The following is a 55,111-nucleotide window of genomic DNA, read 5'->3' as shown; positions in this document are numbered from 1 at the left end:
ACTTGGAGCCGAAGGTGTCGGCGCAGGTCGATGGGAACAGGCTGTAGATCTCACCCCAGGCAAAGAACACCATGCCGGTCAGCAGCACGAAGAGGATGGGGTTCTGGCCATAGTGGTAGAGCGCCAGGATGCCGACCGATTCGAGCGCGAAGGCAATGAACATCGTCTGCTCGCGTCCGATCTTGTCGGAGACCCAGCCGAAGAAGGGTCGCGTCAATCCGTTGAGCACGCGGTCGATGGCCAGGGCAAAGGTCAGCGCGGGCAGCACGAGGCCCATGATGTTGACCGGTACGTCCATGATCTTGAAGTCTTGCGCAATCGGCGCGAGCTGCGCGGTGGCCATGAGGCCGCCGGCAGCCACCATCACGAACATCGCGTACATCACCCAGAAGATGGGCGAGCGCAGCACTTCGGACGGCGCGTAGTCGCGTTGCGACTGCTGCACGTTGCGACTGTTCGACACCTTCGAATGGTTGGGTGCACGGGTGAGCAACCAGGCCAGGGCGAAGACGATCACGCCCTGACCGATCCCAAAATAGAGAAAGGCAGACTCGTAGCCGCTGGTCTTGATCATCACGGAGATGGGGATGATCGTGAGGGCCGATCCGGCGCCGAAACCTGCCGCAGTCATGCCTGCAGCGAGGCCCCGGCGATCGGGGAACCACTTGAGCGCATTGCCCACGCAGGTGCCGTACACCGCACCCGCGCCGATGCCGCCGACAGCCGCCGCGATGTAGAGCATCGGCAGCGAGGCAGCGAACGAATTGAGCACCCAGCCAAGGCCGCAGAGCACGCCGCCCACCAGCACCACCGGACGCGGGCCGAAGCGGTCGACGAGGTAGCCTTCGATGGGCACCAGCCAGGTCTCGGTGAGCACGAAGATCGTGAAGGCCACCTGGATCGCGGCGCGGCTCCAGCCATGTTTTTCAGCGATCGGATTGACGAAGAGCGTCCAGCCGTACTGGAGGTTCGCGATCATCGCCATGCAGACGATGCCGATCAGCAACTGTCCCCATCGGTAAGCCTCGGATCGCGTGGCGGTTGTCGCGCCGTAGGTGGAATCCGATGGGGGATACATCGCAGGGGTGGACCCCGCAATCGTGGTCGTTGGCCGAGTCATGGAGTTGTCCTTACTGTTTTGATGGATCCGACGGTCTCGGAAAAAGCGACGCAATCAACCGAGTGAAAAGGAGAAATACATCACTTGTTTTTGCGCGTGAATGACTGTCGGACGGAGCGACTCAAAAACTCTTGACCGCAGTCAAGTTCACACGAATCGTGACGCGTTGGGACCCCCGTGATATCCCTAGCAACGAGGCATCGTTGGCGAGTGCGCGGTGCACGTTTGTTTGGGGGCTTGTTCAGGGCTCGATCACGCCGACGGTGTGCTCTGCTCCGCGAATGTCCCCCGGCGCGGCCTAGGGCCGCAGGCCTCCTCCTTTATTTCGCTGCGCAGAGCACACCGCCAGCGTGATCGTTCAGAGCAGTCGTTGAGCGGCCAGCACTACAGCTGCGCCTCTCGTGCGCAGGGCACCGGGTGCTCCCCGCAGCGAAATAAAGGAGGAGCGAAGCGGGGGACATTCGCGGAGGGGAGCACCCGGTGGCCTGTGCACGCACCCCGAACGCACCCGCCCTTGCGAGACACATCTGATGGGAGAAAAATTGACCTAGGTCAAGAAACGCAAAAATCGCGTTTGCTCTCGTCTAGGGTAAACCCTAAAATTGCGGGTAATCCCTTCAGTCTTTCTGATTCAACCTTCCGGAGCATTCCAATGAACAACACCACCCTCGATTCCCGCGCGATCCGCACCGCCTCGCCGTCCACCACCACCAACGACGAAGCACTGCGCGACCTGATCGCCGCCATGCCGATCGTGATCATGTACAAGGCGGCCCGCGCGGCGCTCGTGCAGCACCGCAAGAGCATTCGCAGCGCGCTCACGAACTGATCGTGCTTTCCCCCGAAAACAAAAGAGCGCTCGATGCGCTCTTTGTTTTTTCAGGGCCGTGATTCATCAAGAGGTTTGAACGGCACGATCTGCGAGATCAGCGACGCGCCGTCGCTCAGCAGAAAGTCCTTGAAGGCCTGCGCCACCGGCGGCAGCCGCTTGGTGCGCCGGTGCACGACGTACCAGTTCAGCATCAGCGGAAAGCCCTCCACGTCGAGCACGCACAGGCTGCCGGCCTTCATCTCCTGGCTGATGGTGTGCGCAGAGACAAAGCTCACGCCCATGCCCGCGATCACCGCCTGCTTGATCGTCTCGGTGCTGCGGATCTCCATCGCGATGTTGATGTTGTCCAACTCGCGGCCGAAGCCGTCTTCCATCGAATGCCAGGTGTCCGAGGCCTTCTCGCGCACGACGAAGGGCTCGCGCATCAGTCGCTTCAGCGGAATGCCTTTCACGCCGACCAGTGGATGCGTCGGCGCTGCGACGATCACGTACGGGTGCGGCGCAAAAGCCTGATTGAGCGTGTCGAGATCGGTGGGTGGCCGCACCATGATCGCGAGGTCGGTGAGGTTCTCGGCGATGTGCGTCAGCAGCCCCTCGCGGTTGTGCACCGTGAAGTTCAGCGTCACGCCGCGATGGCGGCTCGCGAACTCCACCAGCAGGCGCGGGAAGAAGTAGTCGCCCGCACTGATCACGCCCACGTTGAGCTTGCCGCCCGAGACGCCCTTGAACTGCATCATCGCGTTCTCGGCCGCCTCGAACTGCTGGATGATCGCGCGGCTGATCTGCAGCAGCTCGGCGCCGGCGGGCGTGAGGAATATCTTCTTGCCGAACTGCTCGAACAGCACGTTGCCGGCGTGTTCCTCGAGCTTGGCGACCTGCGTTGAAACGGCCGGCTGCGTGAGATGAAGCTCCTCGGCCGCGCGCGAAAAACTCAGCAGCCGCGCGACCGCCTCGAAGACCTTCAACTGGCGCAGGGTCGCGTGCTTCATCGAAAAAATGGGGTGGTGGCTGCAATCGAAGGGCCATCGTACAGCGCACCCTTGGGAGCCCCGGGGAACTCACTTCGGAATCTTGGCGACGTGCAGCAGGTTCGTCGTGCCGGAGAGCCCGAACGGCAGGCCGGCAATCACCACCACGTCGTCGCCCACCTTCGCGAAGCCTTCGGTGCGCGCCGTGCGGCAGGCGCATTCGATCATCTCGGCCACGTCGTGCACGTCGTCGACGAGCACGGCATGCACGCCCCAGACCATCGCCATGCGGCGCGCAGCGGCGACGTCGGGCGTGAGGCTCAGGATCGGCACCGCGGGCCGCTCGCGCGCGGCGCGCAGGCTGGTGAAGCCCGAGGAGGTGTAGGTCACGGTGGCGGCCGGCGCGAGCAGGGCCGCCACCTGGCGCATCGATGCGCAGACCGCATCGGCCGTGGTCGACAACGCCGCGTCGTGCGTGGCATCGATGCCGGTGCGGTACGAGGGATCGGCCTCCACGCGCGCGACGATGCGGTCCATCATCGCGACCGCCTCGAGCGGGTACTTGCCCGACGCGGATTCGGCGGAGAGCATCACCGCGTCCACGCCGTCGTAGATGGCAGTCGCCACATCGGAAACCTCGGCACGCGTGGGCACCGGCGCGGCGATCATCGATTCGAGCATCTGCGTCGCCACCACCACCGGCTTGCCGCCCTTGCGGCAGGCACGCACGATCAGGCGCTGCAGCTCGGGCACCTGCTCGGGCGGCAGCTCCACGCCGAGGTCGCCGCGCGCGACCATGATGCCGTCGGCCAGCGCGACGATGCCGTCCAGGTGTTCGATGGCGGCGGGCTTCTCCAGCTTGGCCATGATCCAGGCGCGCGTGCCGATGATGGCGCGCGCCTCCTCGATGTCCTCGGGACGCTGCACGAAGGACAGCGCGACCCAGTCGACGCCCATCGCGAGGCCGAAGTGCAGGTCGTCGAGGTCCTTCGGCGTGAGTGGCGAGATCGGCAGCAGCACGCTCGGCACGTTGACGCCCTTGCGGTCCGAGATCGGCCCGCCGACGATGACGGTGGTCTCCGCGAAGTCGGCGCCGTGGCTGTCCACGCGCAGGCGCAGCTTGCCGTCGTCGAGCAGCAGGTCGGTGCCAGCCTGCAGCGCCGCGAAGATTTCCGGATGCGGCAGCGGCGCGCGGCGCGCGTTGCCGCTGGTCTTCGTGTCCACGTCGAGGCGGAATCGTGCGCCCGCTTCGAGCTGCGCCTTGCCGCCTTCGAAGGTGCCCAGGCGCAGCTTCGGCCCTTGCAGGTCGAGCAGCACGCCGATGGGGCGGCCGAACTCTTTCTCGAGCCGGCGAATGGCCTCCAGCCGCCGCGCATGGTCGTACTGCGAGCCGTGGCTGAAGTTGAGGCGGAACACGTCCACGCCGCGCTCGAACAGCGCGCGGATGGCCTGCTCGTCCGACGTGGCCGGGCCGAGCGTGGCGACGATCTTGGCGCTGCGGGTGCGTCTCATGGTGTGTCGTGCCTCATGCCATTTCGTGAAGCCGAACGCGACCGCGCTGGTCTTCCATGGTGCGCGCCAGCAGCTTGACCAGCGTGTACACGGTGTCGATGTGCGGCGTCGAGGTGTCGGTGAGGCGGGCCAGTTCGACCACCGCGCCCACCAGCGCATCGATCTCCGGCGCGCGGCCGGCTTCGACGTCCTGCAGCATCGAGGTCTTGTGCTTGCCGACCTTCTCGGCGCCGGCGATGCGCTTTTCGAGCGTCACACGGAACTCGATGCCGAGCTTGTGCGCGACAGCCTGCGCCTCGCGCATCATCGCGGCGGCCAGGTCGCGCGAGGGCGGGTACTGGCAGATGTCCACCAGCGTCGAATGCGACAGGCTGCTGATCGGGTTGAAGGTGAGGTTGCCCCACAGCTTGAGCCAGATCTCGGCGCGGATGTTGTCGAGCACCGGCGCCTTGAAGCCCGCGCCGGTGAAGCAGGCCGACACGCTGTTCACGCGCTCGCTCGACGATCCGTCGAGCTCGCCGACGGGGAAGCGATCGCCTTCGATGTGCTTCACCACGCCCGGTGCAATGAGCTCGGAGGCGGGGTAGACCACGCAGCCGATCACACGCTGCGCCGGGATCTTCGCGCTCACCACGCCCGCGGGATCGACGCTGCGCACCGGCGTGCCTGCCAGCGCGCCGCCGTGCTTGTGGAAGTACCAGTACGGAATGCCGTTCTGCATCGTCACCACCATGGTGTCGGGGCCGAACAGCCTGGGCACGTCGTTCGCCACCGCTTCGACCTGGTGCGCCTTCATCGCAAGGATGACGATGTCCTGCGGCCCGGCCTCGTCGTAGCTGTCGGTGGCCTTCACGTTGCGCGCCACCTGCTCCCCGCCTTCGGCCGAAACCAGCTTGAAGCCGTTCGCCTTGATGGCCGCGAGGTTGGCACCCCGCACGATGAACGTCACGTCCTCGCCGGCCAGCGCGAGTTTCGCGCCGACCAGGCCACCGATGGCGCCTGCGCCGATGACTGCTATCTTCATGTCGATCCCCAAGTAGTTGAATGCGTTGCGCGGGCCGGGCGTGGTCTCAACCGAAGCGGTTGGAGAGCGTGCCGATGCCTTCGATGCCGATCTCGACCAGGCTGCCCGGCTTCATCGAGCCGACGCCGACCGAGGTGCCGCACAGGATCACGTCGCCGGGATTCAGCGTCATGTCCTGGGAGATCAGGCTGACCAGCTGCTGCACGGAAAAGCGCATGTCGCTGACGGGATAGTTCTGCCGCTCTTCGCCGTTGAGCACCGTGGTCACGACCAGCGTTGCGGGGTCGAGGCCGGTGGCGACCACCGGGCCCATCGGGCAGAAGGTGTCGAAGCCCTTGGCGCGCACCCACTGCGCGAACGAAGCGTCGCGGTTCAGGATATCGGCCACCGTCACGTCGTTGGCGCAGGTGTAGCCGAACACATGGTCGAGCGCATCGGCTTCGGCGACGGCCGTGGCCGTCTTGCCGATGACGATGCCGAGTTCGCCCTCGAACACCACCTTGCCGTCGCACAGCGGCTTGCGGATGGGCTCGCCGGGTGCCAGGTAGGAGTTGGGCGCCTTCAGCAGATAAAGCGGCTCCGCGGGCACCGGCAGGCTCAGCTTCGCGCCGAGCGCGTGGAAGTTGTTCCACAGCGCGATGACCTTGGTCGGCTCGGTGGGCGTGAGCAGCTTCAGGCCTGCCAGCACGAACACGCGGCCCGTGGGTTCGGAGCGGCCGAACATGTCGCCCTGGTGCTCGTGCACCGCATCGCCTTCGACAGTGCCGAAGGCGGCCTCGCCGGCGTGTTCAAAACGGACCCATTGCTGCTGTTTCATCTGTTGTGTGCTTTCTTGAATGAATTTCGCGAGCCCTTCGACCGGTCAGTCGAACGGGAGGTAGTCGGGGATGACGAGCGACGCGAGCAGCTTGCCCATCTCGGCGGGGTTGTGCGTCACGTGGATGCCGCACGCCTTCATCACCGCGAGCTTTTCCTCCGCGGTGCCGCGGCCGCCGGACACGATGGCGCCCGCGTGGCCCATGCGCTTGCCGGGCGGTGCGGTGGCGCCGGCGATGAAGCCGACCACGGGCTTGCGCATGTGGTCCTTGATCCAGCGCGCGCAGATTTCTTCTTCATTGCCGCCGATCTCGCCGACCATGATCACGGCGTCGGTGCGCGGGTCGTCGTTGAACATCTTCAGCACGTCGATGTGCTTGAGCCCGCCGACCGGATCGCCGCCGATGCCGACCACGGTCGACTGCCCGATGCCGAAGCGTGCGAGCTGGCTCGCGGCCTCGTAGGTCAGCGTGCCGGAGCGCGAGACCACGCCGATGCGGCCCTTCTGGTGGATGTGGCCCGGCATGATGCCGATCTTGATTTCGTCGGGTGTGATGAGTCCCGGGCAGTTGGGGCCGAGCAACAGCGTCTTGCTGCCCTCCATGCGATGGCGGGTGCGGATCATGTCGCGCACCGGAATGCCTTCGGTGATGCAGATGACGAGGTCGAGCCCGGCATCGACCGCTTCGTCGATCGCTGCAGCGGCGAAGGGCGGCGGCACGTAGATCACCGAGACGGTGGCGCCGGTCTCGGCCTTCGCGTCTTTCACGGTGCCGAAGACCGGGATGCCGTCGAAGGACTTGCCGGCCTTGTGCGGGTTCACGCCGGCGACGAAGCACTTCTGGCCGTTGCCGTAGTCGCGGCACATCGCGGTGTGGAACTGGCCTGTCTTGCCGGTGATGCCCTGCGTGATGACGCGGGTGTGCTTGTTGATGAGGATCGACATTTCAGTCCTTCACCTCGTGTTGTCTTGCGGGGTGCTTTTGCTCTGGGCGCTGTTGTTCAGGGCGCGTGCACAGGACACCGGGTACTCCCCTCCGCGAATGTCCCCCGCTTCGCTCCTCCTTTATTTCGCTGCGGGGAGCACCCGGTGCCCTGTGCACAGGGCACGCTGCTGGTTTGCAGCCGATCAACGACCGCTCTGAGCGATCACGCTGGCGGTGTGCTCTGCGCAGCGAAATAAAGGAGGAGGCCTGCGGCCCTAGGCCGCGCCGGGGGACATTCGCTTCGCTGCGCACACCGTCGGCGGGATCGCGCCCTGAATGCCCCCCACAGCGACGATTCGAAAAGCAAGCCTTCATCCCAGGCTCCCCCGCCGTGCCGCAGCCACAGCCTGCTGGGCGGCATCCGCCATGTCGTCCGCACTGATGATCGGCAGGCCCGACTGCGCGAGGATGGTCCGGCCGAGGCTCTCGTTGGTGCCCTTCATGCGCACCACCAGCGGCACAGACAGTTCGACCTCGCGCGCAGCGGCGACGATGCCGCGCGCGATCACGTCGCACTTCATGATCCCGCCGAAGATGTTCACGAGGATGGCGCGCAGGTTCGGGTTGCGCAGCATCAGCTTGAAGGCCTGCGTCACCTTCTCGGCCGTGGCGCCACCGCCCACGTCGAGGAAGTTGGCAGGTGAGCCGCCATACAGCTTGATCACGTCCATCGTGGCCATCGCGAGGCCCGCGCCGTTGACCAGGCAGCCGATGTCGCCGTCGAGCGAGATGTAGGAAAGATCGAACTGCGAGGCCTCGACCTCGGCCGGGTCCTCTTCGTCCAGATCGCGCATCGCGGCGATCTCGGGCTGGCGGAAGAGCGCGTTCGCATCGAAGCTGAACTTGGCGTCGAGCGCGATCACGCGGCCGTCGCGGGTGACGACCAGCGGGTTGATCTCGGCGAGCGATGCATCGCAGGCATCGAAGGCCTGGTACAGGCTCTGCATCAGCGTGCGCGCCTGCATCACCGACTTGCCCGAGAGACCGATGCTGCGCGCCACGATGTCGGCCTCGGTGCCCTTCAGGCCCGTGTCCGGATCGATGAACACCTTGTGGATCTTCCCGGGCGTGCGGGCCGCGACCTCCTCGATGTCCATGCCGCCTTCGCTCGATGCCATCAGCACGACACGACCGGAATCACGGTCGACCACCAGGCCGAGGTAGAGCTCCTTGTCGACCTCGACGCCCTCTTCCACCAACAGGCGCTTCACCACGCGCCCTTCGGGGCCGGTCTGGTGGGTCTTCAGCGTCATGCCGAGCATCTGGCTGGCGTGCCGCCGCACCTCGTCGACCGACCATGCGAGCTTCACGCCGCCGCCCTTGCCGCGGCCGCCGGCGTGGATCTGCGCCTTGACCACCCAGGCGCGGCCGCCGAGACGGGTGGCGGCATCCGCCGCTTCGTCCGCCGACAGGCAGGCAAATCCACGAGGCGTGGTGACGCCGTATTTGCGCAATACGTCCTTGCCCTGGTATTCGTGGATATTCATGGCAATTTCAGGCGCCGAGTTCGGCACCGTGGCTTTCGGCCCAATTGAAATAGCGCCTGCTCATGACGCCGCCGCTCAATTCGCGCTTCTGGTGCTCATCCTTCTTCTGTTCGATCACCTCGGCCAGGAATTTGGCGTCGTAGGCGCGCAGAAGGTGCGGCTGGTGAGTGCTCAGGTACTGGCAAACCCGCTCGGCACCATCCTGGTTCTGGCGCAGCAGCTGGCAGTAGATTTCGCGGTCCCAGTGCCAGCGGAAACCCAGTTCGTAGAACGCCGCGTTGTAGGCATTGCGTTCGGTTTCGCTGCTCCAGTATTGAATTGGCAAATCGTCGATCATGAAATTTCTCCTAGAAATTGAATGCCGTTCGACAAATGGCTTGTGGGTCGGCATGATCAAAATGTAGATTCGATGATCGATAAATAATAGTTAAACTATTTTATTGAATGCATTCACGATAAGTTATACATAGGCGGGCGCGAATTTCCATTTGCAGATGGCTCGCGCCACCTGCAAAAAGGCCTCTTAATCAGTCAATCAGCGCGCGGTTCTTCAGATCACGCGCTCGGTGCGCAGCATGGCGATTTCGTCGACGCCATAGCCCAGTTGCTTCAGCACTTCCTCGGTGTGCTCGCCCAGCAGCGGCGCACGGGTCACATCGGTCCGGCTGTCGGACATCTTGATGGGGTTGCCCACGGTGAGGTACTTGCCGCGCGTCGGGTGGTCGACCTCGACGATGGTCCCGCTCTCCCGCAGCGATTCGTCCGCGGCGATTTCCTTCATCGACAGGATCGGACCGCAGGGAATGTCGTACTGGTTGAGGATGTCCATGGCCTCGAACTTGGTCTTGGTCATGGTCCATTGCTCGATGCGCGCGAAGATCGGCTTCAGGTGCAACAGGCGCGCGGCCGGCGTGGCGTAGGCCTCGTCGGTAATCCAGCCCTCTTCCCCGATGACCTTGCACACAGCAGGCCACACCGCACCCTGCGTGATGAAGTAGATGTAGGCATTGGGGTCGGTCTCCCAGCCCTTGCACTTGAGGATCGAGCCCGGCTGCCCGCCGCCCGATGCATTGCCGGCGCGCGGCACCGCGTCGCCGAACTTGCCGTCGGGGTACTGCGGGTACTCGTGCAGCGTGCCGGTGCGCTCCAGGCGCTGCTGGTCGCGCATCTTCACGCGGCAGAGGTTGAGCACGGCGTCCTGCATCGGCGCCAGCACCTGCTGGCCGCGTCCGGTGCTGTTGCGCTGGAACAGCGCGGCGAGGATGCCGAGCGCCAGGTGCAGGCCGGTGCCGCTGTCGCCGATCTGCGCGCCGGTGACCACGGGCGGGCCGTCGTCGAAGCCGGTGGTCGATGCAGCGCCGCCGGCGCATTGCGCCACGTTCTCGTAGACCTTGCAGTCCTCGTACTTGCCGGGACCGAAGCCCTTGACCGAGGCCACGATCATCTTGGGGTTGAGCTTCTGGATGTGGTCCCAGGTGATGCCCATGCGGTCGAGTGCGCCGGGAGCGAAGTTCTCGACCAGCACGTCGCAGGTCTTGATCAGCGTGTCCAGGACCTGCTTGCCCTTCGGGTTCTTGGTGTCCAGCGTGATCGACCGCTTGTTGTGGTTCAGCATCGTGAAGTAGAGGCTGTCCACACCGGGAATGTCGCGCAGCTGGCCGCGCGTTGCGTCGCCTTCGCCGGCGCGCTCGACCTTGATCACGTCGGCGCCGAACCAGGCCAGCAGCTGGGTGCAGGTGGGGCCCGACTGCACGTGGGTGAAATCGAGAATGCGGACGCCCTCGAGTGCCTTGCTCATCGTCTGTCTCCTGTTATTTGACCGTCGCGGCTTCGACTTCTACCAGACGGGCGCGCAACTTGCGCTCTTCGGCGAAGCGGGCGGTTTCGTCGCGCACGATGGCGACGATGCCGCAAACCTGATGATCCTCCGAGAACAGCATCGACACCGTGAAGGCGATCGACAGCGTGTGTCCGTCCTTGTGCAATGCGGGCACGCGCAGCACGTCGGCGCCGTACTTGGTAACCGCCGTTTCCATCGTCTTGTGATAGCCGTCCCAATGCCGCTGGCGTTGCCGCATCGGAATGATGATGTCCAGCGACTGGCCGAGCGCCTCGGCTTCGGTGAACCCGAAGATGCGCTCGGCGGCGCGGTTCCACAGCGTGATCGCACCTGCCGCATCGCAGACCATGATGGCGTCGCCGGCCCCGGCAACGAGTTGATTCAGATCGACGGTCGATGATGGCAAGGTGCGCTCCCGCTTCTTTCGCTACGGCCTCAGACGGCCTTGGACTCGTAGAGGTTGGCGATCTGGTCCTTGGTGTACCCCAGCTCGCTCAACACTTCTGCAGTGTGCTCGCCCAAGAGCGGCGAGGCGGTGACCTCGGGCTTGAGGTCCGAGAACTTGATCGGGCTGCCGATGGTCCAGTAGCTGCCGCGCTCCTTGTGCGGCACTTCGACGATGGAGCCGCTCTTGCGCAGCGACTCGTCGTGCAGCAGTTCCTTCATCGACAGCACCGGCGCGCACGGAATGTCGTGCTTGCGGAAAATGTCGACCGCCTCGAACTTGGTCTTGTCCTTGATGAAGTCCTCGATGGTGGCGAAGATCTGGTCGATGTGCGGCTGGCGGGCCTTGGGGGTCATGTAGTCCGGATCGGTCTTCCACTCGGGCTTGCCGAGCGCATCGCAGATCGGGTCCCAGGCGTGGCCCTGCACCGTGAAGTAGATGTAGGCGTTGGGGTCGGTCTGCCAGCCCTTGCACTTCAGGATCCAGCCCGGCTGGCCGCCGCCACCGGCATTGCCGCCGCGCGGCACCACCTTGTCCTTGAAGGCATCCATCTCGTGCGGGTACTGCGGGTATTCCTCCAGGTAGCCCACGCTGTCCAGGCGCTGCTGGTCGCGCATCTTCACGCGGCACAGGTTGAGCACGGCATCCTGCATCGAGCAGGCCACCTTCTGGCCCTTGCCCGTTTGCTGGCGGCCGATGATGGCCGTCAGGATGCCGATGGCCAGGTGCATGCCGGTGTTGGAGTCGCCCAGCGCGGCCGCCGAGATCGTCGGCGCAGAGTTTTCGCCCTTCCACCAGCCGGTGGTGGAGGCGGCACCGCCGGCGCACTGCGCCACGTTCTCGTACACCTTCAGGTCTTCATAGTGGTGGCCGTCGCTGAAGCCCTTGACCGAGGCGACGATCATCTTCGGGTTCAACTCCTGGATGCGTTCCCAGGTAAAGCCCATGCGGTCCAGCGCGCCGGGGCCGAAGTTCTCGACCAGCACATCCGATTCCTTGATCATCTTCTCCAGCACGGCCTTGCCTTCGGGCTTCTTCGTGTCCAGCGTGATCGAGCGCTTGTTGCTGTTCAGCATGGTGAAGTACAGCGCGTCGACGTTCGGGATGTCGCGCAGTTGGCTGCGCGTGACGTCACCGGCGCCGGGGCGCTCGACCTTGATCACGTCGGCGCCGAACCAGGCCAGCATTTGCGTGCAGGCAGGGCCCGCTTGCACGTGCGTGAAGTCGATGATCTTGATGCCGTTGAGGGGTTTGATACTGCTCATGTGATATCTCCTGGATGGACTTGGATTACTTCTTCTTCGCCGTGCTGGGGTTCAGACTGGTGATGCGGCCGCTTTCGGTGCCCGCGGTCTCGTCGATGACGGCATTGATCAGGGTCGGGCGGCCGGAGGCGACGGCCTCGGCGAGGGCCTTCTGCAGCTCGTCGGCGGTGGTGGCGTTGACGCCGATGCCGCCGAAGGCTTCCATCAGCTTGTCGTAGCGCGCGTTCTTGACGAACACGGTGGGCGCCACGTCGGCGGTGCCGCTGCTGTTCACGTCGGTGCCGCGGTAGACGCCGTTGTTGTTGAAGACGACGATGCAGATCGGCAGGTTGTAGCGGCAGATGGTCTCCACTTCCATGCCGCTGAAGCCGAAGGCGCTGTCGCCCTCGATCGCGATCACGGGCTTGCCGGTGACCACCGCGGCGGCGACGGCGAAGCCCATGCCGATGCCCATGATCCCCCAGGTGCCCACGTCGAGGCGCTTGCGCGGCTCGTACATGTCGACGATGCTGCGCGCGAAGTCCAGTGTGTTGGCGCCTTCGTTGACGACGATGGCATCGGGCCGTGCCTTCACCTGGTCGCGGATCACGCTGAGCGCGCTGTGGAAGTTCATCGGCGAAGGCCGGGCGGCCAGCGTGACGGCCATCTTCGACAGGTTCTTGTCCTTGCGCTCGGCGATGGCACCGGTCCATTCGGCCGGCGGCTTGGCCCACTTGGCATCGACACCCGCGAGCAGCGCCGCGACGCAGGAGCCGATGTCGCCGATCACCGGCGCGGCGATGGCCACGTTGCTGTCGATCTCGGTCGGCGCGATGTCGATCTGGATGAACTGCTTCGCGCCCTTGTCCTGCGCCCAGGTCTTGCCCTTGCCATGCGAGAGCAGCCAGTTGAGGCGCGCGCCGACGAGCATCACGACGTCGGCTTCCTGCAGCACGTACGAGCGCGCCGCCGCGGCCGACTGCGCATGCGTGTCGGGCAGCAGGCCCTTGGCCATCGACATCGGCAGGTAGGGAATGCCGGTCTTCTCGACCAGCGCGCGGATGTCGGCATCGGCCTGCGCATAGGCGGCGCCCTTGCCCAGCAGGATCAGCGGCTTCTTCGCGCCCTTGAGCAGGTCGAGTGCGCGCTTGACGGCATCGGGTGCAGGGATCTGGCGCGGTGCGGGGTCGACCACCTTGATGAGCGAGTTCCTGCCCTTGACCGCATCCATGGTCTGCGCGAACAGCTTGGCCGGCAGGTCGAGGTACACGCCGCCGGGGCGGCCCGAAAGCGCCGAGCGGATCGCCCGTGCGATGCCGACGCCGATGTCCTCGGCATGCAGCACGCGGAAGGCGGCCTTGCACAGCGGCTTGGCGATCGCGAGCTGGTCCATCTCTTCGTAGTCGCCCTGCTGCAGGTCGACGATCTCGCGCTCGCTCGACCCGCTGATCAGGATCATCGGGAAGCAGTTGGTGGTGGCGTTGGCCAGCGCGGTCAGGCCGTTGAGGAAGCCGGGGGCCGACACCGTCAGGCAGATGCCCGGCTTTTGCGTCAGGAAGCCGGCGGCCGCTGCGGCGTTGCCGGCGTGCTGCTCATGGCGGAAAGAAATGACCCGCAGGCCCTCGGCCTGCGCCATGCGCGTCAGGTCGGTGATCGGAATGCCGGGGAGGCCGAAGATGGTGTCGATGTCGTTCAGCTTCAGCGCATCGATGACCAGGTGGAAGCCGTCGATCGTTTCCAGCGCCGCTGCGTCGTCCGTGACTGGTTTGAGGGCTCGCACGACCGCATCGCCGTCAACGGCCCGGTTCGTGGGCTTGAGGGCGTCGTCCAGGGTCGTGGATGCCTCTTTGTCCGTTCTTACTGAAGACATGTCTCTCCTTCTGCTTGGGTGAATGGCCGAGGCCCGAGCCGGGACTATGATTCGGGGGCATGCTTTCGGGCGTTGACCTCGGTCAACTTTCCGGAAAACGGCACCGGCCAGACGAACCAGAAGTTGTTGTTGCGAATTCGAGCAAGACGGGACCCATGACGTTGTTGGAAAACCACCCGGAGAAGAACATCATTCGCGCGCAGCTCCGGCAGAACGTCCTGCTCAAGGACCTGAGCGAGAGCGACCGCGCCGAGCTGGAAACCCATCTCGTCATCGTGGACGGCAACAAGGGCGACTTTCTCCTGCACCAGGGCGTGCGCGAGATGGAGCAATACTTCATCCTCGACGGCATCCTCAAGCGGGTCGTGAGCAACCCGGAGGGCAAGGAAATGATCCTGCGCTTCGCGGACGAGCACGACATGGAAACCAGCTATGCGGCACTGCGGCTGGGCACGCCGACGCCCTACGGCATCGTGTGCGTCACCAAGGCCCGCGTGGCGAGCCTGCCGCTGAAGGAATGGATCACCTTCCTCAACCGGCACCCGGAAACCAAGGAACTGTTCGAGTACCTGGTGATGAAGGGAATGAGCGAGATCATGGCGCACACGATCACGCTGCATCTGCTGGATGCGCCGGGGCGCGTGCACCGGTTCATGCGCAAGCACCCGGAGCTCGAGGACMGGATTCCGAGCAAGGAACTGGCCTCGTATCTCAACCTCTCCGCGGAAACCCTTAGTCGGCTTCGCAAGCGCGGAAAGATCTAAGCGCGGCTTTGGGGGTTGGGGGTTGGCCCCCTCTCCCGCTTGCGGGAGAGGGTTGGGGTGAGGGTGCAGCGGCCCTCATCACGACGCGGCGCCTCATCGAGCGCCCTCCCCTCACCCCAGCCCTCTCCCGCAAGCGGGAGAGGGAGCAAGACAGGGATTGCTCGCCGAAATCATGTCTGCTTGGCGGATGCAAAGCGGCGGGAAGTTGCCATCAGGCGCAGTTGGTTGTGCACGCCCGTGACGCCGGTCACTGCAGCCGCCACCGCTTCGGTCTGCGCGCGCTCTTCGGAGTTCAAGACGATCCCGCGCAGGACCACCTCCCCCTGGTTCACATCGACCGTCACGCGGATGTCGCTCGTCTCCGCCTGCTCCTTCAACGCCGCTTTCACGCGCGCCTGCAGCGCCATGTTCTTGAGCAGCGCGCGCGACTCGGGCGTCTCCGCGAACTCGGGCCGTTGCACCAATTGACGGATCTGCTCGACGCAGCTGTCGACCGTCACCCGGTCGGTGTTGAGCACCAGGTCGTAGAGCACCGGGTCGCCCCAGGTCACGCCGAACTGCGCATGCATGCGCGCTGCGTGCGCCTGGTCGCTGCGGCGGATCTCGGCTTCCGCGAACGCGGCGTCGTCGGTTTCGAGGTCGCCCATCAGCCATTCGACGCGCTTCTCGAGCGAGCGCGTGATGCGCACGCACACCACGTGCGGCACCGGCCTCAGCAGGCAGGTGGCGCCCCAGCCGCGCAGCACCACGTTGCCGCGGTCGGCCAGTGCGAACAGCTCGTCCGCCGTGTAGAGGGCGACGCTGCGCTGGTCGGTGGTCAGGCGCTCCAGCAACCCGGCCTTGCCGCCGCGCAGGCGGCCGATCAAGCTCTTGGGCACCTGCATCTTGTCGGCCACGTGGTCGATGACCTCGTGGCGCATGACGGCGAGCGAGAGCGCCTCGGCGAGCTTCAGCGAAACGTCTTTCGCGAGGGAACCCATCTCCTGGGTCAGTGCGATCACTGGCATGTCGTGTGCTCCTTGTCGTTCTCGCTCAGTCCACCGGCCGCTCGACGGCAAACTCGTCGGGCTTCTTGGGCTTGACCAGCGCCAGCGCCTTGGAGATCAGCGGCCAGAACAGCAGCACCAGGGCCAGCGTCGTGATGCCGCCCACCAGCGGGTTCGAGAACATGATCATCACGTCGCCCTGCGAGACCAGCATGGCCTGGCGGAACGAGTCTTCCGCCTTGTCGCCGAGCACCAGCGCGAGCACCAGTGGCGCCAGCGGGAAGTCGAGCTTCTTGAAGAGATAGCCCACCACGCCGAAGCCGAGCATGAACCAGATGTCGAGCATCGCGTTGTGCACGGTGTAGGCGCCGATCGCGCAGATCACGATGATCACCGGCGCGATGATCGAGAACGGAATGCGCAGGATCGACGCGAACAGCGGCACGGTGCTCAGCACCACGATCAGGCCCACGATGTTGCCCAGGTACATGCTGGCGATCAGGCCCCAGACGAAGTCCTTCTGCTCGACGAACAGCAGCGGCCCCGGCTGCAGGCCCCAGATCAGCAGCCCGCCCAGCAGCACCGCGGCGGTCGGCGACCCGGGAATGCCCAGCGCCAGCATCGGCAGCAGCGCGCTGGTGCCGGCGGCATGCGCCGCGGTCTCGGGCGCCACGACGCCTTCCATCTGACCAGTGCCGAACTTGGAGCCGCGCTTCGACATCTTCTTGGCCAGGCCGTAGGCCATGAATGAGGCCGGCGTCGCGCCGCCCGGCGTGATGCCCATCCAGATGCCGATCAGCGAACTGCGCAGCGAGGTCACCCAGTACTGCGGCAGCTGCTTCCAGGTCTGCAGCACCACCTTCGGATCGATCTTCGCGCTCTTGCCGGAGAACTTCAGGCCCTCCTCCATCGACAGCAGGATCTCGCCGATGCCGAACAGGCCGATCACCGCAATCAGGAAGTCGAAGCCGCGCATCAGCTCGGGCTGCCCGAAGGTGAGGCGCAGCTGGCCGGTCACGGTGTCCATGCCGACCGAGGCCAGCGCGAAGCCAAGCGCCATCGACGCGAGGATCTTGAACGGCGACCCCTTGCCCATGCCGACGAAGCTGCAGAAGGTCAGCAGGTACACCGCGAAGAACTCGGGTGAGCCGAACTTGAGCGCGAACTTGGCCACCAGCGGCGCAAGGAAGGTGATCATCACCACCGCGATGAAGGCCCCCACGAACGAGGAAGTGAAGGCTGTCGTCAGCGCAGCGCCGGCGTTGCCCTGCTGGGCCATCGGATAGCCGTCGAAGGTGGTGGCCACCGACCAGGGCTCGCCCGGGATGTTGAACAGGATCGAGGTGATGGCGCCGCCGAACAACGCACCCCAGTAGATGCACGACAACATGATGATGGCCGAGGTCGGCGACATCGTGAACGTGAGGGGCAGCAGAATCGCCACCCCGTTGGCACCGCCCAGCCCCGGCAGCACGCCGATGAGCACGCCCAGGATGATCCCGACGAACATCAGGGCGATGTTCATCGGGGTCAGGATCACTGCAAAGCCCTGCATCAGGGCGCTGATTTCGTCCATTTCGCTGTGCTCCGTGAGTTCAGTAGCCGAGGAACCGCAGGGGGTCGAGCGCGCCTTTGAACAGCGGCACCTTGAACCACACCTCGAACATGCAGAAGAAGACCGTGTTGACCGCCAGCGCGGCGATCACGCTCTTCACCCACGAGTACTTGCCCAGCACGATCATGAAGAGCGCGATGTAGATCGCCGATGCGACATACAGGCCCGCGAAGGTGATGGCCAGCACATACACCGTGGCCGGCAGCAGCACCGACAGCACGCGCTTGAGCTGCACCGAATCGACGAAGACCTCGGTGTTCCTGTTCCTGCCCAGCAGCGCCCGGTACAGGATGCCCGCGCCCGAGATGGTGATGATCACGCCGATGAAGAAGGGGAAGTACCCCGACCCCGGCCCGTCGCTGGTCCAGCCCGCGCCCAGCTTGCGGGCCTCGAAGACCACCACCAGGCCGATGACCAGCAGCAGCAGCGCCACCACCGCTTCGACCACATACGTGGCGACGCCCGAACGCGCCTGTCCATCGGAAATTTCTTCGTGCTCCATGGAGCCCCCGTCGTCAATGAAAGTGAGTGGAATGCAGCGGCCTCGGCCATGCGGCCGGGCGTTGCCTGGCGATCCATCGGCCAGCCGGCGCGCGATGCCGCCTGTGGCCGAAGCTGCTTGCTTACTTGCCTACTTGCTGCTCGCGAGGAAGCCCGCGTCGGACATCAGCGTGCGGTGCGTGGCTTCGGCGGTGGTGAGCCAATCGGCGAAGGGCTTCCCGGTCATGAAGGTCGGGTTGAAGGCGCCCTTCTCCATGTATTCCTTCCACTCCGGCGTGGCCGCCACCTTGGTCAGCAGGTCCACGTAGAACGCGAGCTGGTCGGGCGTCACGCCGGCCGGCATGAAGATGCCGCGCAGCATCGTGTACTTGGTCGGCACGCCCGCTTCCTTGCAGGTGGGCACGTCGTTCCACGACTGGGTCTCGGTGACCTTGGCCTTGAACGGCATGCGCTCGTCGTCGAACACGCACAGCGCGCGCAGCTTGCCGGCGCGCCACTGGGCGACCGCCTCGATCGGGTTGTTCACGGTGGAGTGCACGTGGCCGCCCACCAGCTGCACCGCCACTTCGCCGCCGCCCTTGAAGGGCACGTAGATGAACTTGGTGCCGGTGGCTTTTTCAAGCGCCACGGTGATGATCTGGTCTTCCTGCTTCGAGCCGGTGCCGGCCATCTTGAACTTGTTCGGGCCCGCCGCCTTGGCCGCCGCGATGTACTCGTTGGCGGTCTTGTAGGGGGCGTCGACGTTGGTCCAGAGCACGAACTGGTCGAGCGCCATCATCGCGACCGGCGTCATGTCCTTCCAGTTGAAGGGCACGCCGGTGGCCATGGGCGTGGTGAACAGGTTCGACAGCGAGATGACGATCTTGTGCGGATCGCCCTTGGCGTCCTTCACCGCGAGAAAGCCCTCGGCGCCCGCGCCGCCCGACTTGTTGACGACGATGAGCGGCTCTTTCATGAGCTTGTACTTGATGACGATACCCTGCAGCAGCCGCCCCATCTGATCCGCGCCTCCGCCGGTGCCGGCGGGGATCACGAACTCCACGGGTTTGGTGGGTTCCCAAGCGAGGGCGGGTGTGGTGCCCCCCAGCGCGAGCATGGCCGCGGCGAAGACTTTCGCACGACAGCTGCGGGCGTGCGAAACGAGGCTCTTCATCATCATGTTGTCTCCTGTCTGTGTAGGGTTCGCCCTTTTTTCTTCTTGGATCTGAGCGGAGATGCGAACAGGCGGATGTTGCGCGCCGGCGCCAAGCGCCAACTTGACCGCGGTCAACTTCCCGGAGATTTCGTATCGGGGTTAGCCCGCGCTGCCGGGCTTTGGGGGCCGCAACCGGGCGGTCGCCGGAACCCTATAAAATCACGACGCGCACCGGCAGCCTTGGCCGGCCGGGCATTGATTGAGCCCCTCGCGCGATGCGTCTTCGTAGTTCAATGGATAGAACGGGGTCCTCCTAAGACTCAGATACAGGTTCGATTCCTGTCGAAGGCACCAAGGACCCGGTTCACGGCGTCTCACCAAGCATCAAAACCCGCACGTTTCCCTAGCGTAGCGGGTTTTTCTTTGCCTCAAGCCGTGTCGCGGCGTAGCATCACATCGCAGAGAAATACCGTTATTTTTGACGGTATTTTCGGAACACCGGCAACGGAATACCGTCAAGGAGCAGCGATGGCACTGACAGACACTTTCGTTCGGCAGGTAAAGGCCACCGACAAAGCCATCGGCGACAAATATGCCGATGGCGGCGGCATGTACTTGCTGGTCAAGGCGCCGGGCAAATACTGGCGCCTGGACTACAGCATTCACGGCAAGCGCAAGACCTTGGCGTTGGGCGTCTACCCCAGCGTGACGCTCGCCAAGGCCCGCCAACGGCGCGACAAGGCCCGCGAACAACTGGCAGATGGGATTGATCCTGGCATCGCCAAGCACGAGGAAAAGCGGGCGAAAGCCGACGCTGCAGCGAACAGCTTCGAGGCCGTTTCGAGGGAGTGGCTGACCAAGACCTCCAGCAAGCGCGCCGCGATCACGCAGGCCAAGGTCACGAGTTGGCTTGAGAAAGACGTGTTTCCGTTCATCGGGAAGCTGCCCATTGCCAGCATCAAAGCCAAGGACGTGCTCGACAAGGTCGCCCGCCGGATGGAGGCGCGAGGTATTCACGAGAGCGCCCATCGGATCGTTCAGATTTGCTCGCAGGTGTTCCGCTATGCCGTCGCCGTGGGGGTGATTGAGCGCGACGTGACCACCGACCTGAGGGGAGCGCTGGTGGCGGTCAAGAAGGCCAACTACGCCGCCATCACGGAGCCCAAGCAGGTGGGTCAGCTCATGCGCTCTATTTACGCCTATGCGGGCCATCCCTGCGCCGTGGCGGGGCTGAAGCTTTCGCCGCTGGTGTTCGTCCGCCCGGGCGAATTGCGCGCCGCGGAGTGGGCCGAGATGGACCTCGACGCCGCCGAGTGGCGCATCCCTGCCGCCAAGATGAAGATGAAGGTTGAGCACCTGGTGCCGTTGTCACGGCAGGCTGTGGACATTCTGCGGGCTCTGCAGCCGTTCACCGGGCACGGCCGGTATGTGTTCCCCAGCATCCGCACCGGTGAGCGCTGCATGAGCGAGAACACCATCAACGCGGCGTTGCGCGGCATGGGCTACGCCAAGGACGTGATGACCGCCCACGGGTTCCGGGCCATGGCCCGCACCATCATGGATGAAGTGCTGGAGGAGCGCACCGACCTGATTGAGCATCAGCTTGCCCACATGGTGAAGGACCCGAATGGACGAGCCTACAACCGCACGGCGCATCTGCCCGCACGGCGGGCCATGATGCAACGGTGGGCCGACTATCTCGACAAGCTGCGAATCGGTGCAGAAGTGATCCCGCTGCGCAAAGCGAAGAAGTAATTTTTGCCAAGCCAGTGCGCTGGCGAGGTCAGCGGACCAAGCTTCGAAGCTCTGGGTTTGCCGAGATGAGTGGCGCGCAGCAAGCAAAGCGTTCGCGTCGGTAGCATTGATACCTTCCGGTACCTCATCATGACCTGGGGCCATCGACGCGATCAGCGGGAAGCCGACGGATAGTGGACGCATGATCGACAAAGAACAACTTGACGAGCAGATCCAGATTTTGACCGCATGGGCACGTCGGAATATGACGTATGAACAGGCGACTTTGCTCTTCGCCGTGCACAAGGTCGTGTTTGATCATCTTCAGGCCTTGTACGCTAAATTGAGCGAGCAGCATCAGCAAGCATCGACTATGTTGATCGAATCGGGGGAAAGCGATCGCAAGAGGGCGGCGTTGCTGAAGGAAATGGCTGCGGAGTGGGAAGCGGCGGTGCCGAGGTGGCTGCGCCAGGCGGCTGCAGCGGGATTCAGGGCCTACAAGCGGCAAGCGTCAAAGAGGGCGAAGGACGCCGCTGATCATCGGCACAACAGCCCCGGTGGCGCTCGGGACAAAGCTGAAGCCATAAAAACAGCATGGGCCAGTGGCAAATATTCAAGCCGTGATCGATGCGCGGAGGAGGAATGCGCAGCACTGGGAATGTCATTCTCTGCGGCGCGAAGAGCGCTGCGAAAAACCCCCGATCCGTCCTAGCCGGTGCCCGGCATGGGCTAGCCGGTGCGGCGCACTGGTAATTCACTAAAGTCCTTGCGGTCTCCACAGTCACTCCTGTCGCGCCATGGCGCATTTTCAAGGGGTGTTGAGTGGCACAGCGTGTTATTCGGGTTGCAGACCTGGCAACCACCAAGGACAGGGCCGGGCTGCTGCCCGTCAGCCCCGCAACCGTTTGGCGGTGGGTTCGTGAGGGGAAATTTCCGAAGCCGTTCAAGCTCGGCGAATCCGTCACTGTCTGGGATGCCGCGGCCGTCGAGGAATTTATTGCCAGACGCGCCGAAGGCGGTACGCCATGAGCGCCATCGATCAATTCCTGAGTGCGATGGAAGCAGCCGGCCTGACGCCGCCGGTCCCGCTCCACGCCGACGGCAAGCTTCACCATTCCAGCCCTGTCGGCAAACGCGGCGACGATGCCGGCTGGTATGTGTTGTACCTCGACGGCGTGCCAACTGGCGTGTTTGGCAACTGGCGCACCGGCGAAACGCAAAACTGGTGCGCAAAGGCCGAAGACGACCTGAGCAACGCCGAACGGCAGGCCATGCGGGGGCGCATCAAGGCGGCGCAGCGAATGCGGGAGGTCGAGGAGGCACGCATGCGCGTCGAGTCTGTGTCGAACGCGCTGGCAGTGTCTGAAGACGCAGCCTCGGCCGAGGCGCATCCGTACCTCGCGGCAGAGGGCGTGAGGCTCTGCGGCGTGGGTGCAGACACGGAGCGGCAATAGAAATGGGCCGAGACAAGCGCCCGGGCCCGGTCGCGGCCCATATCCGGATCGATCTGTCCTTGCTGAACAGCCCCGCCTTCATTGCGCTGGACTGGACCGCACGAGCCTTGTTCTTGGATCTGCGCTCCCGCGTGCGAAGCACCAACAACGGCAACATCGACGCGGCATTGTCTGTGCTGAAGCATCGCGGCTGGGCGAGTTCGACGACGCTCGCCAAGGCGCTGCGCCAGCTCGAAGCTGTCGGCCTGCTGCGCAAAACGAGGCAGACCATCGGAATAGCTCGCGGCTCGAAATTCTGCAACCTCTATCGATTCACCGACCTCCCCGTGCTGGAGCGCCCGGACCTCGGGGTCGAAGCATACAAGGCAACTTGCGAATTCAAGGCGTTCAAGACTCTGACCGACGCCAGGTGCGTGGTGTCTGCAGCATCGACGCCGAGAAAAAAAACAGCGCTGCAGCAAGTGCACTGTGTAGCTGCAGAAAGTGCAGCGACGGGACCAATCGACGCTGCACTTTCTGGAGTCAACGTCCCTCAGCCGGCTGCAGAAACTGCAGCGTCAGCGGATCGGCAAATCAGCCGCGAAGCCAATGGCCAAGCGGGCCTGGCCCATTTTCAAGCAGAGATCGAGGGCGTGGCGACCGCCTGCAGATTCTGCACACCACTACGTAAATTACCAGTCCATACTGAAAGAGAGTGAGCCATGAAGGTTGTCACCTATCGCTTCCGCGCTGACGGCACCGCCGTCCCCGATGCGGCTTTCCACATGGAGCGCTTGCCGTTCGCTGACTTCGCACGCATCCGTGGTGGCGCGCTGATTGACCTGCCCGCCGGCTGGGCACCTCCACCCGACGGCTATTCGTTGTGGCGCACCGCCAGGGGCGAGGTCATGGCGGTGCGGGACGAGGCCTGAACCATGGCCAATACCGACGTTCCGGCCGCGGCCGGCAATTCGCTGGCCGCCGTCAAGCCCAAGCGCAGGGCGAAGAATCGACCCGGCGAAAGCCAGCACAGCCGGCGGCGCCTCGAAGCCGTTGAACAGCAGGTGAAGGCGCTTCATTACCGCAAGATGGGCCTGACCTACGCGGAGATCGCAGAGAGACTCGGCATGCGCAGTTCGCAGACCGCGTGGAGCGCCGTGGAGAGCGCCCTCAGGCGCATGCTGCAGGAGCCCACCGACAACGTTCGAAAGCTGGAGCTTGGGCGACTTGACGCCATGTTCATCCCGGTCTACATCAACGCCTGCCGCGGTGACCTCGCGGCGCTCGGCGCCGCGCTCAACATCATGACGCGGCGCGCACGCCTCCTCGGCCTGGACGCGTCGGTGCGGACCGAGAACCGCACCGATCTCGCCACGCAGAACGAGGGCGTGCTGGTGGTGAGTGGGGTCATGACGCCCGAGGACTGGGCCACCGCGGCCAAGGCGCAGCAGCTAAACCTACAGAGTCCGAGATCTGCGCTCTACACCCAGACAACGCAGGTGACTTTGCCGGCATCTTCTTGAACGCCGAATCGCAGGAAGAGCGCGTGCGTGTACGCCAGGCCGCCAGCCTTGAGATGCAATCGATAGGCATGCAGGTTGTCGATATCGCCTTGGTCCACCTCTGATGACGAGCCTTTCTTCATTTCAATGGCAAGGTAGTTCAGCGTGTCGGTGTTCCGCCGATGCACGATGACATCCGGCCGGACATTCTGCTCGCCGTAGATTTTCTTGACCCGAACGCCTTGACGGTTGTAGTCAAAGTCGACATGCCAGGGTTCGCCATCAGGAGCAACTGGAGCCCGCGAGCGGAGATATGCCATGAGGTGTGCCGCAATGGTGTTCTCGTGGGCGTTGACGTCGAGAATTTGCGCGTCATGCGCGAACAGGTTCTCGATGCTTGCAATTAGGGCTGCGGCCAACGCGGCATCACCACAGGCTTGAATTCGTTCACGCCAGTCGTTCATGTGGGTCTCCTCTGGTGGTGCCGAGGTCGGCGCTGGACACCATGATGCGCCGTGCCCGACTGCTGGGCCCGGGTGCGCCGATCTCCACCGAGCACAATCATCGCACTGACCTCACTGCGAACAACGCCACCGCCGTCATGACGATGGGTGGCGTCATGCTGCCCGAGGACTGGGCCGCCGCCAAGGCGCAGCAGCAAGCGAACACCAATGATGATTAAGGCCGCCTGGACCCGCACAGACCGGCCGTCGAGTGCAGTCCTACGTCGCGAACTGTGCCGCTCGGGCACCCGACGCCACGCCTGACTTAAAAGGCGTTTGGCTACTTCGAAGCCATGATCTTCGTGTACTCGTCTCGGTACGTCTTCGAAATCTCAACACGCCGCCTGTTGAATTCGCCCCAAGTCACCCTGCCGCCGTACAAAGCCCGAGCGTTATCGGCAGAACTGGCCGCCGCTCGTTCCATGGCATTGGACCAAGGAACGCTGACTGTCTGTCCCCAAATCTGCGTACCTGAAATCAAGCGGCGCTCGCGTGCTTCCATTTCGCCGCGCATCTTGAGAAACGCGACCTTATCCGCCTCGCGCAGTTTCGAAGTGTCCGCAAGCTGTTCTGGTTTCATGTCACCAGTAGCACACGCAGACTTGGCGGTGATGACCTCGTACTCCTGACGTTGGCACATGGCCTTGGCCTCAGCTACCACTTGGGCATTTAATTCTCGTAGCTTCTCTTCGTTGGTTTTCTCAACCCGTGCCGCTCGCGCCGATTGGACTAGCGGCGGAACTGATGCTGTCTGAGGTTGCACCTGATTCTGCTGCTGGAGGTACCACCCGTTTGCATTCATGCATGCTCGGAAGATGTTGGGATTTGTGATCACTTCGTTCGTTGAGTAGCCTCCGAACTGGTTCACCACAGCTCCGGATACCCGCTGTTGGGAGTCCTGCATGCACGTATATCTGTCGCGGCTGAAATCGTCCTGTGATGCGCCCGGCTTGTTCCACACCATTGGTGCACAGCCAGACACCAAAAGAAGCGTTATGGGTACGACGAGGGTTCGCATGTTGGGGCCGATTTTTGAATGTCCAAGAGATCGTAACAAGACGTGTTGCTCGCGTCCGTGAAATTTGTCGCGCACGCAAGGAAAAGCAAGGCTGTCAATCAAAGTGCCTTTGAACGCGCACGGACGAGGCGAACCTCGGGCGGGCCAGCGCGAAGCGTGACCGCCCGTACTAGGCCGCGCCGGTTCTCGGCCGGCGCGACCACTTCCAGCAGCTGATTTACTCGGAGGACACCGGGCAGCGTGCTGCCTGGGGCTGTGCCTCGTGTACATCGCTATGTTGAGCCGTGCGCTCACGCTGCCCGGCAATGGCTCGGCCTGCCTCTAGGAGGCCCGCTGGCAGGTTTTTCCGCTGTGTGTGTGCGGCTGCCATTCCTCAACGGAAAACAGGCCCTAGAGGGCTCGGCGGCGGCTTCTTGTGCGGCGGAAACGTGGCAGGCGAATGGCGTTGCGCATGAGCAACGCCGTGCCGTTTGCCGGTATTTTTGTCGGTATCTTCCAACTAGAAAAAGAAAAAATCCAATACTGGCGTGGCCCGTAGCAGGTCTTTCGGTTCCTGTCGAAGGCACCACGAGACCGACTCACAGCGTCTCACTCCGCCTCAGAACCCGCACGTTTCCCCAGCGTAGCGGGTTTTTCTTTGCTTCGGCATCAGGGCATCAGCAGCAGCTTGCCGGTGGTCGCGCGGCTTGCCATATCGGCGTGGGCCTTGGCGGCATCGGCCAGCGGATAGACACCGCCGATATGGACTTTCAGCTTGCCTTCGGCGATCCAGCCGAACAGCCGCGCCGAGTGCGTGCGCAACAGTTCCGGCGTATCGACGCGGCGGTCTTGTCGTCGATACCGTCGGGGATGGGCGCCAGCGAAGCTGGCCGGAATGGCGATCTTCTCCGCATAGCTGCCGGGCGCGCAGACCCAAGGCCACACGCTGGCCGATGTCGAAGCCGTCGACGCCCTCGCCCACGGCCAGCACGGCGGGCCGGCTGGCTCACCCACGCGCCACGTCGATCACGGCCTTCGCGAAGGCCTCGGGCGCTTCCTGCGGCAGGTTGTGGCCGATGCCGCCGCTGACCAGCCGATGCTCGTAGCGTCCCGAGAACTTCTTCCCATAGGCGCTGGGATCCGGATGCGGCGCGCCGTTGGCGTCGCCTTCGAGCGTGATGGTCGGCACGCCGATCACCGGCGCCTTGGCGAGCCGGTTCTCCAGCGCCTGGTACTTCGCCTCGCCGTCGGCCAGGCCGAGGCGCCAGCGGTAGTTGTGGACCGTGATGGCCACGTGGTCGGGGTTCTCGAATGCCACGGCGCTGCGCTCGAACGTGGCCGCATCGAAGTTCCACTTCGGCGATGCGATCTGCCAGATGAGCCTGGCGAAGTCGTGGCGGTTCTTCTCGTAACCCGCGCGGCCGCGCTCGGTCGCGAAGTAGTACTGGTACCACCACTGCAACTCGGCCTGCGGCGGCAGGGGGATCTTGCCGGCCTCCTGGCTGCCGATCAGGTAGCCGCTGACCGACACCAGCGCCTTCACGCGCTCCGGCCACAGCGCGGCCATGATGCACGCCGTGCGCGCGCCCCAGTCGCAGCCGGCAACGGTGGCGGCCTGGATCTTCAGCGCATCCATCAGCGCGATGATGTCGACGGCGACCACCGACTGCTGCCCGTTGCGCGGCGTGTCGGCCGACAGGAAGCGGGTGGTGCCGTACCCGCGCAGATACGGCACGATGACGCGAAAGCCCGCGGCGGCAAGCTGCGGCGCGACGTCGACGAACATGTGGATGTCGTAGGGCCAGCCGTGAAGAAGAATCACAGGGGCACCGTCGGACGGCCCTGCCTCGAAATACCCGATGCTGAGGCTGCCGGCCTCGATGCGCTTGAGCGGCTCGAGGCGCTTGGCGCTGCCCGTGCCGGTGGATTGAGCGAAAGCGGGCACGATCGAAGTCAGCTGGGCGGCGGCGATGCCGAGCGCCGCCTTGCCGAGGAACGAGCGGCGGGGCAACTGTCGGGAAGCGGTCATTGAACTCTCCTGGAATCCGAAGTGATTGAAGAAAACGCACCAGGGGCCGCTTACAGCGCTCCCTCGGTCACGGCGCGATTGTTCGGCGAGGAGGCGGCCTGGCGATCGGCTTGCGTATGCCTCTGTATCTGAGGCGGCTTCGTCCACACTAAATTTCAATCGCAGGCGCTCGCCGGGGCGCAGGTCGTTTTTTGCAAAGTAATGTCGCAAGGCGAACCCCGGACACACGCGCATACAGAGAAGGCCGGCCGGCCGGCGTGCCGCTCCTAGATTCGACGTCGTTGGTTTTCAGCCGACCTTTTGTTTTCTCAACGTCGAACCAAGGAAAGATCGTCATGACAAAGTTCTCCCGCCGCATCGGCATGGCCCTGATCGCCAGTGCTGCCGGCCTGGCCGCCCTCGTGCCGCTGCAATCCTTCGCACAGCCGGTCGCGGCCGCGCAGCCGTCCAGGCCCACGGTCGTGCTCGTGCACGGGGCGTTCGCGGATTCGTCCAGTTGGGACGGCGTGGTGCGGGGCCTGCAGGCTCGGCACTACCGAGTGATCGCCGCCGCGAACCCGCTGCGCGGGCCCAAGTTCGATGCCGCYGCCGTCGCCAGCATCGTCGATTCGGTCAAGGGACCGGTCGTTCTCGTCGGCCATTCGTACGGCGGCTCGGTCATCTCGGCGGCCGCCAGCGGAAAGGCCAATGTGAAGGCGCTGGTCTTCGTGGCTGCATTCGCGCCCGAAGCCGGCGAGACGGCGATCGGCCTCACCGGGAAATTCCCGGGCAGCACGCTCGGCCCGACGCTCGCCCCGGCGGGGCCGCTGGCCGACGGCGGCAAGGACCTGTACATCCAGCAGGACGAGTTCCCCGCCCAGTTCGCGGCCGACGTGCCGCTCGGGAAGGCGCGCCTGATGGCCGTGGGACAGCGCCCCATCGCCGAGGCCGCGCTGAACGAGCCGGCCGAGGCGCCGGCCTGGAAGTCGGTGCCCTCGTGGTTCGTCTACGGTGATCGCGACAGGAACATTCCGCCTGCGGCGATGGCCTTCATGGCCGAGCGCGCGAAGGCGGTGAAGACCGTGGTGGTCAAGGGTGCGTCGCACGTGGTGATGACGTCGCAGCCCGATGCGGTGACGAAGGTGATTGCCGAGGCGGCGGCGCACTGAGCGCGACTGTCAGCCAGACCGAGCTCAGCGGCGGAACACTTACTCCGGCGCAGCGGGTGTCTGCAAGTCCTGCGACGATGTCTGTTGCTGGCTTTGCAGTGGACCGATCTGCACGACGGGTCCGGGCTCGCCCAGCCCCTTGCGCGCAATGCCCCTCACGAGGTGGCGCGGCAGGTGGTGTGTCTTTCGCAGCTGCACCAGGGCCTCGCTGCGCGCTGGTTCGGATGCCGGTAGAAACATCTGCAATATGCTCATGGTGTCATCCCATGAAAGCCAGAAAGGCAAGATGGCTGGCTCGCTTCAAGGGGACCCGGAGCCTTGGGTTCGAACGCGACCTCTGGCGTGGTCGCAGGCGCATTATGGGCGCCGAATGCCGATGCGTTTAACAGCCCCTTGGCCAGTAGTGTTGCTGTGAAGTTCAGCCTTCGCTGCTCGAAGCAGCATCCACGGCTTCACGCAGCAGCCTTCCGGCTCTGTCGACCCCTTGCCTGCCTTGCGCCAACACCTGGTGGTAGTTGGGCCAGATGTGAAACATCTTGGGCCAAATTTCCAGCCGCACGCTCACATCGGCAAGACCCGCTGCGCGGGTGAGTGCCATCGCATCATCCAGCAAGGACTCCGTGGCCCCCACGAAGATCGTCAAAGGCGCGATGCCGCTCAGATCGGCGAAAACCGGCGACGCAAGAGGCGTCTCTCTTGGCCGCTTTCCCAGGTACTGCTCGGCCAGAAATTGCATGATCTCGCGGTTGAGGACCGGATCTCGCTTCGCGTTGCGGCTGTAGCTGTCCGCGGTCACCGTCATGTCGACCCAGGGCGAGAGAAGCAGTGCGCAGGCTGGCTGCTGCAGGCCCAGTTCCTTCAGTCGCACGAGCAACGCCACGGCCAGACCCGCTCCCGCGCTATCGCCGGCGACCGCGATCTGCCGGGGCTTGAAGCCGGAATCCATGAGAAATCTGTATCCGCTGACCGCATCTTCCAGGGCCTGCGGAAACGGGAACTCGGGCGCGCGCCTGTAGTCGAGGGCGAGCGTTCTCATGGCCGCCGCGCGACCCACCTCGCTTGCGAGGTGCCGGTGGCTCTTCAGTGAGCCCCAGGCATATCCCCCGCCGTGCAAATAGAGGATGACTTCGCTGGTGCGCGCGACGGGCGTGGACGTCCATTCGGCGGGAACGCCGTGCGCCGCCACCTGTTCCACACGGACGTCCGCTGCCAGCGGAAAAAGGTCTCCCAGGGCTTCGTACGCCGCGCGACGTTGCTCATTGGAGAGTGATGCAGGCCGCGCACGAAGCATGGCTTCCAGTCGCTCGAGCTCGTTCATCGGAAACACCTCCTTCAGCGCAACGGATCCCGGTCAACAGCATGCGCCGACACAGCTCAGCAAGATACGCCTTCGCCGTCCGGCGCGCCCTCACCGACAAGTTGCCACAGCGCCTCGGCCACCGGGGCCATATGGGCGAGCTGCCGATACAGCCGGATGTCCACCGGCACCCGCCAGCCGCCCGCACCGGCATCGACCAGCGCGCCCTTGCGCAGGTCGTCCGTCACCAGGCTCATCGGCAGCCACGCCAGTCCGCGCCCTTCGAGCGCCATGGTCCTGAGCAGCGCAGCATGGTGCGCCGTGAAGACCACCGAGAGGGACGGCACGAAATCCTTGCCGAATTCGCTGTCCTGGATCGCCCGCATGATCCGCCCCAGACCGGACGCCTCGCTGTATCCCAGCACCGAGGGCGCCTGATCCGCGCCCAGCGCATGCAGCGGCGCGCCGTCCGCATCGGGCGCCGCGACCGGCACCAGCACGTCCTCGCTGAGACGCCGCATGGGGTATTGCGCTTCGTCGAGCCGGCCGGGCGCACCGGCATGGCCGTGGCACAGCACGAACTGCACGCGGCGCTGCAGCATCAGGTCTTCGCAGGCTTGCGAACTGTCCGAGATCGTCTGGATCGGTCCCAGGCTCAGCCGCGCCTCCACGCTGCCCAGCCAGCGCGGAAAGAAGGTCAGCGACAGCACGTGCGTGGCAGCGAAGCTCAGGCTCGCCGCGGCCAGGTCGTGCGCGGCCCGGGCCTTGATGCGGGCGGCTTCGAGGCCGGCCAGCACCTCCTGCAGCAGGGGCTGGAAACGCTTGCCCGCCGCCGTCAGCGCCGCAGGGTGCGCGCTGCGGTCGAAGAGGTCGACGCCCACCCACTCCTCGAGCGCGCGGATATGCCGGCTGAACGCAGGCTGAGCGATGGAGCGCGCCTGCGCCGCGCGCGAGAAATTGCCGCTCTCGGCCAGGGCCAGGAAATCTTCCAGCCATTCGAGGTCGAGGGGTCGGTTGCCGGGGCCCATGCGCAGCGCAGTTGAATAGTTGTATGCAATTGGAGTATTGGACGGTGCATGCCTCGCCGGCCAAAGATGCACGCATCCCTGCACCTTGAACCACAACGGAGACACAGCATGCCTTCCATCGCGAATTATCGCGGGATCATTCCCGCCATTTCCTGCCCCTTCACGGCCGACCACCGCATCGACGAGGCGGCCCTGCGCAAGCTGGCCTCGTGGCTCGCAGGCCATGACGGCGTGGTGGCGGTCATGACCAACGGCCATACCGGCGAGGTGTTCTCGCTCACCCCCGCGGAGCGCGCCGAGGTGACCCGCATCGTCGCCGACGAGCTGCGCGGCCGTACGCCGGTGATCTCGTCCATCGTCTGCGAAGGCCTGGCCGAGGCCGCCGAACACGCCCGCGCCGCGCAGGCCGTGGGCGCCGTCGCGCTCGACGTCATGCCGCCCCACCACTGGCTGCGCTTCGGCTTCACGCCCGGCCATGCGCTGCAGTACTTCGAGGCCATCCACCGCGCCGCGCCGGAGCTGGACCTGGTCTGCCACGTGTACCCGGCGTGGACACGTGCGTCCTATTCGTCGCAGTTGCTGGCCGAGCTGGCGCGCCTGCCCTACCTGCAGGCCTTCAAGGTCGGGCAGCGCGACATGAACAAGTACGCCCGCGACATCCAGGCCATCCGCGAGGCCGATCCGTCCAAGGCGATCCTCACCTGCCACGACGAGTACCTGCTGGCCTCGATGGTGCAGGGCGTGGACGGCGCGCTGGTCGGCTTCGCGACCTTCATCCCGCAACTGATCATCGACCTGTGGAACGCCGTGAAGGCCGGCGACCTGAAGAAGGCGATGGCGGTGCAGGCCCTCATCACGCCGCTGAAGGACGCCGTGTACGGCGGCGGCGAACCGACCGGCGAAGCGCATGCGCGCATGAAGGGCGGCATGTACCTGGCCGGCGTGCTCGACAACGCCACGGTGCGCCCGCCGACCGAGGCACCCAACGCGCGCGAGATGGAAGCGCTGCGCGCCGCCGTGCGGCAGGCCGGCCTGTCGAAGCGCTGAACGCGCGCCCGGCCCGGCGCCGCCGGTGCCTTCCCCAGAACCAGAAGGAGACAAGAGACATGCAACGCAACCATTTCCTGCGCACAGCGCTCGCGGCCCTCGCACTGGCCGCGGTGTCGCCCGGCTTCGCGCAGACACCGCCCTGGCCGAACCGGCCGGTGCGCATGGTGATCCCGTTTCCGCCGGGCGGCACGCTCGACACCGTCGGCCGGCTGCTCGCGCAGAAGCTCGGCGAACAGACCGGCCAGTCCTTCATCGTCGAGAACCGGGCCGGGGGCAACGGCGTCATCGGCGCCGACGTGGTGTCGAAGGCGCCGGCCGACGGCTACACGCTGCTGTTCAACGCCTCGACCTTCACGACGGCACCGATGACGATGAAGTCCGTGCCCTACGAGGTCGTCAGGGACTTCACGCCGGTGGCGCTGGTCGCGAAGGCGCCGCTGTCGGTGGCCATCAACAAGAACCTGCCGGTCACCGATGTGAAGTCGCTCATCGCGTACGCCAAGGCGCACCCGGGCAAGATGACCTTCGCGGTGGGCTCGATCGGATCGGCGGGCCACCTGTCGACCGAGCTGCTCAAGCGCGCGGGCGGCGGGCTCGACTACCTGATCGTGCCGTACAAGGGCACGGCACCGGCCTTCCAGGACCTGATCGGCGGGCAGATCGACGGCTTCATCGACCCGATCCTCGGCTCGCTGCAGTACCACAAGAGCGGGATGCTGCGGGTCGTTGCCGTCACCTCGGCCRCCCGCGCCACCAGCCTGCCGAACGTGCCCACGGTGGCCGAGAGCATTCCGGGCTACGAGTTCTACAGCTGGTACGGGCTGTGGGGGCCGGCCAAGCTGCCGCCGGCGATCACGCAGCGGCTCAATGCCGAGGTGAACAAGGCCCTGGGCACCGACATGCGCGAGACGCTGAACGCACAGGGGCTGCTGCTGACACCGGGCAGCGTCGACGACTTCGTCAAGTTCCAGCAGGCCGACATGGAGCGCTCGAAGAAGATCATCGCCGAGGGCAACATCCGTGTCGAATGAGGCCACCCCGCACGCCGTCGTGACGGGCAGCAGCGGCGGCATCGGCCGCGCCATCGCGTCGCACCTGCTGGAACGGGGCTGGCGCGTGAGCGGGCTCGACCTTGCGGCCCCCACGCTGTCGCATGCGGGCTTCGCGCACGCGACGGTGGACCTGTCGGATGCCGAAGGCATCGCGCGCGCCGCCGCCGCACTGGGCGCTGTCGACGCGCTGGTGCATGCGGCCGGCGTGCTGCGCGTCGGCCCGCTGGGCCGGCTGGACCACGCGGGCGGCGAACTGATGTGGCGCCTGCATGTCGACGCCGCCACGCGGCTGGCCGACGCCCTGGTGCCCGCCATGGCCGCGCGCGGCAGCGGCCGCGTGGTGTTCATCGGCAGCCGCGTCGCGCAGGGCTTGCCCGGCCGCGGGCAGTACGCCGCGACCAAGGCGGCGCTGATCGCGCTCGCGCGCAGCTGGGCGGCGGAGGTCGCCGCAAGCGGCGTCACCGTCAACGTGGTGTCGCCCGGTGCGACACAGACCGCGATGCTGCAAGACCCCGCGCGCGCAGGCAGCGCGCCGCGCCTGCCGCCCATCGGCCGGCTGATCGAACCCGCGGAGATCGCCGCGCTGGTCGCCTTTCTGCTGTCCGCGCCGGCCGCCGCCATCACCGGCCAGGACATCGCCATCTGCGGCGGGGCGTCGCTGCACCGCTGAGTTCTTCTTTCCCCTCCCCCACTTTCCCTCACGCAAACCCGACCATGAAAATCGTCAACGTCCTCGAGTCCACGCGCCCCATCAAGTCGGACATCCGCAACGCCTACATCGACTTCTCGAAGATGACCCTGAGCCTCGTGGCGGTGGTCACCGACGTGGTCCGCGACGGCGGGCCGGTGGTGGGCTACGGCTTCAATTCCAACGGCCGCTACGGCCAGGGCGGGCTGATCCGCGAGCGCTTTCTGCCGCGCCTGCTCGAGGCCGAGCCTGCATCGCTGCTGGACGAGACCGGCGACAACCTCGATCCGCACAGGATCTGGGCCCGCATGATGATCAACGAGAAGCCCGGCGGCCATGGCGAGCGCTCGGTGGCCGTGGGCACCATCGACATGGCCGTGTGGGATGCGGTGGCCAAGATCGCCGGCAAGCCGCTGTACCAGCTGCTGGCCGAGCGCTACGGCAGCGGCACGCCCGACCCGCGCGTGTTCGTCTACGCCGCGGGCGGCTACTACTACCCCGGCAAGGGCCTCGAGGGGCTGCAGCGCGAGATGGCCAGCTACCTCGAGCGCGGCTACTCGGTGGTGAAGATGAAGATCGGCGGCGCCACGCTCGCGGAAGACTGCGAGCGCATCGAGTCGGTGCTCAAGATCCTCGGCCCCGGCCAGCAACTGGCCGTGGACGCCAACGGCCGCTTCGACCTGCCCACCGCCATCGACTACGGCCGCGCGCTGTCGCAGTACCCGCTCTTCTGGTACGAGGAAGCCGGCGACCCGCTCGACTACGAACTGCAGGCAAAGCTCGGCGAGGTGTACGCCGGCCCCATGGCCACGGGCGAGAATCTGTTCTCGATGCAGGACGCGCGCAACCTCATTCGCCACGGCGGCATGCGGCCCGACCGCGACTGGCTGCAGTTCGACTGCGCGCTGAGCTACGGGTTGGTCGAGTACCTGCGCACGCTCGACATGCTGAAGGCCAACGGCTGGTCGCCGTCGCGCTGCATTCCGCACGGCGGCCACCAGATGTCGCTGGCCATCGCGGCCGGCCTGGGGCTGGGCGGCAACGAGAGCTATCCCGACCTGTTCCAGCCGTACGGCGGGTTCCCCGACGGCGTGAAGGTGCAGAACGGCCATGTCACGCTGCCGCCGCTGCCGGGCATCGGCTTCGAGGGCAAGGCCGATCTGATCTCCGAAATGCGGGCGCTTGCGCGCTAGTCGCGTCGGGTCAGTTGGCGGGCGCCGCAGGCGGAGGCGGCGTCACGATCACGGTAGTGCCCTCGGAGGGCTTTCCGGTTTCGCCCTTGTTGCCCTCGGCGCCCTTGGCGCCCGTTGCACCGGGAGGGCCTGCGGGTCCAGGCACGGCGACGGGTGCGGCAGGAACGGCGACCACGGCGGCGGGCCTGTCGCAAGCGGCAAGGCCCAGTGCGCCGAGCAGCGCCGAAATCAGTATCAAACGGTTCATGGAAGACTCCTTTGAAGGCTTCCACAGGCTAGGCACACCTGTTGCATGGGACGGTGCGCTGGCGAACATAGGCGCAAAGAAACCAGGCGGGCCAAGCGAATCCCGAGGCTTCCCGGTCGCTTCTCACCGATGTCGCCCGGCTCGCAGCGTGACATTTCGGAACGTTCTTCACAGTAGCGATGTGCGCGGCGCCCCACGGCCAGGCGTTGGATATGCCATCTGGGCCATTTTTCGCCCTCCAGGAGATGACATGACGTTTTCGCGAACCGCTCTCAAGCTGGCTGCTGCAGGTTTCGTTGCTGCCGGTACCTTGTTCGTCGCCGCATCGGCCAATGCCGGCACCAACTGGTCCATTGGCGTCAACGTACCCGGCGTGGTCGTGAGCGAGCCTGCACCGGTCTACTATGAGCCGGCGCCTGTTTACTCGCGGCCGGCCCCCACCTACTACCAGCCCGCACCGCCGGTGTACTCCGTCCCGGTGCCTGTCTACGAGCCTGGATCTCGCTGGGAAGAACGTCGCGCGGAGCGTTGGGAAGAGCGCCGCGCGGAGCGCCGTGAATGGCGTCGCCGGCAGTGGGAGCGCGAGCAGCATCGCCGCTACTACGAAGATCGCGACTGATCTTCCAGGTCATCTGCGCACACGGCTCTTCGAGCCGCTGATCGATTCGTCATTGCAAACGAACAGCTCGCCCGAGCAGTGCGAGATGCCGCCCTTGCTTCCGGAACAAGGGGAGTTCGCGGCCTCGGCGCGGCCGGCTTGTAGGCACACGCCCACGCGCACGGTTTGTTTTCTCCCGCAACCGGGAGTCGCTGCCGCAGTCAACCTGCAGGCTAGTCTGCTTTCCTCCTCACGGCGCATCCATGCGTCGTTCAGGCGCCCTTTGGTGGGCGCTTTTTTTTTGATCAGTGCGTGTCGCGGCGCAGCTGCTGCACGTCTTCGTGCAGCGACTGCGCCCACGCGCGCCGCTCGCGGCCGTGCGAGGCCTGCGGTTCGCCGAAGCGCACGATCGCCAGCAGCGGCGGCGCGCGCAGCGTGTTCCAGAGCGAGGTCAGCAGGTTGTCGTCGTCGACGTATCGCGGGGCATCGCTGTTTTCGCCGGTGGCCGCATCGGCGAAGCGCAGCGCGGCGGGCAGCACCGGCGCGCCCGAGGAAATCGCCGCCTGCAGCAGGTTGGCGTGGAACGGCAGCAGCCCGCGGCCGTCGCTCGTGGTGCCTTCGGGGAACACGCCGATCAGGTCGCCGTTGCGCAGCGCCTCGGTCATGTGGTGCACCACGCGCATCGCGTCGCGGCGGCGTTCGCGCTCGATGTAGAGCGAGCCCGCGGCGGTGGAGAGCGCACCGATCAGCGGCCAGTGCCTCACGCCCGCCTTCGACACGAAGCGCACATGGTGCGCCGCATGGATCGCGGTGATGTCGAGCCACGAGAGGTGGTTGCTGATCAGCAGCACCGGCCCCTCGGTCGGCGGCGTGCCCTGCACCTTGAGCGTGATGCCCATGATCTCGAGCATGCGCCGCGACCATTCCTGCACGCGCGCATTGCGCTCGGTCTGCGAGAGGCCGGGGAAGGTGAAGCGGATCGTCCACCAGCCGCCCAGCGCATGCCCCACCGCGTGCAGCAAGCGCCAGCAGGCCTTCAGTGAATGAACCATCGGTACGTGGACCCTCTTCTTTCCTGTGTCGGCCTTAGCCGTGCACCACGCGGCCCGCCACCAGCGTGTGGCGCGCGCGGCCCTGCAGCGGGTAACCCCCGAACGGCGTGTGCTTGCCCTGGCTCTTGAGCGCATCGGGCCGCACCTGCCATTCGAGCGCCGGATCGAAGACGCAGAGGTCGGCCACGCCGCCTTCGACGAGGCGGCCGATGCCCGTGGCCGCATCGGCCGCGGTCAGGCGCCGTGCCGGCGCGGAGGTGATCACTTCCAGCGCGCGGGAGATGCCGGCGCCGCTTCGCTCGCCCCACTGCAGCGCGAGCGGCAGCAGCAGTTCGAGGCCCGTCGCGCCGGGCTCGGCTTCGGCGAAAGGCAGCGTCTTGGCATCGGCCTCGACCGGCGTGTGGTCGGACACCAGCGCGTCGATGGTGCCGTCGGCCAGCGCGGCCGAGAGCGCCTCGCGGTCGCCCTGCTGGCGCAGCGGCGGGTTGAGGCGCGCGCGGCTGTCGAAGTAGCCGATGTCGGTGTCGGCGAGGTGCAGCGAGTTGATGCTGACGTCGCAGGTGAGCGGCAGGCCCTGCGCCTTGGCTTCGCGCACCAGCGCCACGCCGCGGGCGCTGGAGATGCGGCACAGGTGCACGCGGGCACCCGTGCTTTTCATGAGCTCGATGATGGTGAAGATCGCAATCGTCTCGGCCRCCACCGGCACGCCCGCGAGGCCGAGCCGCGTGGCGAGCGGGCCGCTGGCCGCAACGCCCTTGCCGAGGTCGCGGTCCTGCGGACGCAGCCACACGGTGTAGCCGAAGGTGCTGGCGTAGAGCATCGCGCGCTGCAGCACCTGGGTGTCGGCGAGCGCCACGTCGGCCTGGCTGAAACCGATGCAGCCGGCCTCGGTGAGTTCGGCCATCTCGGTCAGCACGCCGCCGGCCAGGCCGCGCGTGAGCGCACCGAGCGGGAACAGGCGCGCGCACTGCAGCTTCTCGGCGCGGAACTTGAGCATCTCGACCAAGCCGGGCTCGTCGAGCACCGGGTCGGTATCGGGCGGGCAGACCACGCTGGTGACGCCGCCGGCAATGGCCGCGGCCATTTCGCTTTCGAGCATGCCCTCGTGTTCGTAGCCGGGTTCGCGCAGGCGTGCGGCGAGGTCGACGAGACCGGGCGCGACGACGCAGCCTGCGGCATCGATGGTGCGGTCGGCCTTGAAGCCGGCCGGCGTGTGGCCGATGCCGGCGATCTTGCCGTCGGCGATGGCGATGTCGGTCTTCTTGTCGGTGCCCGATGCGGGGTCGATGACGCGGCCGTTGGTGATATGGATGTTCATGCGTCTATTCTTCCGGTGGCAGTCAGGGCCTTTTCGGGAAACACCGTGGAACCGGCTTCGCCGGGCCACTGGTGTTGCCCCCGGTAGGGGGTTGGCGAAGCGACACGAAGTGCGCGAAGACTGGGGGCGAGCAACATGTCTATGCTTCGTTCCCTGCCACGATGCTCATCACCGCCATGCGCACGGCGATGCCGAAAGTGACCTGCGGGAGGATCACGCTCTGGCGCCCATCGACCACCGCCGAATCGATTTCCACGCCGCGGTTGATCGGCCCCGGATGCATCACGATGGCATCCGGCTTGGCCAGCTGCAGCTTCTCGGGCGTGAGGCCGTAGGTCTTGAAGAATTCCTGCGACGAAGGCAGCAGCGCGCCGCTCATGCGCTCGTTCTGCAGGCGCAGCATGATGATCACGTCGCAGCCCTTGATGCCTTCTTCGAGCGTGTGGCACACGCGCACGCCCATGCCGGCCATGTCGCCGGGCACCAGCGTCTTGGGGCCGACCACGCGCACTTCGGCGCAGCCCAGTGTGGTGAGCGCATGGATGTCGGAACGCGCCACGCGCGAATGCAGCACGTCGCCGACGATCGCGACCGTGAGGTTCGAGAAGTCCTTCTTGTAGTGGCGGATCGTGTACATGTCGAGCAGCCCCTGCGTCGGGTGCGCATGGCGGCCGTCGCCGGCGTTCACCACGTGCACGTGCGGCGCGACGTGCTGCGCGATCAGGTAGGGCGCGCCCGACTCGCTGTGGCGCACCACGAACAGGTCGGCCGCCATCGCGCTCAAGTTCGCGATGGTGTCGAGCAGCGACTCGCCCTTGGTGGCCGACGAGCGCGCGATGTCGAGATTGATGACGTCCGCGGAGAGGCGCTTGGCCGCGATCTCGAAGGTGGTGCGGGTGCGCGTGCTGTTCTCGAAGAACAGGTTGAACACGCTCTTGCCGCGCAAGAGCGGCACCTTCTTCACCTCGCGGTCGCTCACGCTCGTGAAGTTGGCAGCGGTGTCGAGGATGTGCGTGACGATGTCCTTGGGCAGGCCCTCGATCGACAGCAGGTGGATCAGCTCGCCGTTCTTGTTGAGCTGGGGGTTTCGCTTGTAGAGCATTACTTGCTTTCCTCCACCTTGAGGCTGAAGGCACCATCGTTGGCGCGGGCCAGGGCCAGCAGTTGCGTGTTCGGCAGCGTCAGCGTCGTCGCAGAGAAATCGGCCGCCACCGGCAGCTCGCGCCCGCCGCGATCGACCAGCACGGCAAGCCGCACGCAGGCCGGACGGCCGAAGTCGAACAGCTCGTTGAGCACCGCGCGGATGGTGCGGCCGGTGTAGAGCACGTCGTCGAGCAGCAGCACGTCGCACCCGTTCACATCGAAGGGCAGCGCGGTCTGCGCGCTGGCCGAGAGGCCGCGGCGCGCGAAGTCGTCGCGGTGCATGGCCGACGAGATGATGCCGGGTGCGCCGGGCAGGCCCAGGTCTTTCTGCAGCCGCTCGACCAGCCAGGCACCACCGGAGGTGATGCCCACCAGCTTGGTTTCGGGGCGCATCAGCGTCTTCACGCCGGCCAGCAGCCCTGTGTAGAGCGCTTCGGCATCGGGAATTGAACTCACGGGAGACTCCTCAAGAATTGCTCCAGGATGATGCAGGCCGAGGCGGCGTCGGCGTCGCGCGCGCCCGAAGCCAGCGCCTCGGTGGTGCTGTAGCGCTCGTCGACCTCGAACACCTGCAGGTTGAAACGGCCGCGCAGCTGGCGTGCGAACTTCTGCGCCCGGCGGGTGTTCTCGTGCGGTGCGCCGTCGGGGTGGTAGGGCACGCCGATCACCAGCGCGTCGGGCTGCCATTCCTTGATGCGGGCCTCGACCTGCGCGAAGCGGGCATCGCCCTCGGCCTTGATGGTGGCTTGCGGGGTGGCGGTGGCCAGCAGCCGGTTGCCGCTCGCGACGCCGGTGCGCTTCAGGCCGAAATCGAAGGCCAGGAAGGTCTGGAAATGGGACGGAACGGGGACGGGAACGGAAGAAGGAGCGGGGGCTGGAGCGTCTGGCATGACGGCGCTCATGCGTGTCCGGCGTCCGGGGAGAGCTTCCAGGCTTCAAGGCCCAGCAGCAACAAGGCCCGGTCGTAGCGCTGCTCGACCGGCGTATCGAAGATCACGGCCGGGTCGGCAAGCACGGTCAGCCAGCTGTTTTCGGCCAGTTCCGACTCGAGCTGACCCTCGCCCCAGGCCGAATAGCCCAGCGAAACCAACACCTTGCGTGGACCGGCGCCAGTGGCCAGGGCCTCCAGCACGTCCTTGGAAGTGGTCATTTCGAGGCCGCCGGGAATGGTCATGGTCGAGGCGTAGACCGATTCCTCGGGCTTCTCGGCATGGGTAAAGACCGGCTCGTGGAGCACGAAGCCGCGCTCGGTCTGCACCGGGCCACCCTGGAAAACGGGCGCTTCGCCCAGTTCCGGGCGGGCCAGGTGGAGCTCGATCTTCTCGAACAGCACCTTGAGGTTGATGTCGCTGGGTTTGTTGATCACCAGTCCGAGCGCACCGCGCTCGCTGTGTTCGCAGAGGTACACGACGCTGCGGTTGAAAGTTTTGTCTTCCATCCCGGGCATCGCTATCAAAAAGTGATGCGTAAGGTTCATCGGGGCAGAATCGGCGGCCATATGCCACCGATTTTACTGGCCGTCGATAAGACCTATCCCAAAGGGCTCATGTGGTTCCGCCGGGACCTCCGGGTGGACGACAACGCGGCGCTGTATCACGCGCTGCGGTCATGCCGGCAACTGGTGTGCGTTTTCGTGTTCGACCGGGCGATCCTGGACACCTTGCCCCCTGCGGACCGGCGGGTGGAGTTCATCCGCGAGTCGCTGGTGGAGCTCGAAGCCGAATTGCGCGCGCTGGGCGGCGGACTGATCGTGCGGCATGCCCTGGCGGCCGACGAAATCCCGGCGCTGGCGCGCGACCTGGACGTGCAGGCCGTGTTCGCCAACCGCGACGACGAGCCCGATGCCCTGGCGCGCGATGCCAGGGTGTTCGGCGCACTGGCCAATGCCGGCGTCACCTTCCACACCTACAAGGATTCGACCGTTTTCGACCGCGACGAGGTAATGACCCAGACCGGCCAGCCCTACACGGTGTTCACGCCCTACAAGCGGGCCTGGCTGGCGAAGGTGGATTCGTTCTTCCTCAAGCCGTATCCGGTGCGCGGCCATGCCGACGCGCTGGCACCGCCGCCGGAGGCCTACCGCGCGCCTGTGCCGTCGCTCGAAGACATCGGCTTCGAGAAGACGAACCTTTCGGAGCTGGACATTCCCACCGGCACGCAGGGCGGCGCCGCGCTGTTCGAGGACTTCTTCCAGCGCATCGACCGCTACGACATCGCCCGCGACTATCCGGCAGTGCGCGGCCCCAGCTACCTGGGCGTGCACCTGCGCTTCGGCACGGTGTCGGTCCGGCAGATGGCGGGCGTGGCGCACCAGCTCTCGCTGCAGGGCGACAGCGGCGCCTCGACCTGGCTCAGCGAGCTGATCTGGCGCGATTTCTACTTCCAGGTCCTGGCGCACTTTCCACACGTGCATGCGAACGGCGAATCGAAAAGCTTCCGCCCCGAGTACGACAAGATCCAGTGGCACCACGGCAAGCACGCCGACCAGCTGTTCGAGGCCTGGTGCGAGGGCCGCACCGGCTACCCGCTGGTGGATGCCGCCATGCTGCAGATCAACCAGAGCGGCTACATGCACAACCGCCTGCGCATGGTGGTGGCGAGCTTTCTGTGCAAGGACCTGGGGCTGGACTGGCGGCGCGGCGAGCGCTACTTCGCGCTGCACCTGAACGATTTCGAGCTGGCCTCGAACAACGGCGGCTGGCAGTGGGCCAGTTCGACCGGCTGCGACGCGCAGCCCTACTTCCGCATCTTCAACCCGGTGACGCAGAGCGAGCGCTTCGACCCCGAGGGCAAGTTCATCCGCCGCTACCTGCCGCAGCTGGCGGGGCTGTCGAACGCGGCGATCCATGCGCCCTGGCTGGCATCGCCGGTGGAACTGGAGGCGGCAGGCATCGAGCTCGGCGAGACCTATCCCATGCCCGTGGTGGACCATGCCGAGGCGCGCGAGAAAACGCTGCAGCGCTACGGCGCGGCGCGAGCCAAGGCGCTGCAAAAGTAAAGGGGCCCGGATGGGCCCCTTTCTCTGGAGGAACGCTGGCGAGCGAGCGTCAGGCTGCGGCCGCCACCAGCGTCGGCTCGCTGGTGTAGGCACGCACCAGGCGCAGCAGTTCCTCTTCCGAGTACGGCTTGCCGAGGTAGTGGTTCACGCCCAGCGTGCGCGCATAGTCGCGGTGCTTCTCGGCAATGCGCGAGGTGATCATGATGATCGGCAGCTCGGCCAGTGCGGCGTCGGCGCGGATGTTGCGGGCCAGGTCGAAGCCGTCCATGCGCGGCATCTCGATGTCCGACAGCACCACCGACGGACGCTCCTGCTGGAGACGTTCCAGCGCCTGCAGGCCGTCGGCCGCGAGCGACACGCGATAGCCTTCGCGCTGCAGCAGGCGCTGCGTGACGCGGCGCACGGTGATGGAATCGTCCACCACCAGCACCAGCGGCACCTGCGGCGCCACCGGGGCCAGCATCGGCAACGGCTCCTGCGGCGCGCCGTGATGATCGGCAGCGGCTGCAGCGGACTGCTTTTGCACCGCCAGCGCCGCGGCCTGGCGCCGACGCGCCTGTTCGCCATGCACCGAGGCCAGCGCCACCGGGTTGTAGAGCAGCGCCACGGCGCCCGAAGCCAGCACCGAGATGCCGGCCAGGCCGGGCAGCCGCGCGAGCTGCGGCCCGAGGTTCTTGACCACCACTTCCTGGTTGCCCAGCACTTCGTCCACGTGCAGCGCCACGCGCTGTGCCGCGCTTCGCACGACCACGAGCGTGTTGTTCTTGGCGGCGGTGTGCTCGCTGCGCGTCGAGGCTTGCAGCAGTGCGCCGGCCCAGTAGAACGGCACCGGTTCGCTGCCGAAAGGATGGGTGCCGTGCAGGTAGGCCGCTTCGAGGTCGGCCCCGCTCACGCGCTGCACCAGCTCCACCAGGTTCGACGGCACGCCGATCGACACCTCGCCGGCACGCAGCATCACCACGTGCGTCACGGCCGTGGTCAGCGGCAGCACCAGCTTGAAGGTGGTGCCCTGCCCCGGGGTACTGTGCGTTTCGATGCGGCCGCCGAGCGCCGAGATCTGCGCGCGCACCACGTCCATGCCGATGCCGCGACCGGCCAGCTCGGAGACCTGTCCGGCCGTCGAGAAACCGGGCTTGAAGATCAGCTCGGTCGCCTCTTCGGGCGTGAGTTCCTGGTCGCCTGACAGCAGGCCGAGTGCGCGGGCGCGCTCGGCGATGCGTTTCTGGTCGAGCCCGGCGCCGTCGTCGCGGAAGCTCACCGAGACGTCGTTGCCTTCATGGTGCAGGTCGATCACGATCAGGCCGCTTGCGTCCTTGCCGGACTTCTCGCGCACCGCCGAATTCTCGATGCCGTGTGCCACGCAGTTGCGCAGCAAGTGCTCGAACGCGGGCGTCATCCGGTCCAGCACGCCACGGTCCATTTCGATGGAGCCGCCGACGATGTCGAGGCGCACCTGCTTGCCGGTGTCTTTCGAGGCCTGGCGCACCACGCGGTAGAGGCGGTCGGAAATGCCTTCGAACTCCACCATGCGCGTGCGCAGCAGGCCGCGCTGCAGTTCGCGCGTCTGGCGGGCCTGGACGCTCAGGTCGTCTTCCGTCGCCTGCACCGTCTTCTGCAGCGTGCGCTGCACGGTGGCCACGTCGTTCACCGACTCGGCCATCATGCGGGTCAGTTCCTGCACGCGGGTGAAGCGGTCGAATTCGAGCGGGTCGAAGCTCTGCTGCGAGTCCTTGGCCTGCGCGAGGCGCGACTGCATCTGGCTTTCGGCCTGCACTTCGATGTCGCGCAGCTGCTGGCGCAGACGGTCCAGGTTGCCCGTGAGGTCGGAGAGCGAACCGCGCAGCTGGCCCAGCTCGGCTTCGAGCCGCGAGCGCGTGATGATGACCTCGCCGGTCTGCGCGACCAGGCGGTCGAGCAGCTGGGTGCGGATGCGCACGGCCTGGCCTGAAACGGCACGCAGGGGCGCGAGCAGCGCAGGCGCCGGACGCGGTTGCAGCATCGGCACGGCCGGCGCCACGGCGGCTTCGCCCGGCTCGCTGTCGGCCGGTGCTTCTTCGTCGTTCGCCGGCACGCCGGCTTCGGGAGCGACCCGTTGGACTGCCGGCGAAGGCGCGGTGGCTGCGGCCACCAGCTGGGCCAGTTCGACCTGGGTGGCGTCGTCCGCCGCGCGCAGCGCGTCGAACGTGGCCTGCAGGGCGTCGAGGCGGGTGAGCAGCTTCTCGATGTCGGCCCGTTCGGCACCCTGGGAGCCGAGGATTTCGATCTCGGACTCCATGCGGTGCGCGCGCTCGCCGAGGCGCATGGCGCCGGCCAGGCGCGCACTGCCCTTGAGCGTGTGCAGCGTGCGCAGCACGGAGGCACGCGGCGCGCTGTCGTCGGGATGGTGCGACCACTGGCGAAGCGCTTCGCCGAGCTGGGGCATCAGTTCCGCCGCTTCTTCCTCGAAGATCGGGAACAGGTCGACGTCGACCGCATCGGCCAGGTCGATGGCGTCTTCGGAATCGTCCAGCGCCACGTCGGCCATGCTGTCGTTGGACACGACCTGCTGGAACGGCCTGACTTCGCTGCGGACAGCGGCTTCGGACGGCATGGGCGCAGCCGCGATGTCACGCAGCGCCTGGAGCGTGCCTTCGGCCGGATCGCGCAGGAAGCCCACGGCGAACTGGTGCAGCAGGCGGCGCAGCTCGTCGGCCGCAGCGACCAGCACCACGCCCTGCTCACGCGTACCGCTGCCCTGCATCTGCAGATGCTGCAGCGCCGATTCCAGCAGGCGGGCCATGCCCGAAAGGCTGTGGAAGCCGACGGTGGCCGAGCTGCCGGCCAGCGAGTGCGCGAGCGCGATGGTCGAGTCGGGGAGGCGTTCGTGCGATTCGAGCGCCCATTCACCCACGTCGGTGGCCAGCTGCCTGGACCATTCGTCGGCCTCGTTGAGGTAGACGTTGTAGAGCGCGATGCCGATGCGCAGCGGACCGATCACCTTGACCTGGTCTTCGGTGCCGGAGGACGCGGACAGCTCTTCCGCGGTTTCCTGTTCGGCAACGGGTTCCGGTGTTTCTTCGGCGACGATGAGCGGCAGCTCGGCGGGCGCCTCGACCGGCGCAGCGACGGCAGCCACGGGCTCGGGTTCCGGCTCGGGTTCGGGCGCCAGCTGCAGTTCCGGCAGGGCCACCGGTTCTTCCAGCGGAGGCAGGGCCATGTCGCTGGCCTTCGGCTCGTTCGCCTGTACAGCCAGGGGCTCCGGGTCCCAGGCCAGGTCGGGCAGGCCGGTGGCGGCCGGCACGGCGGCTTCGATGGTTGGCTCTGGCTCCGGGTGCGCTGCGACGGGCGCGGCAGGCGCATGCGTCTTCGCGGGCGCCAGGAAATCGAATTCCTCGCCGCTGGGCAGCGCCGTCAGCGGTTCGGCCGGCGTGGCCTGCTTCGCCTCGAAGTCGATGAAGTCGGTGGAGGTGAAGTCGTCCTCCGCCTCGGTGGCCACGGGCTTCTGCGGCTCGTCCAGTGCGGGCAATTCGAAGACAGGATCGGACGCAGCCTGCACCGGGGTGTCCGGCACAAACGACAGGTCGGGCAACTCCGGGAGTTCCGGCAGTTCCGCGGCAATGTGCCGGGCGGCCACGGCCAGCGCATCGGCGTCGGCCACGCGCGCTGGCGGCGGCACGGGCTCGCCGGCCATCAACGCATCGGCCACGCGGCTGAACGGGCCGGCTTTCCAGGAATGCACCTCGCCCGAGGCGATGGCTTCGACCCACTGGCCGAAATCACGCAGCGTCCGCTCGGTGGCGGACAGCAGTTCGGGCGTGGCGTCGCGCTGGTCGGCCAGCCAGGTGTTGAGCACCTGTTCGAGCGACCAGGCGGCATCGCCGAAGTCGGTGAGGCCGACCATGCGCGAGCTGCCCTTGAGCGTGTGGAACGCACGCCGCAGGATGGTGAGCTCCTCGGTGTCGTCCGGGTGGCTGCCAAGCTCGGTGATGGCGGCCAGGCCGTTGTGCACCACCTCGCGGGCTTCGTCCAGGAAGATGTTCTGGAGGTCGTCTTCTTCGAGTTCGGTGACTTCGGTGTCGGGCAGCGTGGCCGGTCCGGTGATCTTGGAGGTCCAGCTCTCGGCCTTGCGGCTGAATTCCTCGAGCGGCGACGGCTTGGTCTTCTTGACAGGCGCGGCCAGCGCGGCGAGCTTCGAGGCGATCTGCGCATCGACTTCCTCGATGCTGAGCACGGCTTCGGCGACGGGCGCCGAGGCAACGCCCTCGGCGGCGCCGCTGTCGGCGGCCTGGCGGCCCATCAGCGGCTTGAGTTCGCCGGCTTCGGCGTCGAACACGAACAGGCGCTTGGCCAGAGCGGGCTGGTAGCCCAGCATGTCGATCAGGAAGCCCAGTGCGCCCAGGTTGTTGCCGAGCGCATCGAAGCCGGCCATTTCTTCGGCCGGCGAGGTGCTGACCAGCATCTGCTCGACGTCGTCGCGCATGCGCTGCACGGTGAGCGCGGCCTGGTCGAGACCGAGCACCGAAAACACGCCACGCATCTGCATGAGCTGCGTCGGCACGGTGCGCAGCAGGCCCTTTTCGGCCGGCCGGCGGAAGTACTGGTCGAGCGACTTCTCGAGTTCGCTCAGGTGGCTGCGCAGCTCGTCGACCACGGTGCCCATGGTCTGGCGATCGCTCACGCGGCGATACAGGTCTTCCATCCACGGCTCGAGCGGCTCGGAATGGCCGCCGGCGCGCACGCGTTCGATGCGGCCCGCCAGCTGCAGGGTGCGGGAGGTGAGCTGCGGATCGCTCGGGTCGAGATCTTCGAGCGCGGCTTCGAGGTAGAGCACCGAGGTGGCGACTTCCATCGCGAGCTCGGTATCGGGCGCCTGGCCGGTGCGCACGGACGCTTCGACGGCATGGGTCAGCGCCTCCACCATCGGCAGGCTCGGCGGGTGCAGCTTCTGCAGCGATTCGCCCAGCTGCGCGAAGGTGTCGGCCACCTGGCGCGTGCGGGTGACGTCGCCGCCCGAGAGCGCCGACCACATTTCCTTGGCAGTTTCGATGCGCTTGCGGGCCTGCGTGAGCACCAGCGGATCGAAGCGGCCGAACTGCTCGACGGTGTAGTCGATGCGCTGCTCGTGGGCCACGCCCCAGGCACTGCGCACGGTGCGCAGCGTGGCGACCTCGTCGCGCGCGGTAGGCACGGCCTGCGCGCAGAAGAACAGCAGGTCCTGGCCAAGACGGTCGGACACCAGGCTGTCGCCGCGTGCGAGCGTCGCGTATTGCAGCAGCACCCGGGTGGCGGCACGCTTCACGTAGGCGTCGGCGGGGATCAGGCCCGACCCCACGGCTTCGAAGAAGCCCGCGGCCAGGGTCCAGAAACTGGCGACGCGGGGCAGCAGCGCGCCGCGTCCGAGCCCCAGGCACAGCGCCTGCAGCCGGTGTGCGGCCTGCAGGTCGCCGGACTTGACCAGTTGCAGCACTTCGCGGTCGAGCCGCGAGCGCACCGACGGGTCATAGGCGATCGCGGCCTGCGTCAATGCGGGCTTGATCTCGACCCAGCGCCAGGTGGCGCTCCAGAGATCGGCCGGATGAATGCGTTCGTTGCCGCCCAGTTCCAGCACATCGCGGTACTGGGGGAAGAGCGCGACCGACGAAACGGGCTTGCCGGCCAGCAGCGCCTGAAGGAAGTCGGTGACGGCGAAGCCAGCGCGCTCGATCTTCAGGACCGCGCTGTCGGTGCAGCGCTGCGGTTCGGCAATGAAGCCCTGCACCGCGAATTCGATGGCGCCGAGCACCAGCGCAGGCGAGGGGTGCCCCACCATCTGCAGGGCACCGACGGCCTGGTGCAGTTGCTGGCGGGCCATTTGCAGCGGGCCGCTTTCGGGCTCGGTTGCGCCGCCCACGTCGCGCACGAAGCGCCGCAACGACTTGCCCACACCATCGAGGGATTTCTGGATTTCTCCCAGCACCCAGGCCAGCGGCCCGAGGTCTTCGGTGGCCGGCACGTTGCCGGCGATGGGGGCCGTGGCAGGGGTTTGAATCGACACGTTGGATGCTCGCCGTTCTTATCTATCAGTTGTTCACCAGGCACCATGCGCCCGGAATGCATACAGCCGTCGCGGCCACTTCAAGGGACACCGCGGAACCGGCTTTGCCGGGCCGCTGGTGTCGCCCCCGGAAGGGGGTTGGCGAAGCGACACGAAGTGCGCGAAGACTGGGGGAGAGCTTCATCACGCAATCTTGAAACGGGCAACCGAGCGGCGCAGTTCCTCGGCCATCTGCGACAGCTCGCGCACCTGCTGGGCCGTGGTACGCGTACCTTCACCGGTCTGCTCGGTCACCGCGAAAATGTGCTGGATGTTGGCAGCCACCACGTTGGCCGAATCGGCCTCGCGGGAGGCGGACTGCGAAATCTGCTCGATCAGCTCGGCGAGTCGGCGCGACACGCGGTCGATCTCGGACAGCGCGGTACCCGCGTTGTCGGACAGCTTGGCCCCTTCGACCACACCCTGCGTGGAACGCTCCATGGCGCCCACCGCGTCCTGCGTGTCGGTCTGAATCGCCTTCACCAGCGCCGAGATCTGGCGCGTGGCGTCTGCGGAGCGTTCGGCCAGTCGCTGAACTTCTTCTGCCACCACCGAGAAGCCTCGACCGGCTTCACCGGCCGATGCGGCCTGAATGGCGGCGTTCAGCGCCAGCACGTTCGTCTGTTCGGTAATGTCCGAGATCAGTTCGGTGATTTCGCCAATCTCCTGCGACGATTCGCCCAGGCGCTTGATCCGCTTGGAGGTTTCCTGGATCTGGTCGCGGATGGAGTTCATACCGCCGATGGCGTTCTGCACGGCCTGCAGACCCGACGATGCGGCTTGCAGCGACTGGCGCGCCACCGTGGCGGACTCTTGCGCTTGCGAGGACACGCCGTTGATTCGCTCGGCCATGGTCAGCACCGACTGGCCGGTTTCGCGAATTTCGCGCAGCTGTTCGGTCGAGGCGGCGAGCAGCTCGGTCGAGGTGCTTTCCACCTGCGACGTCGTCTGCGCCACGCGGGTCGCCGTGTTCTGCACGTTGCCCACCAGCAATCGCAGTTCTTCCACCGTGTAGTTCACCGAGTCGGCGATGGCGCCGGTGATGTCCTCGGTCACGGTGGCTTCCTGCGTCAGGTCGCCTTCGGCCACTGTCTGCAGTTCGTTCATCAGGCGAAGAATGGCGGCCTGGTTGGCGCTGTTGACGCGGCCCGCCTCTTCGGAGGTCTGCTCGGCTGTCAGACGTTCGCGTTCGGCGTTGGCGGCACGTTCGCGGCCTTCGCGCACCTGCACGAAACCGATGGCGCCGGCGAATGCCAGGGCGGCCAGCGACAGCACGAACAGCAGCACGATGGTGCCGGCGCCGAGGCCGGTGCGTGCGGAGAGCTTGTCCTGCAGGTCGCCCAGCGACTTACGCAGCGGTTCGCTGTCGGTCAGGATGGAGGCTTGCGCTTCGCGCGCGGCGACCAGACCCTGCAGGTTGCCCAGAATGGCGGAAGCCTGCGTGCGCATCTGCTCGTAGGTCTTCAGGATGGCTTCGAGCTGCTGGCGGGTCTGCGGGTCTTTCGAGCCGGGGAAGCGCTGCTGCGCGTTGCCGTCGAGCAGGCCGCGGGTGGTTTCCTGGAAGGTGTTCAGGTCCTTGCCGAGCAGGAACACGGCGTCGGGGTTCACACCTTCGACCGTGAAGAACTCGTTGGTCGACTTGCCGATGCGCTGCGTCAGCATCACGAGCTGGCCGGCGGCCGAGATTTCAGGCAGCGTGGCGTTCTGCTGCATCTTCAGCGAAGCGACGGTTTCCGTCATTTCGAGCAGCGTGGACGACTGCTGGTTGATGTCGCGCAAGGCGGCACCCACCTGGGTCAGGATCTGGCGCTGGGCCAGCACGGCCTTGGCGCTGCTGTCGGCACGTGCGACGAGAGGATTGATCTTGTTCATCTCCTCGTCGTACTGGTTGCCCACGCGCTCCAGACGCAGCGAATCGTCGCCGTTGGTCAGGCCCGCGACGCGACGCGAGAGGTCGTCTGCGCTGTCCTTCACTTCGACGAACGCCGAGGCACTGCCGACGAGGGCCTGGGAGATCGACTTGGCGAGACGCTGCGACTGCATCAGCGACTGGCCGGTGGCCGCCACCTGTTGCGCCAGGCGTTCCGCGCGAAGAATGGCGGAGCCGGCCACCAGCAGCAGCAGCAGCACCACGATCGCCAGCATGATTGCCAGGATCCGCTGCTGCCTTGCCAGGTTGGAGCCCGTTCGGCCACCTGTGGCCGGTACGGCTTCAAGCGCCGCCGCATCGAGTGCGTCGGAACCATCGCCCCCGCCAGCGGCAAAACCGCCGGCGGGCGCGGGTGCTGCGGCGGAAGCGCTTTCGCCCTTCCTGGCCAGGCGCACGGTTTTTTCGTCCGGAACCTGGACCGTATCGACATCGTCGAGCGATATCGAACCGGAGCCGTCGACGCGGGCCTTGTCGTTCCCGTTGCTCACGGGCAGTAATTTCTTGAACTTGTCGGCGATCGAACTCACGGTCGGTCCTTCAGGTGGTTGCCAGTGCCATGTGCCGAGGCACTACGCACCAATACTCAAAAACTGGGGTTGCTGCGAAAGCGCTTGCAGGTTGACTTCCTGCCAGCGCTCTCCTGCTGCGTCGGTGTACAGATGCCCGTGCCAGGCAGGTGCTTCTGCGCCCGGAGGTTCGGAGGCCGTGAAGGCCTCTGCGCCCCGCAACCCCGCCAGTCGATCGACCAGCAACGCGCAGTTGACTTCGAGCAGCTCGTTGAAAGCAACGAGCCGCGACTGGATGCGCGCCGCCTCGGTGGTGGCCTGTGTGCCCGGCCCGCCCACGGCGAAGCCCGACAGCTGCACGACGCCATAGAGGCCGCCGCGCAGATTGGCAACACCGAGGAACCAGGGCTCCGTGTAGGGCACGGGCTGCGGCGGCGTCCAGGGAAAAATTTCGCCGGCGTGTCCCAGCGGGAAGAGGTACTTGCCCTCGCCCGCCTCGACCGCGAGCCACGTCGCGGCCACGCCCGTCGTGCGCGCGGCCTGCAGACGGCCTGCAAGCCGGGACTGGAAAGCTCTCAGAGCGTCGCGATTCGCCATGGACTCGGCAGGCTCCTGCTCAGGCCAGCGCGCTGATCTTGGACATCAGATCGGCCGCGTTGACCGGCTTCACGATGTAGTCGCGTGCGCCCTGGCGCATGCCCCAGACACGATCGGTTTCCTGGTTCTTGCTGGTGCACAGGATGATCGGGATGGCGGCGTACTTGGGGTCGCGGGCGATGGCGCGCGTCAGCTGGAAGCCGTTCTGGCCGGGCATGACGACGTCCATGAGGATCAGATCGGGCTGCTCTTCCTCGAGGCGGCGCATCGCGTCGTCGGCGTTTTCGGCGGTCTTCACGGCAAAGCCGTTTTTCTGGAGAAGGTCGGTCAAGAACACCAATTCAGTCTTGGAGTCGTCGACGACGAGGATTTTTCGAATAGGCATTACTGCACTTCCTGTTGAACGATGCCAAACTGCTGCACGGCCTGCAGCAGCTGGTCTTTGGTGAAAGGCTTGGTCAGATAGTCCTGGGAACCGACCATGCGGCCGCGGGCCTTGTCGAATACACCGTCTTTCGAAGACAGCATGACGACCGGAACCTTGGAAAAATGGGCGTTGCGCTTGATGATGGCGCAAGTCTGGTAGCCGTCAAGACGCGGCATGAGGATGTCGCAGAAAATCAGATGCGGCTTGTGGTCGTTAACCTTGGAGAGCGCATCGAAACCGTCTTCCGCGAGAAGAACCTCATGCCCACCCTGCTTCAGAAATATTTCGGCACTGCGCCGGATGGTGTTGCTGTCATCAATGACCAGCACCTTGTAACCTGATCCATTGGGGCCCATTGCAAACGCTCCTGCTCAAGAAACTTGGATGCCCGCCGCGCCGTACATCGACGCAGATCGCGTAGCCCTATGCCATCTTTCAGATTTCAACCATTTCGAAGTCTTCCTTGCGCGCACCGCACTCAGGACAGGTCCAGTTCATCGGAACATCCGCCCAGGCCGTGCCTGCTGCGATTCCGTCTTCCGGTACACCAACCGCTTCGTCATAGATCCACCCACAAATCAGGCACATCCAAGTTTTCGTATTCATCGGAGCTTAAAGTCCTTGTTCATTAAATGCAACGAGTGTATCTATGCGTATCTCACTGGCGGACCGTAAACGTCGCGCCTATGCCACCATCCAGGGGATTTTGCCCGGCGTATGACCATTTACTTACATCCAGCAGACAACGCCCGCAAACCGGGCGATCTTAACGATCCCTCGCAGGACCCCGAAGAGGTGGCCGAACGCGACCTGAATCCGCCCTGCGTGCTGGTCTTCAACGCCAGCGATCCGAGCGGCGCCGGGGGCCTGGGCGCCGACGCGCTGGCCATGGCCTCGGTCGGCGCGCACGTCCTGCCCGTCGTCACAGGGGCCTACGCCCGGGATACGGCCGAGATATTCGACCATTTCGCCTTCGATGAGGAGGCCATTGCCGAGCAGGCGCGGGCCATCCTGGAAGACGTGGAAGTCCAGCTGATCAAAGTGGGTTTCGTCGGCACCCCGGACGCCCTGAGCACCATCGCCGAGACCGCCTCCGACTATCCGGAGGTGCCCGTGGTGGCCTACATGCCCAACCTTTCCTGGTGGGACGAGAACCAGATCGAGGCCTATCTGGACGCTTTTCGCGAACTCGTTCTGCCCCAGACAACAGTGTTGGTTGGAAACCACAGTACGCTGTGGCGCTGGCTGCTTCCGGACTGGAGCGGCGAGCGTCCACCCGGCGCGCGCGACATTGCCAAGGCGGCCGGCGAGTTCGGCGTGCCCTACACGCTGGTCACCGGCATGGTGCTGCCCGACCAGTTCATCGACAACGTGCTGGCCTCGCCGCAGTCGGTGCTCACCAGCGAGAAGTACGAGCGGCTCGAAGCCGTCTTCGCAGGCGCCGGCGACACCCTGTCGGCCGCCCTCGCCGCCCTGCTGGCCAGCGGCACCGACCTGGTGGCCGCGACGACCGAAGCGCTGGCCTACATGGACCGCTGCCTCGACGCGGGCTTTCGCCCCGGCATGGGCCACGTGCTGCCCGACCGCCTGTTCTGGGCCGAGCCCGAGGACGACGAAGAAGACGACGACCCGGACGCACCACAAGATTTCGCATTGCCCCCTCACGACACCCGCCACTGATTGATGACCGACAAGAACGACACCCTCTTCGAGCGCGCCCGCGCCGTGATTCCCGGCGGCGTGAACTCGCCCGTGCGCGCCTTCAAGGCCGTCGGCGGCACGCCGCGCTTCATCCAGCGCGCCGAAGGCGCCTATTTCTGGGACGCCAACGGCAAGCGCTACATCGACTACATCGGCTCCTGGGGTCCGATGATCCTGGGCCACGGCCACCCCGCGGTGGTCGAGGCCGTGCAGAAGGCCGTGCTCGAAGGCTTCTCCTACGGTGCCCCCACGGAGCGCGAGATCGAACTCGCCGAAGCCATCCTCGCGCTGGTGCCGTCGATGGAGATGGTGCGGCTCGTGAGTTCCGGCACCGAGGCCGCGATGAGCGCGCTGCGCCTGGCGCGCGGCGCCACCGGCCGCAAGAGCATCATCAAGTTCGAAGGCTGCTACCACGGCCATGCCGACGCGCTGCTCGTGAAGGCCGGCTCCGGTCTCGCCACCTTCGGCAACCCCACCTCGGCCGGCGTGCCGCCCGAGGTGGTGCAGCACACCATCGTGCTCGAGTACAACAACCTGCAGCAGCTCGAAGAGGCCTTCGCGCTGCACGGCAACGACATCGCCTGCCTGATGATCGAAGCCATCGCCGGCAACATGAATTTCGTGCGCGCCACGCCCGAGTTTGCCCAACGCTGCCGCGAACTCTGCACGCAGCACGGCGCGCTCCTGATCTTCGACGAGGTGATGACCGGCTTTCGCGTCGGCCTGCACGGCGCGCAGGGCGTGCTGGGCATCACGCCCGACCTCACGGTGCTCGGCAAGGTCATCGGCGGCGGCATGCCGCTCGCGGCCTTCGGCGGCCCGCGCGCCATCATGGAGCAGCTCGCGCCGCAGGGGCCGGTCTACCAGGCCGGCACGCTCTCGGGCAACCCGGTGGCCACGGCCTGCGGCCTTGCCACGCTGAAGGAGATTGCCAAGCCCGGCTTCTACGAAGCGCTGGGCAAGAAGACGCGCTCGCTGGTCGACGGCCTGAAGGCCGCAGCGGCGGCCGAAGGGCGGCCCTTCAGCGCCGACAGCGAAGGCGGCATGTTCGGCTTTTTCCTGATGAAAGACCTGCCGCAAAACTATGCCACCGTGATGACAACCGACAACGCGAAATTCAATGCGTTGTTTCATGGTTTGCTCGATCGCGGCGTGTATATTGCCCCCGCGCTTTACGAGGCAGGCTTCGTGAGCGCCGCCCACAGCGACGAAGACATCGCTGCCACCATCGAAGCTGCAAGACAGATCTTCCGAACGTCCTAGCCCATGAATCCCCTGCGCATGTTGCCGGTGTTGAGTGTTCTTCTACCCGGCCTGGCACTTGCGCAGTCCTTCGAACCGAAGAACATCTGGATCAACCCGGGCTTCTATTCGGCGCACTTCGACAGCAGCAAGGGCCTGGAGAACGCCAACCCCGGGCTGGGTTTCGAATACCCGCTGAGCGACACCTACCGCGTCACGGCAGGCACCTTCCACAACAGCGACCGGCGGCAGTCGCACTACGTCGGGCTCTACCTGCTGCCCTTCGAGTTCTACGGCGTGAAGTTCGGTGCGGTGGTGGGCGGCTTCGACGGCTACCCCAACTACCGCAACGGCAACTGGTTCCCGGCGATCATTCCCACGGCGGCCATCGAAGGCAAGAACTGGGGCCTCAACATCGCCTACGTGCCGACGATCAGGAACCGGCTGTACGGCGCGATCAGCTTCCAGATCAAGTACCGGTTCGGCACCCACGAGTAGGCT

The 55,111-nt window shown here is 65.9% G+C and carries 56 protein-coding genes and 1 tRNA gene (1 of these 57 cut by a window edge); 21 read left to right on the top strand and 36 right to left on the bottom strand.

The window, feature by feature from the left end; genetic code table 11:
- Window positions 1-1,078, bottom strand: partial view of an oxalate/formate MFS antiporter gene (gene oxlT, locus AC1DXX_RS20945; protein ID WP_478136139.1) — the 5' portion only. It extends 212 nt beyond the left edge of the window; the window shows 1,078 of its 1,290 coding nt (coding positions 1-1,078); it begins with the start codon at window positions 1,076-1,078; its stop codon lies off the left edge, out of view.
- Between the two features lie 694 nt (window positions 1,079-1,772).
- On the opposite strand from oxlT, the gene AC1DXX_RS20940 reads away from it, so the two are divergent.
- On the top strand, window positions 1,773-1,949 hold the full coding sequence (locus tag AC1DXX_RS20940; protein ID WP_478136133.1) for a hypothetical protein: 177 nt from the start codon (window positions 1,773-1,775) through the stop codon (window positions 1,947-1,949).
- Between the two features lie 50 nt (window positions 1,950-1,999).
- Here the strand turns inward: AC1DXX_RS20940 and AC1DXX_RS20935 are convergent, their stop codons facing one another.
- The 11 genes from AC1DXX_RS20935 to oxc all read right to left on the bottom strand — a co-directional run bounded on the left by AC1DXX_RS20935 (window position 2,000) and on the right by oxc (window position 14,144).
- The gene (locus AC1DXX_RS20935) at window positions 2,000-2,941 is read right to left on the bottom strand and encodes a LysR family transcriptional regulator (protein WP_478136132.1); all 942 of its coding nucleotides are present in this window, start codon (window positions 2,939-2,941) and stop codon (window positions 2,000-2,002) included.
- Between the two features lie 69 nt (window positions 2,942-3,010).
- A complete protein-coding gene (gene pyk, locus AC1DXX_RS20930) occupies window positions 3,011-4,432 on the bottom strand; it encodes a pyruvate kinase (protein WP_478136131.1) in 1,422 nt (473 codons plus the stop codon).
- 13 nt (window positions 4,433-4,445) lie between these two features.
- Window positions 4,446-5,456 carry a 2-dehydropantoate 2-reductase gene (locus AC1DXX_RS20925; protein WP_478136130.1) on the bottom strand — a complete coding sequence of 337 codons (1,011 nt, stop codon included), beginning with the start codon at window positions 5,454-5,456 and terminating at the stop codon, window positions 4,446-4,448.
- Window positions 5,457-5,502: 46 nt separating this feature from the next.
- On the bottom strand, window positions 5,503-6,273 hold the full coding sequence (locus AC1DXX_RS20920; protein WP_478136129.1) for a fumarylacetoacetate hydrolase family protein: 771 nt from the start codon (window positions 6,271-6,273) through the stop codon (window positions 5,503-5,505).
- Window positions 6,274-6,318: 45 nt separating this feature from the next.
- Complete coding sequence (gene sucD / locus AC1DXX_RS20915; RefSeq protein ID WP_478136128.1) at window positions 6,319-7,218, bottom strand: succinate--CoA ligase subunit alpha; 900 nt, start codon at window positions 7,216-7,218, stop codon at window positions 6,319-6,321.
- A gap of 351 nt (window positions 7,219-7,569) precedes the next feature.
- Window positions 7,570-8,745: an ADP-forming succinate--CoA ligase subunit beta gene (sucC, locus tag AC1DXX_RS20910; protein ID WP_478136127.1), complete on the bottom strand. Its 1,176-nt coding sequence runs from the start codon at window positions 8,743-8,745 to the stop codon at window positions 7,570-7,572.
- A gap of 7 nt (window positions 8,746-8,752) precedes the next feature.
- A complete protein-coding gene (locus AC1DXX_RS20905; protein WP_478136126.1) occupies window positions 8,753-9,136 on the bottom strand; it encodes an HAD family hydrolase in 384 nt (127 codons plus the stop codon).
- Window positions 9,137-9,295: 159 nt separating this feature from the next.
- Window positions 9,296-10,543 (bottom strand): formyl-CoA transferase, encoded by a 1,248-nt coding sequence (gene frc / locus AC1DXX_RS20900; RefSeq protein WP_478136125.1) that lies wholly within the window; start codon window positions 10,541-10,543, stop codon window positions 9,296-9,298.
- Window positions 10,544-10,556: 13 nt separating this feature from the next.
- A complete protein-coding gene (locus AC1DXX_RS20895; RefSeq protein ID WP_478136124.1) occupies window positions 10,557-10,991 on the bottom strand; it encodes a PAS domain-containing protein in 435 nt (144 codons plus the stop codon).
- 29 nt (window positions 10,992-11,020) lie between these two features.
- A complete protein-coding gene (gene frc / locus AC1DXX_RS20890) occupies window positions 11,021-12,295 on the bottom strand; it encodes a formyl-CoA transferase (protein WP_478136123.1) in 1,275 nt (424 codons plus the stop codon).
- Between the two features lie 25 nt (window positions 12,296-12,320).
- Window positions 12,321-14,144, bottom strand: a complete 1,824-nt coding sequence (oxc, locus tag AC1DXX_RS20885) for an oxalyl-CoA decarboxylase (protein WP_478136122.1) — start codon at window positions 14,142-14,144, stop codon at window positions 12,321-12,323.
- Window positions 14,145-14,299: 155 nt separating this feature from the next.
- Between oxc and AC1DXX_RS20880 the strand changes: the two genes are divergently transcribed.
- Entirely contained in the window at window positions 14,300-14,908 is a 609-nt protein-coding gene (locus tag AC1DXX_RS20880) for a Crp/Fnr family transcriptional regulator (protein WP_478136121.1), read from the top strand.
- Between the two features lie 170 nt (window positions 14,909-15,078).
- Here AC1DXX_RS20880 and AC1DXX_RS20875 read toward each other — a convergent pair whose 3' ends face one another.
- From AC1DXX_RS20875 to AC1DXX_RS20860, 4 genes are all read right to left on the bottom strand, one after another.
- On the bottom strand, window positions 15,079-15,915 hold the full coding sequence (locus tag AC1DXX_RS20875; protein ID WP_478136120.1) for a cytidylate kinase family protein: 837 nt from the start codon (window positions 15,913-15,915) through the stop codon (window positions 15,079-15,081).
- 25 nt (window positions 15,916-15,940) lie between these two features.
- Window positions 15,941-17,470, bottom strand: coding sequence for a tripartite tricarboxylate transporter permease (locus tag AC1DXX_RS20870; protein ID WP_478136119.1), 1,530 nt, complete (start codon window positions 17,468-17,470; stop codon window positions 15,941-15,943).
- A gap of 19 nt (window positions 17,471-17,489) precedes the next feature.
- Window positions 17,490-18,011 carry a tripartite tricarboxylate transporter TctB family protein gene (locus tag AC1DXX_RS20865; protein ID WP_478136118.1) on the bottom strand — a complete coding sequence of 174 codons (522 nt, stop codon included), beginning with the start codon at window positions 18,009-18,011 and terminating at the stop codon, window positions 17,490-17,492.
- Window positions 18,012-18,140: 129 nt separating this feature from the next.
- The gene (locus AC1DXX_RS20860; RefSeq protein WP_478136117.1) at window positions 18,141-19,166 is read right to left on the bottom strand and encodes a Bug family tripartite tricarboxylate transporter substrate binding protein; all 1,026 of its coding nucleotides are present in this window, start codon (window positions 19,164-19,166) and stop codon (window positions 18,141-18,143) included.
- A gap of 258 nt (window positions 19,167-19,424) precedes the next feature.
- On the opposite strand from AC1DXX_RS20860, the gene AC1DXX_RS20855 reads away from it, so the two are divergent.
- From AC1DXX_RS20855 to AC1DXX_RS20820, 8 genes are all read left to right on the top strand, one after another.
- Window positions 19,425-19,499: transfer RNA gene (locus tag AC1DXX_RS20855), tRNA-Arg, on the top strand.
- 174 nt (window positions 19,500-19,673) lie between these two features.
- Window positions 19,674-20,900: a tyrosine-type recombinase/integrase gene (locus AC1DXX_RS20850; RefSeq protein ID WP_478136116.1), complete on the top strand. Its 1,227-nt coding sequence runs from the start codon at window positions 19,674-19,676 to the stop codon at window positions 20,898-20,900.
- A 181-nt stretch (window positions 20,901-21,081) separates the two neighbouring features.
- A complete protein-coding gene (locus tag AC1DXX_RS20845; protein ID WP_478136115.1) occupies window positions 21,082-21,591 on the top strand; it encodes a hypothetical protein in 510 nt (169 codons plus the stop codon).
- A gap of 110 nt (window positions 21,592-21,701) precedes the next feature.
- Complete coding sequence (locus tag AC1DXX_RS20840) at window positions 21,702-21,908, top strand: helix-turn-helix transcriptional regulator (RefSeq protein WP_478136114.1); 207 nt, start codon at window positions 21,702-21,704, stop codon at window positions 21,906-21,908.
- Window positions 21,905-22,333 (top strand): hypothetical protein, encoded by a 429-nt coding sequence (locus AC1DXX_RS20835; protein WP_478136113.1) that lies wholly within the window; start codon window positions 21,905-21,907, stop codon window positions 22,331-22,333. The genes AC1DXX_RS20840 and AC1DXX_RS20835 overlap by 4 nt, the downstream gene beginning before the upstream one ends.
- Before the next feature lie 2 nt (window positions 22,334-22,335).
- Window positions 22,336-23,031 (top strand): hypothetical protein, encoded by a 696-nt coding sequence (locus AC1DXX_RS20830; RefSeq protein WP_478136112.1) that lies wholly within the window; start codon window positions 22,336-22,338, stop codon window positions 23,029-23,031.
- A 3-nt stretch (window positions 23,032-23,034) separates the two neighbouring features.
- Complete coding sequence (locus tag AC1DXX_RS20825; protein ID WP_478136111.1) at window positions 23,035-23,244, top strand: hypothetical protein; 210 nt, start codon at window positions 23,035-23,037, stop codon at window positions 23,242-23,244.
- A gap of 3 nt (window positions 23,245-23,247) precedes the next feature.
- Entirely contained in the window at window positions 23,248-23,835 is a 588-nt protein-coding gene (locus tag AC1DXX_RS20820; RefSeq protein WP_478136110.1) for a hypothetical protein, read from the top strand.
- Here AC1DXX_RS20820 and AC1DXX_RS20815 read toward each other — a convergent pair.
- On the bottom strand, window positions 23,793-24,278 hold the full coding sequence (locus tag AC1DXX_RS20815; RefSeq protein WP_478136109.1) for a hypothetical protein: 486 nt from the start codon (window positions 24,276-24,278) through the stop codon (window positions 23,793-23,795). The genes AC1DXX_RS20820 and AC1DXX_RS20815 overlap by 43 nt on opposite strands.
- Before the next feature lie 41 nt (window positions 24,279-24,319).
- Here AC1DXX_RS20815 and AC1DXX_RS20810 point away from each other — a divergent pair, with 41 nt between their 5' ends.
- Window positions 24,320-24,496: a hypothetical protein gene (locus AC1DXX_RS20810; RefSeq protein ID WP_478136108.1), complete on the top strand. Its 177-nt coding sequence runs from the start codon at window positions 24,320-24,322 to the stop codon at window positions 24,494-24,496.
- Window positions 24,497-24,597: 101 nt separating this feature from the next.
- Here the strand turns inward: AC1DXX_RS20810 and AC1DXX_RS20805 are convergent, their stop codons facing one another.
- The 3 genes from AC1DXX_RS20805 to AC1DXX_RS20795 all read right to left on the bottom strand — a co-directional run bounded on the left by AC1DXX_RS20805 (window position 24,598) and on the right by AC1DXX_RS20795 (window position 27,343).
- Window positions 24,598-25,335: a hypothetical protein gene (locus tag AC1DXX_RS20805; protein WP_478136107.1), complete on the bottom strand. Its 738-nt coding sequence runs from the start codon at window positions 25,333-25,335 to the stop codon at window positions 24,598-24,600.
- A gap of 648 nt (window positions 25,336-25,983) precedes the next feature.
- Entirely contained in the window at window positions 25,984-26,259 is a 276-nt protein-coding gene (locus AC1DXX_RS20800; RefSeq protein ID WP_478136106.1) for a zinc-binding dehydrogenase, read from the bottom strand.
- Between the two features lie 61 nt (window positions 26,260-26,320).
- Complete coding sequence (locus tag AC1DXX_RS20795; protein ID WP_478136105.1) at window positions 26,321-27,343, bottom strand: alpha/beta fold hydrolase; 1,023 nt, start codon at window positions 27,341-27,343, stop codon at window positions 26,321-26,323.
- Between the two features lie 335 nt (window positions 27,344-27,678).
- Between AC1DXX_RS20795 and AC1DXX_RS20790 the strand changes: the two genes are divergently transcribed.
- A complete protein-coding gene (locus AC1DXX_RS20790) occupies window positions 27,679-28,491 on the top strand; it encodes an alpha/beta fold hydrolase (protein WP_478136104.1) in 813 nt (270 codons plus the stop codon).
- Window positions 28,492-28,530: 39 nt separating this feature from the next.
- Here AC1DXX_RS20790 and AC1DXX_RS20785 read toward each other — a convergent pair whose 3' ends face one another.
- The 3 genes from AC1DXX_RS20785 to AC1DXX_RS20775 all read right to left on the bottom strand — a co-directional run bounded on the left by AC1DXX_RS20785 (window position 28,531) and on the right by AC1DXX_RS20775 (window position 30,816).
- Window positions 28,531-28,746, bottom strand: a complete 216-nt coding sequence (locus AC1DXX_RS20785) for a hypothetical protein (protein ID WP_478136103.1) — start codon at window positions 28,744-28,746, stop codon at window positions 28,531-28,533.
- A 163-nt stretch (window positions 28,747-28,909) separates the two neighbouring features.
- Window positions 28,910-29,809, bottom strand: a complete 900-nt coding sequence (locus AC1DXX_RS20780) for an alpha/beta hydrolase (RefSeq protein ID WP_478136102.1) — start codon at window positions 29,807-29,809, stop codon at window positions 28,910-28,912.
- A gap of 56 nt (window positions 29,810-29,865) precedes the next feature.
- Window positions 29,866-30,816 carry a LysR family transcriptional regulator gene (locus AC1DXX_RS20775; protein WP_478136101.1) on the bottom strand — a complete coding sequence of 317 codons (951 nt, stop codon included), beginning with the start codon at window positions 30,814-30,816 and terminating at the stop codon, window positions 29,866-29,868.
- Between the two features lie 108 nt (window positions 30,817-30,924).
- Between AC1DXX_RS20775 and AC1DXX_RS20770 the strand changes: the two genes are divergently transcribed.
- Genes AC1DXX_RS20770 through AC1DXX_RS20755 form a run of 4 tightly spaced genes read left to right on the top strand, consistent with a single transcriptional unit; the run spans window position 30,925 to window position 34,799 of the window.
- Complete coding sequence (locus AC1DXX_RS20770) at window positions 30,925-31,863, top strand: dihydrodipicolinate synthase family protein (RefSeq protein WP_478136100.1); 939 nt, start codon at window positions 30,925-30,927, stop codon at window positions 31,861-31,863.
- A 59-nt stretch (window positions 31,864-31,922) separates the two neighbouring features.
- Window positions 31,923-32,897 (top strand): Bug family tripartite tricarboxylate transporter substrate binding protein, encoded by a 975-nt coding sequence (locus AC1DXX_RS20765; protein WP_478136099.1) that lies wholly within the window; start codon window positions 31,923-31,925, stop codon window positions 32,895-32,897.
- Window positions 32,887-33,588, top strand: a complete 702-nt coding sequence (locus tag AC1DXX_RS20760) for an SDR family NAD(P)-dependent oxidoreductase (protein ID WP_478136098.1) — start codon at window positions 32,887-32,889, stop codon at window positions 33,586-33,588. Before AC1DXX_RS20765 ends, AC1DXX_RS20760 begins: the two co-directional genes overlap by 11 nt.
- 44 nt (window positions 33,589-33,632) lie before the next feature.
- Window positions 33,633-34,799 (top strand): mandelate racemase/muconate lactonizing enzyme family protein, encoded by a 1,167-nt coding sequence (locus AC1DXX_RS20755; RefSeq protein WP_478136097.1) that lies wholly within the window; start codon window positions 33,633-33,635, stop codon window positions 34,797-34,799.
- 10 nt (window positions 34,800-34,809) lie between these two features.
- Here AC1DXX_RS20755 and AC1DXX_RS20750 read toward each other — a convergent pair whose 3' ends face one another.
- On the bottom strand, window positions 34,810-35,046 hold the full coding sequence (locus AC1DXX_RS20750) for a hypothetical protein (RefSeq protein WP_478136096.1): 237 nt from the start codon (window positions 35,044-35,046) through the stop codon (window positions 34,810-34,812).
- A gap of 250 nt (window positions 35,047-35,296) precedes the next feature.
- Between AC1DXX_RS20750 and AC1DXX_RS20745 the strand changes: the two genes are divergently transcribed.
- On the top strand, window positions 35,297-35,665 hold the full coding sequence (locus AC1DXX_RS20745; RefSeq protein ID WP_478136095.1) for a hypothetical protein: 369 nt from the start codon (window positions 35,297-35,299) through the stop codon (window positions 35,663-35,665).
- 284 nt (window positions 35,666-35,949) lie between these two features.
- On the opposite strand, the gene AC1DXX_RS20740 is transcribed toward AC1DXX_RS20745, so the two are convergent.
- The 6 genes from AC1DXX_RS20740 to AC1DXX_RS20715 all read right to left on the bottom strand — a co-directional run bounded on the left by AC1DXX_RS20740 (window position 35,950) and on the right by AC1DXX_RS20715 (window position 40,655).
- Entirely contained in the window at window positions 35,950-36,696 is a 747-nt protein-coding gene (locus AC1DXX_RS20740) for a lysophospholipid acyltransferase family protein (RefSeq protein ID WP_478136094.1), read from the bottom strand.
- A 34-nt stretch (window positions 36,697-36,730) separates the two neighbouring features.
- Window positions 36,731-38,014, bottom strand: a complete 1,284-nt coding sequence (locus tag AC1DXX_RS20735) for a dihydroorotase (RefSeq protein WP_478136093.1) — start codon at window positions 38,012-38,014, stop codon at window positions 36,731-36,733.
- A 139-nt stretch (window positions 38,015-38,153) separates the two neighbouring features.
- Complete coding sequence (locus AC1DXX_RS20730) at window positions 38,154-39,116, bottom strand: aspartate carbamoyltransferase catalytic subunit (protein ID WP_478136092.1); 963 nt, start codon at window positions 39,114-39,116, stop codon at window positions 38,154-38,156.
- A complete protein-coding gene (gene pyrR, locus AC1DXX_RS20725; RefSeq protein WP_478136091.1) occupies window positions 39,116-39,613 on the bottom strand; it encodes a bifunctional pyr operon transcriptional regulator/uracil phosphoribosyltransferase PyrR in 498 nt (165 codons plus the stop codon). Before pyrR ends, AC1DXX_RS20730 begins: the two co-directional genes overlap by 1 nt.
- Window positions 39,610-40,059 carry a Holliday junction resolvase RuvX gene (gene ruvX / locus AC1DXX_RS20720; RefSeq protein ID WP_478136090.1) on the bottom strand — a complete coding sequence of 150 codons (450 nt, stop codon included), beginning with the start codon at window positions 40,057-40,059 and terminating at the stop codon, window positions 39,610-39,612. The genes pyrR and ruvX overlap by 4 nt, the downstream gene beginning before the upstream one ends.
- Window positions 40,056-40,655, bottom strand: a complete 600-nt coding sequence (locus AC1DXX_RS20715) for a YqgE/AlgH family protein (RefSeq protein ID WP_478136089.1) — start codon at window positions 40,653-40,655, stop codon at window positions 40,056-40,058. Before AC1DXX_RS20715 ends, ruvX begins: the two co-directional genes overlap by 4 nt.
- Here AC1DXX_RS20715 and AC1DXX_RS20710 point away from each other — a divergent pair, their 5' ends adjacent.
- Window positions 40,656-42,155, top strand: coding sequence for a cryptochrome/photolyase family protein (locus tag AC1DXX_RS20710; RefSeq protein ID WP_478136088.1), 1,500 nt, complete (start codon window positions 40,656-40,658; stop codon window positions 42,153-42,155).
- 49 nt (window positions 42,156-42,204) lie between these two features.
- Here the strand turns inward: AC1DXX_RS20710 and AC1DXX_RS20705 are convergent, their stop codons facing one another.
- From AC1DXX_RS20705 to AC1DXX_RS20680, 6 genes are all read right to left on the bottom strand, one after another.
- Window positions 42,205-48,168: a hybrid sensor histidine kinase/response regulator gene (locus AC1DXX_RS20705; RefSeq protein WP_478136087.1), complete on the bottom strand. Its 5,964-nt coding sequence runs from the start codon at window positions 48,166-48,168 to the stop codon at window positions 42,205-42,207.
- 183 nt (window positions 48,169-48,351) lie between these two features.
- Complete coding sequence (locus tag AC1DXX_RS20700) at window positions 48,352-50,664, bottom strand: methyl-accepting chemotaxis protein (protein ID WP_478136086.1); 2,313 nt, start codon at window positions 50,662-50,664, stop codon at window positions 48,352-48,354.
- Between the two features lie 42 nt (window positions 50,665-50,706).
- Complete coding sequence (locus tag AC1DXX_RS20695) at window positions 50,707-51,240, bottom strand: chemotaxis protein CheW (protein WP_478136085.1); 534 nt, start codon at window positions 51,238-51,240, stop codon at window positions 50,707-50,709.
- A 19-nt stretch (window positions 51,241-51,259) separates the two neighbouring features.
- Entirely contained in the window at window positions 51,260-51,625 is a 366-nt protein-coding gene (locus AC1DXX_RS20690) for a response regulator (RefSeq protein WP_042581921.1), read from the bottom strand.
- The gene (locus AC1DXX_RS20685) at window positions 51,625-52,023 is read right to left on the bottom strand and encodes a response regulator (RefSeq protein ID WP_013543588.1); all 399 of its coding nucleotides are present in this window, start codon (window positions 52,021-52,023) and stop codon (window positions 51,625-51,627) included. The genes AC1DXX_RS20690 and AC1DXX_RS20685 overlap by 1 nt, the downstream gene beginning before the upstream one ends.
- 79 nt (window positions 52,024-52,102) lie before the next feature.
- Complete coding sequence (locus tag AC1DXX_RS20680) at window positions 52,103-52,273, bottom strand: rubredoxin (RefSeq protein ID WP_007838397.1); 171 nt, start codon at window positions 52,271-52,273, stop codon at window positions 52,103-52,105.
- A 111-nt stretch (window positions 52,274-52,384) separates the two neighbouring features.
- Here AC1DXX_RS20680 and thiD point away from each other — a divergent pair, with 111 nt between their 5' ends.
- The 3 genes from thiD to AC1DXX_RS20665 are packed head-to-tail and all read left to right on the top strand — an operon-like array spanning window position 52,385 to window position 55,108.
- Window positions 52,385-53,347 carry a bifunctional hydroxymethylpyrimidine kinase/phosphomethylpyrimidine kinase gene (gene thiD / locus AC1DXX_RS20675; RefSeq protein WP_478136084.1) on the top strand — a complete coding sequence of 321 codons (963 nt, stop codon included), beginning with the start codon at window positions 52,385-52,387 and terminating at the stop codon, window positions 53,345-53,347.
- Between the two features lie 3 nt (window positions 53,348-53,350).
- Window positions 53,351-54,631 (top strand): glutamate-1-semialdehyde 2,1-aminomutase, encoded by a 1,281-nt coding sequence (gene hemL, locus AC1DXX_RS20670; RefSeq protein ID WP_478136083.1) that lies wholly within the window; start codon window positions 53,351-53,353, stop codon window positions 54,629-54,631.
- 3 nt (window positions 54,632-54,634) lie between these two features.
- Window positions 54,635-55,108, top strand: coding sequence for a hypothetical protein (locus tag AC1DXX_RS20665; RefSeq protein ID WP_478136082.1), 474 nt, complete (start codon window positions 54,635-54,637; stop codon window positions 55,106-55,108).
- The last annotated feature ends 3 nt before the right edge of the window (window positions 55,109-55,111 follow it).

Source organism: Variovorax sp. P4_B10 (assembly GCF_056402375.1).
Note: the sequence above shows the minus strand (reverse complement) of the source record. Positions and strands in the feature narration are given on the sequence as shown.

Bases quoted from the DNA above. Each gene is read 5' to 3' on its own strand.
- AC1DXX_RS20860 (WP_478136117.1), bottom strand. From the start codon at position 19,166: ATGATGAAGAGCCTCGTTTCGCACGCCCGCAGCTGTCGTGCGAAAGTC.
- AC1DXX_RS20780 (WP_478136102.1), bottom strand. From the start codon at position 29,809: ATGAACGAGCTCGAGCGACTGGAAGCCATGCTTCGTGCGCGGCCTGCA.
- AC1DXX_RS20870 (WP_478136119.1), bottom strand. From the start codon at position 17,470: ATGGACGAAATCAGCGCCCTGATGCAGGGCTTTGCAGTGATCCTGACC.
- AC1DXX_RS20785 (WP_478136103.1), bottom strand. From the start codon at position 28,746: ATGAGCATATTGCAGATGTTTCTACCGGCATCCGAACCAGCGCGCAGC.
- AC1DXX_RS20775 (WP_478136101.1), bottom strand. From the start codon at position 30,816: ATGGGCCCCGGCAACCGACCCCTCGACCTCGAATGGCTGGAAGATTTC.
- AC1DXX_RS20695 (WP_478136085.1), bottom strand. From the start codon at position 51,240: ATGGCGAATCGCGACGCTCTGAGAGCTTTCCAGTCCCGGCTTGCAGGC.
- ruvX (WP_478136090.1), bottom strand. From the start codon at position 40,059: ATGAGCGCCGTCATGCCAGACGCTCCAGCCCCCGCTCCTTCTTCCGTT.
- AC1DXX_RS20710 (WP_478136088.1), top strand. From the start codon at position 40,656: ATGCCACCGATTTTACTGGCCGTCGATAAGACCTATCCCAAAGGGCTC.
- AC1DXX_RS20820 (WP_478136110.1), top strand. From the start codon at position 23,248: ATGGCCAATACCGACGTTCCGGCCGCGGCCGGCAATTCGCTGGCCGCC.
- AC1DXX_RS20745 (WP_478136095.1), top strand. From the start codon at position 35,297: ATGACGTTTTCGCGAACCGCTCTCAAGCTGGCTGCTGCAGGTTTCGTT.
- thiD (WP_478136084.1), top strand. From the start codon at position 52,385: ATGACCATTTACTTACATCCAGCAGACAACGCCCGCAAACCGGGCGAT.
- AC1DXX_RS20865 (WP_478136118.1), bottom strand. From the start codon at position 18,011: ATGGAGCACGAAGAAATTTCCGATGGACAGGCGCGTTCGGGCGTCGCC.
- AC1DXX_RS20685 (WP_013543588.1), bottom strand. From the start codon at position 52,023: ATGGGCCCCAATGGATCAGGTTACAAGGTGCTGGTCATTGATGACAGC.
- AC1DXX_RS20770 (WP_478136100.1), top strand. From the start codon at position 30,925: ATGCCTTCCATCGCGAATTATCGCGGGATCATTCCCGCCATTTCCTGC.
- AC1DXX_RS20730 (WP_478136092.1), bottom strand. From the start codon at position 39,116: ATGCTCTACAAGCGAAACCCCCAGCTCAACAAGAACGGCGAGCTGATC.
- AC1DXX_RS20875 (WP_478136120.1), bottom strand. From the start codon at position 15,915: ATGCCAGTGATCGCACTGACCCAGGAGATGGGTTCCCTCGCGAAAGAC.
- AC1DXX_RS20680 (WP_007838397.1), bottom strand. From the start codon at position 52,273: ATGAATACGAAAACTTGGATGTGCCTGATTTGTGGGTGGATCTATGAC.
- AC1DXX_RS20850 (WP_478136116.1), top strand. From the start codon at position 19,674: ATGGCACTGACAGACACTTTCGTTCGGCAGGTAAAGGCCACCGACAAA.
- AC1DXX_RS20925 (WP_478136130.1), bottom strand. From the start codon at position 5,456: ATGAAGATAGCAGTCATCGGCGCAGGCGCCATCGGTGGCCTGGTCGGC.
- AC1DXX_RS20665 (WP_478136082.1), top strand. From the start codon at position 54,635: ATGAATCCCCTGCGCATGTTGCCGGTGTTGAGTGTTCTTCTACCCGGC.
- AC1DXX_RS20830 (WP_478136112.1), top strand. From the start codon at position 22,336: ATGGGCCGAGACAAGCGCCCGGGCCCGGTCGCGGCCCATATCCGGATC.
- oxc (WP_478136122.1), bottom strand. From the start codon at position 14,144: ATGTCTTCAGTAAGAACGGACAAAGAGGCATCCACGACCCTGGACGAC.
- AC1DXX_RS20750 (WP_478136096.1), bottom strand. From the start codon at position 35,046: ATGAACCGTTTGATACTGATTTCGGCGCTGCTCGGCGCACTGGGCCTT.
- AC1DXX_RS20810 (WP_478136108.1), top strand. From the start codon at position 24,320: ATGATGCGCCGTGCCCGACTGCTGGGCCCGGGTGCGCCGATCTCCACC.
- AC1DXX_RS20815 (WP_478136109.1), bottom strand. From the start codon at position 24,278: ATGAACGACTGGCGTGAACGAATTCAAGCCTGTGGTGATGCCGCGTTG.
- hemL (WP_478136083.1), top strand. From the start codon at position 53,351: ATGACCGACAAGAACGACACCCTCTTCGAGCGCGCCCGCGCCGTGATT.
- AC1DXX_RS20940 (WP_478136133.1), top strand. From the start codon at position 1,773: ATGAACAACACCACCCTCGATTCCCGCGCGATCCGCACCGCCTCGCCG.
- AC1DXX_RS20920 (WP_478136129.1), bottom strand. From the start codon at position 6,273: ATGAAACAGCAGCAATGGGTCCGTTTTGAACACGCCGGCGAGGCCGCC.
- AC1DXX_RS20845 (WP_478136115.1), top strand. From the start codon at position 21,082: ATGATCGACAAAGAACAACTTGACGAGCAGATCCAGATTTTGACCGCA.
- AC1DXX_RS20755 (WP_478136097.1), top strand. From the start codon at position 33,633: ATGAAAATCGTCAACGTCCTCGAGTCCACGCGCCCCATCAAGTCGGAC.
- sucC (WP_478136127.1), bottom strand. From the start codon at position 8,745: ATGAATATCCACGAATACCAGGGCAAGGACGTATTGCGCAAATACGGC.
- sucD (WP_478136128.1), bottom strand. From the start codon at position 7,218: ATGTCGATCCTCATCAACAAGCACACCCGCGTCATCACGCAGGGCATC.
- AC1DXX_RS20805 (WP_478136107.1), bottom strand. From the start codon at position 25,335: ATGCGAACCCTCGTCGTACCCATAACGCTTCTTTTGGTGTCTGGCTGT.
- AC1DXX_RS20690 (WP_042581921.1), bottom strand. From the start codon at position 51,625: ATGCCTATTCGAAAAATCCTCGTCGTCGACGACTCCAAGACTGAATTG.
- AC1DXX_RS20795 (WP_478136105.1), bottom strand. From the start codon at position 27,343: ATGACCGCTTCCCGACAGTTGCCCCGCCGCTCGTTCCTCGGCAAGGCG.
- frc (WP_478136123.1), bottom strand. From the start codon at position 12,295: ATGAGCAGTATCAAACCCCTCAACGGCATCAAGATCATCGACTTCACG.
- AC1DXX_RS20740 (WP_478136094.1), bottom strand. From the start codon at position 36,696: ATGGTTCATTCACTGAAGGCCTGCTGGCGCTTGCTGCACGCGGTGGGG.
- AC1DXX_RS20715 (WP_478136089.1), bottom strand. From the start codon at position 40,655: ATGGCCGCCGATTCTGCCCCGATGAACCTTACGCATCACTTTTTGATA.
- frc (WP_478136125.1), bottom strand. From the start codon at position 10,543: ATGAGCAAGGCACTCGAGGGCGTCCGCATTCTCGATTTCACCCACGTG.
- pyk (WP_478136131.1), bottom strand. From the start codon at position 4,432: ATGAGACGCACCCGCAGCGCCAAGATCGTCGCCACGCTCGGCCCGGCC.
- AC1DXX_RS20825 (WP_478136111.1), top strand. From the start codon at position 23,035: ATGAAGGTTGTCACCTATCGCTTCCGCGCTGACGGCACCGCCGTCCCC.
- AC1DXX_RS20905 (WP_478136126.1), bottom strand. From the start codon at position 9,136: ATGCCGACCCACAAGCCATTTGTCGAACGGCATTCAATTTCTAGGAGA.
- AC1DXX_RS20835 (WP_478136113.1), top strand. From the start codon at position 21,905: ATGAGCGCCATCGATCAATTCCTGAGTGCGATGGAAGCAGCCGGCCTG.
- AC1DXX_RS20935 (WP_478136132.1), bottom strand. From the start codon at position 2,941: ATGAAGCACGCGACCCTGCGCCAGTTGAAGGTCTTCGAGGCGGTCGCG.